The sequence below is a fragment of the Microbacterium timonense genome (assembly GCF_900292075.1).
Taxonomy (GTDB): Bacteria; Actinomycetota; Actinomycetes; order Actinomycetales; family Microbacteriaceae; genus Microbacterium; species Microbacterium timonense.
This window is the reverse complement of the sequence record NZ_OLMV01000002.1, coordinates 624854-681746: the sequence shown is the minus strand read 5'-3', so window position 1 is coordinate 681746 and position 56893 is coordinate 624854. Positions and strand designations below refer to the sequence as shown.

Here is a 56893-nt window from a genome sequence, read left to right as displayed (position 1 = left end):
TTTTCTCGGCCACGGGTCTGGGATGCCGGCGCCCGAGGGGAACGTGTATCGGCCCGAGTTGACTTCCTGTGGAAGGCGGCTATGGTCGTGGGTTCACCCGCCAGCCGAAGAGGGGAAGCGAGTCCGATGTCAGGAAAGTCACCGCACGCACGCGGAGCCAAGAAGGTCGCCCAGCTGTCGATCAAGGAGAAGCGCGCCGCCAAGCGCGCCAAGCGCGAGCCGGAGGCTTTCCTCAAGCCGCGCAAGGGCTCCGGCCGCTGACTGAGGATCTGAGATCATTCGGTGTGGTCTCCGGAGGTTCGCGTTCCCTGACGCGCGTGGCAGAGCGCCGCTGGGATGACCGGCCGTCTGGTTTCCGTGCCTGGGAGCGGACCGCGGGACTGGGCGACGGCGAGGAGGTGTGGCGCTGGGCGCGGGAAGAGCTTCTCGCTTGGCGCGTCAAGACGCGCAGCGGCTTCACCGTCCGTCCAGACGCCCCCGTCGCCGAGGGCGACCGGCCCACGATCGTCGCTCACGTGTTCGGCCTGGCGATCCGCGAGCCGGTCGAGGTCGTGGAGGTCGTGGACACCGACGATCGCGCCGGTTTTGCTTATCGGACGCTTCCGGGCCACCCCGTCAGCGGCGAGGAAGCGTTCATCGTGCATCGCGCGGGCGGATCGGTCGAACTGACCATCCGCTCGCTCACGCGGGCGGCGACGTCCTGGCGTTGGAGGGCGGTCTACCCTCTTCTGCTCATCGCGCAGGCCCTGGCGCGGTACCGCTACATGAGCGCACTGCGCGTCCGCGCACCGCGGCGATGAGGCGGTCTCCCGCTACCCCGTGGCGTGGTCGGCGACGGGCCCGGCGCTGTCGTCGAATCGGCGGATCCGAGAGGGCGAGCGAGCGAATCGCTTCGCGATGCCGCGCGAGGGTGGTCTCACCGCATCCGCTCGTCTCCTCCACAGGTCGCGGATCCCGGTGGATGCTTGGAGTTTTCCACGGCGCGAGATATTACCGCTCATCGGGCATTTCGATGTCGGAGCCCCTCGTCACAATGGGGGTATGACGAACTTCGCCAAGGCTCTGCAAGCACTTGGTGATGCGGTCGCCGCGCTGTCGTCCGCGGCGCTTGCCGATGACGGCCTTCGCGACCGCAGTGACGACGAGCTGCTTCACGCTCTCGGTGCTGCTGCCGCGGTGAACCGCGGTATCGAAGCGGTCATGGTCGAGGCGGTGGGTCTGCTCCGAGAACGTGATGAGCTCCGCGCGCACCCCGATCGCACGACGACGAGATACGGATGCCGCAACCTGAACGAGCTCGTCCAGCGGGCGACTCGCGCTTCGGGGCGCAGCGTGTCCGACCTCGCGACGGCTTCGCGCGCCGTTCAGCGGCGGATCGCGACGTCGACGGGGAAGCTGCTGCCTGCGGAGTTCCCCAATCTCCGGGCGGCTCTGGCGGAGGGGCGTGTGGGCCTCGACGCCGTCATCGCTGTCGCATCGGTGTTCCGCCGCGGCGGTGTCGGCACCACCGGCCTGTTGGCGGCCGATGAGGAGCTCGCCGCGGCCGCGTGCGGCACCGGGCCGGAGGCGGCGGGTCCGGCCTCGGCCGACGAGCTGCGCGCGCTCGCACAGGTGTGGGCGGCTTACCTGGATCCGGATGGCGCCGAGCCCGTGGAGACGCGAGCGTTGCGCAAGCGGGGGCTCACGCTGGGGCGGCGGGACGGCGACGGGCTGGTGCCCGTGCGTGGCAACCTGCTGCCCGAAGTGGCCGCTCAGCTGCGGTTGGGCTTCGACAGCGTACTGAACCCACGCGGAGAGGGTGCGCCACCGATGGGCCCATGCTTCAGCGAGGCCCCGGCCGGGGCCCAGCCCGACGACGAAACCGGCGAGCCTTCCGAGGCCGCGGCTGATTCGCGTTCCTGGCCCCAGAAGCAACACGACGCGCTGGCGGTTGTGCTGGCGGCGGCCGCGGCATCCGGCGAACTGCCGACTCTCGGCGGCGCCGCGCCGACCCTGGTCGTCTCGGTGCGAGAAGAAGACCTCGTTGCAGGCCACGGATACGCTCACCTCCCCGGTGACGACGAGCCGATCTCGATCGCCGCTGCACGCCAGGTCGCCTGCGCAGGTGCGGTGCAGCGGGTGATGATCGCAGACAACGGCCGGATCGTGTCACTCGTCACTCTGGAGCGCGTTTTCAACCACCGTCAGCGCCGCGCGATCGGTCTCAGGGATGGCGGCTGTGTCATCCCGGGTTGTCGGGTGCCGCCCCAGTGGTGCGAGGTCCATCACGTCGAGGAACACTCACGGGGCGGGCCGACGCACACGGACAATGGGGTCTTGTTGTGCTGGTTCCACCATCGCACCATCGACACCGGCGGATGGCAGGTGCGGATGATCGACGGAGTCCCCTACGTCAAGGGTCCGTACTGGTGGGACGCCGAGGTGAGGTGGCGCCCCGTCACGAAGTCCCCGAGCAGACGGCTGGATCGGATCGCGCCACGTCTCTGAGCGCGCGCAAGGTTTGCCATGCCCTCGTCTACTGACGACCCGCCGGCCTGCTCAGCCGCCCAGGCGGACGAGCAGGAGGCCTGCCGCGTTCGAGACGATGCTCAACTGCCACGGGACGACGACGAGCGCGATCACGCCGAAGATCGCGATGGTCGAGACGCTCGCGCGGCGGACGATCCGATCGACGACGAGGCCGACGACGGCGCCGATCGCGATGGCCGCGCCGGCGACCGACGCGAAAGCCATGCGAACGTAGGCGGCGCCATCCGGCGGGCCGTAGCTGTTGGCGGCCAGGGCGAGGCCCATCGGCACGAGCACCAGGCCAGTGAGAAGGATGATCGGCGCGGAGAAGCCGCGAAGGCTGGTTCCCGGGCGAGGCTTCGTCGCGACGTCGGTCATGGCGTGAGCCTAGCGACTCGCCGGCCGGCCGCGGCCACGATCACCGCCGACTGCCGATACGCAGGAGGTTGCCGTTGCGGTCCACGACGGCGAACTCGCGCATGCCGTAGTCGGTGTCGACCGGTTCCACGATGCGACTCCCGGTGGAGGCATCCGGTTCCACCGAACCCGCCCACTCCTCGAAGAGCTGCTGCGCATCGTCGACGTACAGGTAGCACATCGACGCGGTCGTGAGAGGGTCGACCGAGGAGTCCTCGGTGAAGTGCAGCTCGATGCCGCCGCGACCGATGATGAGGTACTGCCATTCCTCCGGCGGCGCTCCCCGGTTCTCGAAGCCGAGCCGCCCGAAGAACGCGAGCGTCTCGGTCAGGTCGCGACTGAGAAGGATCGGGACGGCGCGCTCGCTCACACGCGAAGGCTAGCGCGCCGCGCACGCGGGCGACAGCTCAGAGGGCCTCGAGGATCGCGCCGCCGAACACCGCGACAGCGGCGACCGCGATGCCGGCGATCCCGACCGCCGCGACGGCGATCGCGAGCATGTTGCCGCCGATCGCGAGAAGCATCGCCGCCACCGGCGACAGCTCGCGGCGCCGGGCGGTCGGAAAGGACGAGGTGCTGGCCATGACTCGACGCTACGGAGCCGCGGATCGGACGGCGTCCGCCCCCGGTCGCATCCGTGTCAGCCGAAAGGATGATTCTCGTGAGCGAAGTGTCGACATCGGACCGGTTCGCGCGACGACCCGAGTGAGGCTGGCATGGGCCCGCCCGCAACCGGAAGGATCAGACCATGAAGTACATGATGTTCGTCGTCACCTCGCTGGAGCCCGACGCGGAACCGGACGAGTCCGACATCGATCTGTGGGTCGACCCCCTCGATGCGAGCGGCAAGCGCGTCATCGGCGAGGTGCTCGCCCCTCCGTCCGACTCCACCGTCGTCAAGGTCCGCGGCGGCAAGGTGCTCACCTCGCGCGGCCCGTACGTCGAGACGGCCGAGGTGATCTGCGGCTTCGACATCCTCGAGGTCGAGAACCTCGACGAGGCGATCGAGATCGCGTCGAAGCACCCCATGGCACGCAACGGCCAGCTCGAGCTGCGCCCATTCATGTCGTGGCAGGACCTCGGGCGCTGAGTCGCAGCATCCCTTCGCCCGCAGCCTGAGGGGGCGGGTCCCGTCGCCGGCGCGGCGGGGCCCGTTCTCTTCGCGTGCGCACTGGATGGCCAACCTAGCAGATAGATGGACGTCCATGTAAAATCAGCAGCGTGCCAATGACGGCACGATCACGCTGATCAGGATGCCCCACAAGGGCGTCGCGGCGTCGCTGAAGGAGCAATGGTGTCCACGATCACTTCCCTGACCCCGACCCTCACGACCGAGGAGCGCGAGGCCATCCTCGAGGCCGTCCGCGATTTCGCGCAGACCGAGCTCGCGCCGCACGCGCTGGAGTGGGACGCGACGTCGTTCTTCCCACGCGAGACGCTGCGGCGAGGCGGAGAGCTCGGGCTCGGAGGCATCTACGTCCGGGAAGACGTCGGCGGATCCGGGCTGTCGCGATCGGATGCGGCGGCGATCTTTGAAGAGCTCGCGAAGGGCGACACCGCGATCGCCGCGTACATCTCCATCCACAACATGGTCGCGTGGATGATCGACACCTACGGCACCGACGACCAGCGCACCCGGTGGCTGCCTCTGCTGACATCCATGTCGGGCTTCGGCAGCTACTGTCTCACCGAGCCGGGCGCCGGATCGGATGCGGCCGCCATCGCCACGAGCGCGATCCGCGACGGCGACGAATTCGTGCTCACCGGCGTCAAACAGTTCATCTCCGGCGGGGGAGAGGCATCCGTCTACGTCGTCATGGCCCGTACCGACGCATCGACCGGCTCGGGAGGCGGTGGTGCACGCGGCATCACGGCGTTCCTCGTGCCCGGCGACGCGGAAGGGCTGTCGTTCGGCCAGCTCGAGCACAAGATGGGCTGGAACGCCCAGCCCACCCGTCAAGTGATCCTCGACGAGGTGCGTGTGCCGGCCGCCAACGTGCTCGGGTCGGAGGGCCAGGGCTTCAAGATCGCGATGTCGGCGCTCGACGGCGGCCGCATCAACATCGCGGCCTGCTCGCTGGGCGGCGCCCAGTGGGCTCTGGATCGCGCCATGACGTACGTGCACGAGCGCTTCACGTTCGGCGAGCCGCTCGCCGAGCGGCAGGCGGTGGTGTTCGCGCTGGCCGACATGGCCACCGAGCTGCGCGCCGCGCGCGCCCTCGTCCGCGACGCGGCCGCGGCGCTCGACGTCAAGGCGGCCGACGCCTCGATGCAGTGCGCGATGGCCAAGCGCTTCGCCACCGACGCCGGCTTCAAGGTCGCCAACGAGGCCCTGCAGCTGCACGGCGGCTACGGCTATCTGCACGAGTACGGGATCGAGAAGGTGGTGCGCGACCTGCGGGTGCATCAGATCCTGGAAGGCACGAACGAGATCATGCGTGTCATCATCGGACGGCAGCTGCTCGCGCGCTGAGGCGCGGGCGAGGACGAGGAGGTCCGCAATGAGAATCGCATTCCTGGGGCTGGGCCATATGGGGCTGCCCATGGCACGGAACCTCCGCACGACCGGTCACGAGGTGATCGGCTTCGATGTGGCCCCCGCGGCAGTGACCGCGGCCGTTGAGGCCGGGCTCGCCGTCGCCGGATCCGGAACGGAGGCCGCCACCGGGGCGGACGTCGTCATCACGATGTTCCAGTCCGGCGCTCAGGTGCTCGACGCGTATCGGGGGTCCGCTGACGGCCCGGGGCTGCTCGCGGTCGCGGCGCCGGGCGCGCTCTTCATCGACTGCTCGACGATCGCGGTCGACGAGGCCCGGGCCGCGCATGCGCTCGCCGAGGAGGCCGGGCACCGATCGCTGGACGCGCCCGTGTCGGGGGGCGTCGTCGGGGCCGAGAACGCCACGCTGGCCTTCATGGTCGGCGGCAGCGATGAGGACTTCGAAGCCGCCCGTCCGCTCCTCGAAGCGATGGGACGCCGCGTGGTGCACTGCGGCGGCGCCGGCCTCGGACAGGCGGCCAAGGTCTGCAACAACATGATCCTGGCGGTCTCGCAGATCGCCGTCGCGGAGGCCTTCGTGCTGGGCGAGCGCCTGGGCCTGTCCCACCAGGCCCTGTTCGACGTCGCCTCGAACGCCTCCGGTCAGTGCTGGGCGCTCACGACGAACTGTCCGGTGCCCGGCCCCGTTCCGACGAGCCCTGCCAACCGGGACTACCAGCCGGGCTTCGCCGGCGCGCTGATGAACAAGGACCTCGGCCTCGCCGAGCAGGCGGTCGAGTCGACCGGCGTGGAGGCGCGGATGGGCATGCTGGCCCGCGAGCTCTACGCCGCGTTCGCCGCGGGCGAGGGTGCCGCCCAGGACTTCTCGGGCATCATCAACACGATCCGTGCGGCGTCGGTCTGACCCGCACGCCGGGAGGCATGTCCCGAAATCACGCGCAAGGCGCCCGCCTTGCCGGCGAATTCGGGACATGGGGGGAAGAAGTCGGGACGCGGACCCGAGAATTGGGGAGCGGATGCCCCGCACGCGATGAAAGGGAGCCCCATGGCCGAGCACGACGCGCACGAGTCGACCGAGTACGAGACGATTCTCGTCGAGACCCGCGGACGCGTGGGGTGGATCACCCTCAACCGGCCGGAGGCGCTCAACGCGCTGAACTCGCAGGTGTGCCGCGACGTCGTGGCCGCGGCATCCGCCTTCGATGCGGATGAGGGCATCGGCGCGATCGTCGTCACCGGCTCCGAGCGCGCGTTCGCCGCGGGCGCCGACATCAAAGAGATGGAATCGAAGTCGGGCCTCGACATGATCCTCGGCGACCACTTCGGCGGCTGGGCGCAGTTCGCCGCCGTGCGCACCCCGGTGATCGCTGCCGTCTCGGGCTACGCGCTCGGCGGCGGATGCGAGCTGGCGATGATGTGCGACATCATCCTCGCCGCCGACACGGCGAAGTTCGGGCAGCCCGAGATCAACCTCGGCGTCATCCCCGGCATGGGCGGCTCGCAGCGACTCGTCCGCGCCGTCGGCTACTACAAGGCCGCCGACCTCATCCTTTCGGGCCGGATGATGGATGCCGCAGAAGCCGAGCGCTCCGGACTTGTCTCGCGCGTCGTGCCCGCTGCCGATCTGCTCGCCGAGGCCCAGCAGACCGCGGAGGCGATCGCCTCGAAGAGCCTGCCCTCGCTGTACGCGGCGAAGGCTGTGCTCGACGCAGCGCTGGAGACCTCGCTCGCCGAGGGGCTGCGCCTGGAGCGCCATGTGTTCGCCTCCCTCTTCGACACGGAGGATCAGAAGGAGGGCATGGCGGCCTTTCGCGAGAAGCGCGCCCCCGAGTTCCGGGGGCGCTGACGGTTGCGGGTTTCGTCTCCCTTCGCTCGCTCAACGACCGGGGTGTGAGGTTCCGGTCGTTGAGCGAGCGAGCGCAGTGACCGAGACGAAACGTGTTGCGGGGGCCTTGGGCGTTTCGTCTCGCTTCGCTCGCTCAACGACCGGGGGTATGGCGTTCCGGTGACCGAGACGAAACGTGTTGCGGGAGCCTTGGGCGTTTCGTCTCGCTTCGCTCGCTCAACGACCGGGGTGGAACGTGTGGCGGGGGCCTTGGGCGTTTCGTCTCGCTTCGCTCGCTCAACGACCGGGGTCGTACGTCACAGGGGGTCGGGCTGAGGGCGGGGCTCGGTGAAGTCGCCGGCGTCCTTGCGGAAGCGCGCGATGATCCGCACCAGCTCCGTCGTGTCGGCGTCGCTGAGCCCGGGGCTCTCGAAGACCTGACTGTTGAGGGCCGCCGTTGCGCGCTCCACGAGCTCGCGGCCCGCGTCGGTGAGCACCAGCATCGCGGCGCGGCCGTCGCCGGGGTGCGGCTCTCGCGAGACGAGGCCGTCCCGCGCGAGGCGATCGACGGTGTTCGTCACGCTCGTCGGATGCACCTGCAGGCGGGCGATGGCGCTCGCCATCGGCATCCGTCCCTCCCGCGTGAAACCGAGCAGGCGCAGCATCTCGTAGCGGGCGAACGACAGCCCGAAGGGCCTGAGCGTGGCGTCGATGCGGGCGAAGAGCAGCTGCTGCGCGCGGATGATCGACGTCACCGCGGTCATCCCGGCCGCCGCGGGCTCCCAGCCATGCGCGATCCACTGACGCTTGGCCTCGGCGATCGGGTCGACCGGAAGACGCTTGGGTGCTGCCATGACGACCTCCTGCGTCCACCGTACCGTTCCCTCGGCTCGCGGACCGGCGACGGATGCTGGGCGGCGGCCTTTATGTATACATACGGGCGCCATTGACCGGGCGAGCGTCGGCCGAGATCGCCGGATTGGCTACATTGGGGCGCGCCCCATAGACTCGAGCCAGCGTGAGGAGATCGTCATGAAGATCGTCGTCCTGGTCAAGGAAGTCCCGGATACGTACGGGGATCGCAAGCTGTCGCTGGAGACGGGTCTGGCCGATCGCGCCGCGAGCGAGTCGGTGCTGGACGAGATCGGGGAGCGCGCGCTCGAGGTCGCGCTGTCGTACGCCGACAAGACGCCCGGAACCGAGGTGGTGGTGCTGTCGATGGCTCCCGAATCGGCGTCGGCGACCGTGCGCAAGGGCCTCGCGATGGGCGCCGCCTCGGCCGTTCAGGTCATCGACGAGGCTCTGCTCGGCGCCGACATGGGTCTCACGGCGGAGGTGCTGGCGGCGGCGCTGCAGCGCACCGGGTTCGACCTCGTGATCGCGGGCAACCAGTCCACCGACGGGTCCGGTGGGGTGCTGCCGGTGATGGTGGCCGAGATCCTAGACGTTCCGAGCGCCACGTACCTGAACGCGGTCGAGATCACCGAGGACGGGGTGTCGGGAACGCGCGCCTCGGACGGCGCGACGCTGCAGGTGAAGGCGCCACTGCCGGCGGTGATCTCGATCACCGAGGCCTTGCCCGACGCCCGGTTCCCCAACTTCAAGGGCATCATGGCCGCGAAGAAGAAGCCGTTCGAGACGCTGTCTCTGGCTGAGCTCGAGGTCGATGCCCACGATCCGAACGCGTCGCGCTCGATCGTGATCGGGCTGAGCGAGAAGCCGCCGCGCGAAGCAGGCGTGAAGATCGTCGATGAGGGCGACGCGGGCGAGAGGCTCGCCGAGTTCCTAATCCAGAACCGGCTGGCGTGAGGGTGCGTGCGATGACGTTTGCAGATGACTCGATCCTGGTCCTGCTCGACACGACGCCCTCCGGCGGTCTGGCGAAGTCGGCGGCCGAAGTGCTCGGCGCAGCCGCGTCGGTCGGCACGCCGGTCGCTCTCGTGATCGGCGACGAGGCGCTGGCGACGGATGCGGCGGCCCTCGGTGCCTCGAAGGTTCTCGTCGCGCCCGCCGGTGACGGTCTGACGGTGCCCGTGGTGGATGCGCTCACCGCGGCGGCGACGCTGGTTCGCCCGGATGCCGTGCTGGTGTCCCATTCCATCGAGGGCCGTGAGGCAGCCGGTCGCTTCGCCGCCCGGACCCGCTCGGGCATCGCGGTGGACGCCGTGGGCGTCTCGCGGGACGCCGAGGGTGTGGTCGCTCATCACTCGGTGTACGGCGGCGCGTACAACGTGGACTCCGCGGTGACGTGGGGCGCCCCGGTCATCACGATCCGCCAAGGCTCGGTGGATGCCCGCGCCGACGCCGTGGTCACCCCGGAGGTCGAGAAGCTCGACGTCGCGCCCTCGGCGCGCCGGGCGGCGACGGTGGAGTCGGTGGACGCTGCTGTCGTGTCCTCGTCCAGGCCCGAGCTGCGCGGTGCCGCGAAGGTCGTCTCGGGCGGTCGCGGGCTCGGGTCGGGTGAGAAGTTCGCACTGGTCGAGCAGCTCGCCGACGCGCTGGGCGCCGCTGTCGGTGCCTCTCGCGCCGCCGTCGACGCCGGCTACGTGCCGCAGACGTACCAGGTGGGGCAGACCGGCGTCTCGGTCTCGCCGCAGCTCTACGTCGCGCTCGGCATCTCCGGCGCCATCCAGCACAAGGCCGGCATGCAGACGGCCAAGACGATCGTCGCGATCAACAAGGACGCCGACGCTCCCATCTTCGAGATCGCGGACTTCGGTGTCGTCGGCGACCTGTTCCAGGTGGTGCCGCAGCTCATCGCGGCGCTCGAGGCGAAGAAGGCGTAGCCGCCATGGCGACATTCGGTCGGACGGTGCGCCGCGGGCTGCCCCGCGTGCCCGGCGGTGAGCCCTGGCCGCCGGCCGGTGCGGCACCGAACGGTGACGGCAACGGCGCCGCAACGCTCGCCGAGCCCGCAGCCTCCGCTGCTCGGGTCGCTGGACCCGCTGTTCCGGTCGCTGAGCCCGCTGCTCCGGCATCCGTCTCCCCCGCCGCGGGCGCCGCTCAGCCTGAGGTTCAGGTGACGCAACACGCGGCAACGGATGCCACGACACCGCGTGTCGCGACCCCTGAAGGGTCGGCGGCGGCCGGTGCGGGTGCGAAGTCGCTGCGCCGGGGGCTGCCGCGGGTGCCCGGCGGCGAGCCGTGGCCGCCGGCATCCGTCGCCCCCGCGGCGAGTGCTGCTCAGCCCGACGTTCAGGTGGCGCAACACGCGGGAACGGATGCCGCGACACCGCGTGTTGCGACCCCCGGAGGGTCGGCGGCAGCCATCGCCGACGCAGGCGCGACGGCGCCCGGGATTCAGGTGGCGCAACACGCGGGAACGGATGTCGCGACACCGCGTGTCGTGACACCCGAAGGGTCGGCGGCGCCCGGTGCCGGCGCGAAGGCGGTGCGCCGGGGGCTGCCGCGTGTGCCGGGCGGCGAGCCGTGGCCTCCGGCATCCGTCGTCCCCGTCGCGCGTGCCGCTGAGCGCACGGTTCAGGTGGCGCAACACGCGGAAACGGATGCTGCGACACCGCGTGTCGTGACCCCCGAACCCGCCGCGCAACAAGTCACGGCGCCGGCCACCACGCCGTCGGGCATCCCGCTGTCGCAGCCGCTGCCGTTCACCCGCACGGTGTGGCCGGGCGTCGCGGGCCGCGCGAGCGTCGTGGAGAAGCCGGAACCGAAGCGCATCGGGCCGTTCACGCGTGCGCAGTGGGCCGGCGCGGTCATCGTGGGTGGAGCGGGGCTGCTCTTCGCCGCGGGTATGGCCGTGCTGGCGGTCCGCTGGCTGCTGTCGACCCGGTGGGGCATGGACTTCCTCGCGACCTACCCGGGCGAGTACCACCTGCCCGAGGGTGCTCCGGTGGGCCTGCCGGCGTGGCTCGGGTGGCAGCACTTCTTCAACGTGTTCCTCATGGTGCTGATCATCCGGTCGGGTCTGCGCGTGCGCACCGAGAAGCGGCCCACGGTGTTCTGGTCGCCGCGCACCAACGCGAAGCGCAAGATCAGCCTGGCCCTGTGGTTCCACCAGTCGCTGGACATCCTGTGGCTGGTCAACGGCGTCGTCTTCGTCGTGCTGCTGTTCGTGACGGGGCAGTGGATGCGGATCATCCCGACCTCGTGGGAGGTGTTCCCCAACGCGCTCAGCGCCGGCCTGCAGTACGTGTCGCTGGACTGGCCGACTGAGAACGGGTGGGTGAACTACAACTCGCTGCAGCAGCTCGCGTACTTCGCCACGGTCTTCCTGGCTGCTCCGCTGGCGGCGATCACGGGCGTGCGCATGTCGGGGGTCTGGCCGAAGAACGCGACCGGCCTGAACAAGGCGTACCCGGTCGAGTGGGCGCGGGCCGTGCACTTCCCCGTGATGGTCTACTTCGTGCTGTTCATCTTCGTGCACGTCGTGCTGGTCTTCGCCACGGGCGCCCTGCGCAACCTGAACCACATGTACGCCGCTCAGGATGCCGTCAACTGGGTCGGCTTCTGGATCTTCGTCGCCTCGATGGCCGTGATCGCGGCCGCCTGGATCGCCGCGAGGCCGCTCGTGCTCGCGCCGATCGCGCGGCTGTTCGGCAAGGTGTCGGGGCGCTGACCGTGCAGCGGTCGCGCGTCAGTCCTCGACGATGAGACCGGCGAGCTCCGCCAGCGCGGGCGCCATGAGCTGCAGCTGGTCCGACGAGATCGTCGCGCCGCGCAGCCCGGCCAGCCCGACGGTCTGATCCAGGTCGGCGCCGCGAAGGTCCACATCCACCAGGGTCGCGCCGGTCGCGTTCAGCGTGCCGATGCGCGTCGAGGTGAACGCGAGTCGGCGGGCCGAGGCATCCAGCAAATCGATCTCGTCGATCGTGCAGTCGACGAAGGCGACGTCGAGCAGCTCCGAGCCCCGCAGGTTCACGTAGCCGAGCTTGCAGCGTGTGAAGCGGATGCCGCGCCAGGCCACGTCGTACGCCTCGACCGAGCCGAACCGGCTGTCGCGCACGTCGACGTCGCGCCAACCGCCGCGTGCCGCCGAGACGGCGGGCACGTTCGCCCGCAAGAGCTCGCACTCGACCAGGCGCGCGCCCCGGAGCATCCATGCGCCGAGCTCCAGACGGTCGAAACGGCATGCCTCCACGGTGGACCCGACGCCGAGCGCCCAGTCCTCGCGAGTGATGCCGTGATACACCAGCCCCTCGAAGGGGACCTCACCGAACCGATCCGGGTCACCGTCCTCGAGGTCGGGGAGGGCCACGGGATCGAAGTCGAACCGGGGAGCCTGCGTCCCGCCGGTGCTGCGCGACGACCTGTTACGTGCTGCCACTCCTGCACCCTAACCGCGCCCCGCGACACCGCCCAGTGCGCGGCTACGGGCCGGACGAGAAGGCCTGGGCGTCGGCGTCCCGTCCCGCCGCGTGCCCCGCCGCGTATCCCTCGGCGAACGCCTCGTCGGCGCCGAGCCGGAACATGTCGCGCTCCAGCGGTCGCACGATGGAGCGGGCGCCGGGAAGGTCCAGGTCCCCGACGAGATCACCGCGGCCCCGTACGACCGCCACCGGCAGCCGGGCCGCCTTGCCCTTCACGAGATCGGCTGCCGCGGCGAGCTCGTCGGCCACGCACGGCATGGTCACGACGAGCGGCCGGCCTTCGGCATCCGTCCCGCCGCGAAGGTCCTCGAAGACGTGTACGCCGCCGGCGCCGATCGCATGATCGGTCTGGCCCTCCCGCCATGCGCGACCGAGGGTGTCCGACACGATGACTCCGACCCGCACCCCCAGGCGCTCACGCAGGCCCTCCGCGATGGTGCGGGCTGAGGCGTCGGGGTCGACCGGCAGCAGGAGCACGGTGCCCTGCGGAGTGTTCGAGGCGTCGACGCCCGCGGCGGCCGAGACCATGCCGAGCCGGTTCTGAACGATACGGGTCGTCGAACCGGTGGGGGAGGTGCGGGATGCGACCACCCGGACCGTCTCGGCGGTTATCGCGTCCTCGCGGTCATCGGCGACGACGAACCGGCCCTCGGCCTTGGACACGATCTTCGAGGTGACGACCAGGATGTCGCCGTCGGCGAGCTCGTCACGCGCCGCCCGGGCGATGATGTCGACGAGGTCGGCGCCGGCCTCGATCTCGGGGATGCCGGGAAGGGGCCAGATGGTCAACGCGGTGCGAGGTGGCATGGTGCGAGGTCAGCGCACGAAGCGCACCTCGGTGAGGGTCTCGCCGAGGAACGGCTCGGTGTGCGTGGCGCCGTCGAGCGTGAAGCCGTTGCGCGTGTAGAAGCGGTGCGCACGGGGGTTGTCGTCGGCGACCCACAGGTACAGGCCCTCGGCAGGCTCGACAACCGCGTCGAACAGCTTCTGCCCGATTCCGGTGCCGTGATACGCATCGAGGAGGTAGATGAAGTAGAGCTCGCGGAACCGCGGGGCGTCCTTGTCGCGGGCGGGGCCCGATCCTGCGAAGCCCACGATCTCGCCGTTCACGAGGGCCGCGTACATCTTGAACTCGGGGCCCTGCACGGCCCAGTGGGTCCACAGCTCGGCAAGGCGCTTGGGCGAGACCGCCTCGAGGGCGGCCTTGCTGATGAGGTGGTCGTACGTCTCGTGCCAGCAGGTCGCGTGAACGCGACCGAGGGCCTCGGCGTCGACGTCTCGCACCGGACGGACGACGATGTCGGTCTGGGTTTCGGCTTCCATGGGCGAGACTCTACGCGGCCCGGGCCGCGAGCCGAAATCGGCCGAACACCCGGTGAACATCCCGTTGCCGGGGGACGCCGCAGGCTCTGAGAGCGAGGCGGGCGGCTGTCGGCATCCGACAAGGAAATCGGTCCTTGCGTCGAGGATCGCTACCATCGCACCTCGTGAACGTGATCTGGCGGACTCTGATCGTGATGATGACCGCGCGTCGGCGCCTGCGCCGGACGGGCCGCCTCGCGCCCACCGGCATCGGCCGCATCAGGCTCACGACGCTCCCCACCGACATCGACCTGCTGCGTCATATGAACAACGGGCGCTACCTGTCGCTGTTCGACCTCGGGCGCTGGGATCTGCTCGTGCGCACCGGCCTGTGGGACGTCATGCGCAGCCACGGCTGGTACGCCGTGGTCTCGAGCGAGACCGTGACGTTCCGCAAGTCGCTCAACCTGTGGCAGCGCTTCGAGGTCGAATCGCGCATGATCGGCCACGACGACAAGGCGGTCTACCTGGAGCACCGCGCCGTGGTCGATGGGGAGATCTACGCGAAGGCGATCATCCGCGCCCGCATGATGAAGCGGTCCGGCGGCACCCTGCCGCATGACGAGCTGTTCGCGGCGGTCGGGCGGCCCGAGGGCGTCCCCGAGGTGGGTGCGTGGATCCACGAGTGGGCTGCGGCATCCGCCCTCCCACCGACACGTGCCGAGGCGCCCAGCGTCTGGAACTGAGCCCGGGCCGCAGGTGCGGCTCGCACCGCACGGCTAGCGCACCGCGCACGGCGGCGCAAGCGGTTTGCCCGATGACGCGGCGTGCGGTTGCCTGGACGCTCCGAGCACCGGCGACCCGGCCGGCGCGGAAGGAAGGAGTGGGCTGTGGACACGACCACCCTGATCTGGATCATCGTCGGCATCGCGATCCTGCTCGTGATCGTCGTCGTCGCCCTGGTGCTGACGGCACGGGCGCGTCGTACTCGGCGCATGGAGCACCAGCACGAACGCGCGGAGAAGATGCGCGCGAGCGCCCGAGAGACCGAGCTGCAGGCCCGTGAGCACGAGGCCGAAGCCGCGCGTGCGCGGGCGGATGCCGCAGCCGCGGCGGCCGCCGCGGAAGCGGCGAAGGCACGCGCCGCCGAGGCGTCCATCGACGCCGAACGGCGCGCGGGTACCATCGATGAGCACCGCGACGAAGCCGAGAGCCTTCGCCAGCAGCAGGCAGAGACGCTGCGCAAGGCCGACCGTGTCGACCCGTACGTCGATGACGACACCCGCACACGGGATGCCTCCGACGGGCGCGCGCCCGCCGCCGGGGTGTCCGCGGGTGACACGACCGCGACGGGCGCCCGCACCGGGGACATGCCCGACGACCGGGCGGGCGAGGGACGAGTCGCGGACAGCTCGATCGGTGACAGAGATGCCACCGCCCGTCGCGCCGACCGAGACGAGGTGGCCTCCGACGAGATCACCCGGCCCGCGGCCCCGCCCGAGCGCAACGACCGCACCTGAAGGCCCGCGTCGGCGCGCCCCCGATCGTCAGACGGCGGTCGGGAACGCGTCGCGCAGGGCGCGGCGGACCTCGAGGATGCCGGCGCGAGCCTGAGAGGACGTCCGCTGCGCTGTGAAGATCTCGCGCGCGGGTCGGTCGGGCAGATCCAGGAGTGAGACCGGCACCGGTGCGCCGGCCCACAGCAGGTCCGGCAGCACGGCGACGGCCTGGCCGGAGGCGACGAGGCGAGCGTGCGCCGACAGGTCGGCGAGCTCGTAGCGCACGTCAGGCTCGAAGCCGGCGGCGCGGCACTGCTGCACGGCCCACAGGCGCGCGGCGGTGCCGGCGGGCTCCATCACCCAGGCCCGATCGCGAAGATCGTGGAGGGAGCGCGCGGGATCGCCGGATGCCACGGCGAGTCTGATCGGGTCGGTTCCGAGCCTCTCCCGCTCCAGCCCCGCGACGTGCGCGCGGGTATGGCCGGGATACTGCTCGGCGATGACGAGGTCCACGCCGCGCGCCGCCAGCTCGAACAGGCCGCTTTCGGGCGGCATCTCGCGGATCTCGACGCGCAGGCCCGGGGCCCGTTCCGAGAGCAGGGCGAGCGCGGCGGGTACGACCGCCAGCGCAGCGGTCTGCATCACGGCCACCCGCACCGGGGTCAGCCCCTCGAACCCGGCGGCATGCAGCGACTCCAGCTCGCCCCGCGCCCGTTCGTCCAGCTCGAGCGCCCGCGCCGCGTGCGCCGCGAGGATCCGCCCATGATCGGTGAGCCGCACGCGCCGGCCGTCCGGCGCCAGCAGCGCGACACCGGCTTCCTTCTCCAGCAGAGCCAGCTGCTGCGAGATCGTCGACGGGCTGTACGAGAGGGCATCCGCCACTGCCGCGAGCGTGCCCCTGAGCGCCAGTTCGTGCAGCAGGCGCAGTCGGCGCAGTTCGAACACCGGCATCCCATCGATAGAACCGAACAATACGGATCATAGATCGTCGCTTTTCGTGAACGGAAGGATGCCGCACCCTGGACGTCATGCAGCACGTCGAACCCTCCGCGCACAATGAGGTGCAGGCTGGAAGCACGCGACCGAACGACAGGACACCGGGAGTGCGAATGGACACGGGATCCGGGCAGCGCCTGGCAGAGGAGACTCTGGCCCACGAGGCGGTGAGGCTGGCGCGGCGATGGGTCGGCGAGAGCGCACAGGCCGAGGTCGATCCCGCCGCCGAGCGCCTGGCCGGCGTGCTCAAGGACGCCAACGGCCTGCCCTTCACCATCGGGTTCGTCGACGGCGTCATGCGGCCGGAGAGTCTGTCGGCCGCGGCATCCCACCTCCACCGCGTCGCTCCTCTCGTGCCGGAGTTCCTCCCGTGGTACCTGCGGGGCGCTGTGCGGGTGGGAGGCGTCGTCGCGCCGGCGCTGCCCTCGCCCGTCGTGCCGATCGCGCGCCGGGTGCTGCGGGAGATGGTCGGGCACCTCGTCGTCGACGCGCGCCCGGAGAAGCTCGGCCCCGCCATCGAGAAGCTGCGCGCGACCGGAGCGCGGCTGAACCTCAATCTCCTCGGCGAAGCGGTGCTGGGGGAACAGGAGGCGCTGCGCCGGCTGGAAGGGATCCACGAGCTCATCCGCCGGCCCGATGTGGACTACGTCTCGGTCAAGGTGTCGGCGATCGCCAGCCACATCTCCATGTGGGCCTTCGACGAGACCGTCGACAAGGTCGTCGAGCGTCTGCTGCCGCTGTACCTCACGGCCGCCGGTGCGGCGAGTTCGACGTCCGGCCCCACATTCATCAACCTCGACATGGAGGAGTACCGCGACCTCGATCTCACGATCGCGGTGTTCACGAGGATCCTCGAAGACCCGCGGCTGCACGGTCTCGAGGCGGGCATCGTGCTGCAGGCCTACCTCCCCGACGCACTGCCCGCGCTGGAGAGGCTGACCGCGTGGGCGCAGCAGCGCGTGACCGCGGGAGGAGCGCGCATCAAGGTCCGACTGGTCAAGGGCGCCAACCTCGCGATGGAGCGAGTGGATGCCGTCATGCACGGCTGGACGCTCGCCACCTACGACGCGAAGGTCGACTCCGACGCCAACTACGTGCGCTGCCTGCGCTTCGCGCTGCGGCCGGAGAACAGCGCCGCCGTCCGCATCGGGGTGGCCGGCCACAACCTCTTCGACATCGCGTACGCGTGGCTGCTCGCGGGGCTTTCGCAGGTCAGAGACGACATCGAGTTCGAGATGCTGCTGGGCATGGCGCAGGGGCAGGTGGAGGCGGTCGCCCGCGAGGTCGGGCATGTGCTGCTGTACGTGCCGGTGGTGCGACCCGACGAGTTCGACGTCGCCATCAGCTATCTGGTCAGGCGCCTGGAGGAGAACGCCTCGAGCGACAACTTCCTCTCGGCGGCGTTCGACCTCGCCGACGACCCGACGATGTTCGACCGCGAGCGCGACCGCTTCCTCGCCTCGCTCGCCCGCGCGGACGACCCGGCGCTGCCGACAGGGCCTCGTCGCACCCAGGATCGCCCGAAGGAAGCCGCCGAGGCCCGGAGCGAGGACGCAGCGACGGGGGACGTCGACGTCGACTCGCCCACCCGCGCGCGCCTGCGCCGCGCCGCCGGGCCGGCCGACGAAGGAGGACTCACCCAGGCCGTCATCGGCATCGCCCGGTCGGCCGTGACCAGCGACACCGCCCCCGTCGAGCCGGCCGTTCCCGAGCAGGTGTTCGGTGCGGAGGCCTTCGTGGAGACGGCGGTGTTCGCTCCGCGGGAGTCCGGCGCCGCCGCCGCCGGCGCCCCCGGCTTCCACAACACCCCCGACAGCGATCCCGCGCTGCCGGCCAATCGCGCGTGGGCCCGCGACATCCTGTCCCGCATCGAGACCTCGCGTGCGGGGGACGACACGATCGCGGCCGCACGGGTCAGCGACGAGGAGGCCCTGCAGGCCGTCGTCGCGCGCGTGCGGGATGCCGCGGCAGCGTGGGGGTCGCTGCCCGCCGCCGACCGCGCCCGCGTGCTGATGTCGGCCGGCCGTGCGCTCGAGGCGCGCCGGGGCGAGCTCATCGAGGTGGCGGCGTCTGAGACCGGGAAGGTGTTCGCCGAGGCCGACGTCGAGGTGAGCGAGGCGGTGGACTTCGCCCATTACTACGCGGCGACGGCGCGCGAATTGGACCGCGTCAGCGGTGCGGTCTTCGAGCCGGCACGTCTCACCGTCGTCACGCCGCCCTGGAACTTCCCGATCGCGATCCCCGCCGGCGGGGTGCTGGCCGCTCTCGCCGCCGGGTCGGGCGTCGTCTTCAAGCCGGCGCCGCAGGCGCGGCGCTGCGCCGCCGTCGTCGCGGAGGCGCTGTGGCAGGCCGGCGTGCCGCGCGATGTGCTCGCCCTCGTCGACATCGACGAGGGCGGCCTCGGTCAGGCGCTCGTGTCGCACCCCGACGTGGACCGCGTGATCCTGACGGGGTCGTGGGAGACAGCGGCGCTCTTCCGCTCGTGGCGGCCGGACCTGCCGCTCCTGGCCGAGACCAGCGGCAAGAACGCCATGATCGTCATGCCGACCGCAGACCTCGATCTCGCGGCATCCGATCTCGTGAAGAGCGCGTTCGGGCACGCCGGCCAGAAGTGCTCGGCGGCGTCGCTCGCGATCCTGGTGGGGCCGGTCGGCCACTCGCAGCGCTTCGCCCGACAGCTCGTCGATGCCACGACCTCCCTCCGTGTGGGGGCCCCGTCCGACGCGCTCAGCGAGGTGGGTCCGGTCATCGAGGTCCCGCGCGGCAAGCTCGAGTGGGCGCTGACCACCCTCGAGGACGGCGAGCGGTGGCTCGTCGAGCCGCGTTCCGTCGACGCCGCGCCGGAGTACGCCGGGAGACTGTGGACGCCCGGCATCCGGACGGGTGTGCAGCCGGGTTCGCGATTCCATCAGGAGGAGTTCTTCGGGCCGGTTCTCGGGATCATGCACGCCACGTCGCTCGCCCACGCGATCGAGCTGCAGAACGCCGTCGCCTACGGCCTCACCGCCGGCCTGTACACCCAGAACCCCGATGACCTGGCGCAGTGGCTGGATCGGGTGCAGGCGGGCAATCTCTACGTCAACCGCGGGATCACCGGCGCCATCGTGCAGCGGCAGCCGTTCGGCGGGTGGAAGCGGTCGTCCGTGGGCGCCGGCGCCAAGGCGGGCGGACCCAACTACCTCGTCGGGCTGGGCCGCTGGCGCCCGACGACCGGCTCGCCCGGTTCCGCGTCGCTGCACCTGCGGGGGCTCGACACGAGGATCGCGGCGCTCATCGAGGCCGCGCAGCCCTCGCTCGACTACGACGCCTTCGAGTGGCTGCGTCGCGGCGCTCTCTCGGACGCGATCGCGTGGGACCGCGAGTTCGGGCGCGTGAAGGACGTGTCGGCGCTGCGGATCGAGCGCAACCTTTTCCGCTACCGGCCCATCGCCTCGGTGGCGCTGCGCGCGACGGCGGATGCCTCGTGGCAGGCGCTGCTGCGCGTGGTGATCGCCGGGCTCCGGGCCGGGTCGGGCCTCACCCTGAGCGCGCCCGTCGGCCTTCCGGGCGCCGTGCGTCGCGTGCTCGCCGACGAGGGTGTGGCCGTCTACGTCGAGACCGACGACGAGTGGCTGCAGCGGATCGCCGGACGGGAGGACCTCGTCGCGGCGGCCGCCGACGTCGATCCCGAGCCGCGGCCCTCGCGCGTGCGACTGGTCGGGCCGGCGGAGTCGGTTGCCGTTCTGCACCGGCGCGTGGCCGAGGCCGTCGCCGGCGACCCCGACCTCGCGATCTACGACAACGAGGTGACGACCGCCGGGCGCCTGGAGCTGCTGCCCTTCCTGCATGAGCAGTCGGTGACGATCACGGCGCACCGCTTCGGCAACCCCGATCCGTGGTCGGAGTCCGTCATCTGAGGGAGTCGTACGCCTGGGATGTAAAAGATTCTTGACAATGGCGGCCGATCGCCTCTAGCCTCGATGTCAAGAATTCTAGACATCGAGGTGATCCCATGGCGTATTCGGAGCGCAACATCTGGGCCCAGCTCATCGCGAGCATCGTCGGCACCGCCGTCTATCTGTCGATCGTCCTGCCCCAGCTCGACCGGCCGGTGGACGACATCGACTGGGCCTGGCCGATGGCGTGGACGATCATCGGGGCCATCGTGGCGTCGATCGTCATCAGCATCGTCTGGGGCATCCTGGCCGGGATGCGGGACCCGGATGAGGAGCACAGTGCGGACCAGCGCGACCGCGAGATCGGATGGTTCGGCGACCGCATCGGACAGGCGTTCAGCGTGATCGGGGGAGTGGCCGCCCTCATCCTCGCGATGGTCGAGGCTCACTGGTTCTGGATCGGCAACGTGCTGTTCCTCGGCTTCTTCCTGTCTGCTTCGCTCAGCGCCATCGCGCGCCTCATCGCCTACCGCCGGGGGTTCCAGTGATGGTGAAGCCGACCAGGGTCACGAACTCGATCCGCACCGTCCGCGAGGCCGCCGGCATGACGCAGGCGGAGCTCGCTCGCCGCGTCGGCGTCACTCGTCAGACCCTCATCGCCATCGAGCAGGGCAGATACTCGCCGACGCTCGAACTCGCGTTCCAGATCTCCCGCGCGTTCGGCGTCGGACTCGACGACCTCTTCGACTATCCGGAGGAATGACATGTCCGATACAACTGCGTCGGCTGTTCTGACCGACTCGATGCCCGCCTGGCGCCAGCATCGTTACGGAGAGGCCGACTCTGTCGCTCTCGAGACGGCGGGTGTCCCCGACCCGGGCAAGGGTGAAGTCCTGCTGAGATTGCGCGCGACCGGCCTGAACAGCGGCGACATCCGCGTGATGCGCGGTGAGCCGCGGCTCGTGCGCCTGGCATTCGGGCTGCGTCGTCCTCGGCAGCCCGTGCGCGGGATGGATGCTGTGGGCACCGTCGTGGCGGTGGGACCAGGAGTCACCGCGCTCGCGGTCGGCGATGAGGTGGTCGGGGAGCTTCCTGGCGGAGGCGGCCTGGCTCGGTATGCGCTGTCGCCGGTTGCACGGCTCGTGCCGCTGCCGCCGGCGCTTTCCCCCGAGGTCGCGGCGACTCTGCCCATCGCGGGCGGCACCGCGTGGCAGGCACTCGACCTCGCTGGAGTGACCGATGCCGCACGCGCGGCCGGCGCACCTCGCCGGCGCGTGCTCGTCATCGGGGCCTCGGGCGGCGTCGGCACCTTCGCGGTCCAGCTGGCCGCCTTGCGGGGCGCCGAGGTGTGGGCGCTGTGCGGTGAACGCAACCGCGGCATCGTGGCAGGCCTCGGCGCAGCGCGCACCTTCGACTACCGCACCGTGCAGCCGGGCTCGGCGGAGCTGCCCGATGACACGTTCGACGCCGTGATCGACATCGCCGGTACGGCTCCGCTGCGCGCTCTGCGGGCGCTCGTGCGAGACGGCGGGCGCGTCGCCCTCGTCTCGGGCGAGGGGGGTCGGTGGCTCGGTCCGGTCGGCCGCATCCTGGGTGCGAGCGTGCTCTCGATCGCCTCGAAGCGCGTCCTCCGCCCGATCGCGGCGAGCGCGAAGGCCGGCATCCTCGGACAGCTCGTCGCGCTCGCCGCGACAGGCAGCATCCGGCCGGTGATCGAGCGTCGTTACGATTTCGTCCAAGCCGGCGCCGCCCTCGCCCATGTCGCCGGCGGTCACGTGACGGGCAAGGTCGTGGTGATCGCGGAGTGAGGCACCGGCATTCCGCCATTCCCGGGCCTCATTCACCATCCGTGAGACAATGAATGCGGCGTGCCCGGTTGCCGGCTTCTTCAGCCCCGCCGGGCCTCTGGACAGCGTCCGCCGCAGTTCGCAAGGAGACAGATGTCCACCCACGACACCGCGCCCGCACCGACCACCGCGACAGCGCCCGCATCCGGCCGGATCCAGCAGCACCGGCGCTACCTCATGTGCCGGCCCGACTACTTCACGGTGAGCTACACGATCAACCCGTGGATGCAGCCGGCCAACCCCACCGACACCGCCCTCGCGGTGCGCCAGTGGCAGACCCTCTACGACACCTACCTCGCACTCGGGCACGAGGTGTACCTCATCGACCCGATCGAGGGCCTGCCCGACATGGTGTACACCGCCAACGGGGGCTTCATCATCGACGGCGTCGCCTACGGCGCGAAGTTCCGCTACCCGGAGCGGGTGCCCGAGGGGCCTGCGTTCATGGAGTGGTTCCGCCGCAACGGGTTCGAGGTGGCCGAGCCGGTCGAGGTCAACGAGGGCGAAGGCGACTTCCTCCTCGTCGGCGACACCATCCTCGCCGGCACCGGGTTCCGCTCGACGGGCGACAGCCATCGCGAGCTGGCCGACGTCTTCGGCAAGGAGGTCGTGAGCCTCAACCTCGTCGACCCGCGGTTCTACCACCTCGACACGGCCATCTCGGTCCTCGACCCCGTGGAGGGTCCCGGCGGGGTCGACAAGGCGAACATCGCCTACCTCGAGGGTGCGTTCGACGAGCGCAGCCAGGCCATCCTCGCCGAACGCTATCCGGACGCCATCAAGGTCGCCGACGCCGACGGTGCCGTCTTCGGCCTCAACTCGGCCAGCGACGGACTCAACGTGATCATCTCGCCGCGCGCCCAGGGATTCGAGGCGCAGCTGCGCGAGCGCGGCTATAACCCCGTGCTCGTCGACCTCTCCGAACTGCTGCTCGGCGGCGGCGGCATCAAGTGCTGCACCCTCGAGCTGCGGCGCTGACGGAGCGAACAGGAGCAGCCATGACCACCCCCGCCTCGGTCGACACCGCCATGATCCGGATCATCGCCGGCGAAGAGGAGCATGTCGCTCACAACTATCACCCGCTGCCCGTCGTGATCTCGCGCGGCGAGGGCGCATGGGTGACGGATGTCGAGGGCAAGCGCTACCTCGACCTGCTGTCGGCCTACTCGGCGCTGAACTTCGGCCACGGGCATCCCGCGCTGCTGGCCGCCGCCCAGGAACAGCTGAACCGGCTCACGCTGACCAGCCGGGCGTACCACAATGACCGGCTCGGCCCGTTCGCCGCGGCGCTGGCGGAGCTCTGCGGCAAGGAGCTGGTCCTGCCGATGAACACCGGCGCCGAAGCCGTCGAGACCGGCATCAAGGTGGCGCGTGCGTGGGGCTACCGCGTGAAGGGCATCGCTCCCGACGCCGCGGAGATCGTCGTCGCGCACGGCAACTTCCACGGTCGCACGACGACGATCGTCGGCTTCAGCGACGACCCCGACGCGCACGGCGACTTCGGTCCCTTCACGCCCGGCTTCGTGGCCGTTCCCTACGGCGATGCGGCAGCCCTGGAGGCGGCCATCACGCCGCAGACGGCAGCCGTGCTCCTGGAGCCGATACAGGGCGAGGCGGGCATCGTGCTGCCGCCCGAGGGCTACCTGCGGGCGGTCCGCGAGATCTGCTCGGCGCACAACGTCCTGCTGATCGCCGATGAGATCCAGTCGGGGCTCGGCCGCGTTGGCGAGACGTTCGCGTGCGACCGTGAAGGCGTCGTGCCGGACGTCTATCTGCTGGGCAAGGCGCTGGGCGGCGGCATCCTCCCGGTGTCGGCGGTCGTGGCCGATCGCGACGTGCTGGGCGTCATCCGTCCCGGCGAGCACGGCTCCACCTTCGGCGGCAACCCGCTCGCGGCAGCGGTCGGGCTGCGCGTGGTCGAGATGCTGCAGACCGGCGAGTTCCAGCGGCGCGCGAAGCTGCTCGGCGAGCACCTCGAGACCAAGCTCGAAGAGCTCGTCGGCCATGGTGTGACGGCGGTGCGGGCGGCGGGCCTCTGGGCAGGCGTCGACATCGACCCGGCGGTCGGCACCGGACGGCAGGTCGCCGAGCGACTCATCGCCCGCGGCGTGCTCGTCAAAGACACCCACGGCCAGACCATCCGCATCGCCCCGCCGCTGGTCGTGCGCGCGACCGAGTTGGACTGGGCGGTCGAGCAGCTGCGAGTCGTGCTGGCGGCGTGAGCCGCTGAGGTCAGCCCCGCGAGCGGGGCGCGTCGCAGCCGAGGCGAGTATCGGCTGAGCATGGGACAGGCAGTCCCGATAGGTTGGAGGGACCACCGCGCCCGCTACCGGGCCGACCCGACCGCGTAGGAGTCTCATGGAACTCGCCGCCCTCGGAGGCATCGGCCTCCTCGTCCTGCTCATCGGTGCGGCGGCGATCGTCCTGCTCGTCGTCGTTCTCGTGCTCATCCGCGCCTGGTACCGCGTGGCGAAGGCCGACGAGGCGCTCGTGATCGTCGGCAAGCGGCAGCGCGGTGCGGGCGGGGAGTCATCACGCATCACCGTGATCACCGGTGGCGGCGCGATCGTGAACCCCCTCACACAGCGGGCCGAGATGATCTCGCTGCGTGCGCGCCAGATCAAGATGGAGCCGACGGCGCAGTCGTCCAACGGCGTGACGGTCAACGTCAACGGCGTCGCACTGGTGAAGATCGGCTCGGATCCGGAGTCGGTGCGCCGCGCGGCGGAGCGCTTCGCGTCGCAGGACAAGGCGATCGAGCAGTTCACGACGGAGCAGCTCGAGGGTGCCCTGCGGGGGGTCGTGGCCACCCTCACGGTCGAAGAGCTCATGCGCGACCGCCAGCGCCTGTCCGACCAGATCGCGGAGGGCATCAAGAGCGACCTCTCCTCACAGGGACTCATCCTCGACTCCTTCCAGATCCAGGGGATCACCGACAGCAACGGGTACATCGCCGCCCTCGGCGCGACCGAGGTCGAGCGCGTCAAGCGCGACGCAGAGGTCGCCAAGATCAACGCGGACCGCGAGATCCGCGCCCGCCAGATCGCCACCGACGAGGCGAACCTCGTCGAGCAGACCGCGCTGGACAAGAACACGGCGGCCGCGAAGGCCGAGGTCGGCAGGGCGACCGCCGAGGCCGAGCAGGCCGAGGCGCTGGCCCGCGCCGAGCGCCAGCAGGCGGTGCTCGTGCAGGAGGCGGAGAACACGCAGGCGCGCCTGGAGTCGGAGGTCAGTCGCGTCGCCGACGCCAACCTCTACCAGCGCAAGCAGGATGCCGACGCCGAGGCGTACGCGCAGGTGAAGGCCGCCGAGGCCCGCGCGCAGATCGCCGCGCAGGAGGCCACGGCAGTCCGCCTGCGCGCCGAGGCCGAGGCGGAAGCAGTGCGCCTCGCGGGTGAAGCGCGCGCCGCCGCGATCAAGGCGGAGGCCCAGGCGCTCGCCGAGAACCAGCAGGCGCTGCTCGCGCAGCGTGCGCTGGAAGCACTGGTGCCGATGATGGCGGAGTTCGCGAAGGGCTACGACAAGGTGGGCTCGATCACCGTGCTCGGCGGCGACGGTGCCAGCGGTCACCTGGCCTCGGAGTCGGCGGCCGGCCTGCGCGCCACGTTCGACGCCGTGCGTGCCGCGACCGGCATCGACCTGCCGACCATCATCCAGGGTCGCATCGCCGGCGAGGCGTTCGCCGACGCCGCCTCTCGCACGCAGGGTGCACGCCGCTCCGAGAGCGTCCAGCCGAACGGCTCCGCCGCCTCCGCCCAGGAGGAGCAGCCGGCGGTCTGACGGCCGCCGTCAGACCGCGGATCAGAAGACGGTGAGGAATCGCTCGTGCCACCCCGTGGCGCCGTCGGGTGCGGGCGGGCGCCGCTGGTCGGTCTGGGTCTGTCCGTCCTTGCCGGTTGCGCGGCACCGGATGAGGTGGTCGCCGACCGTCGCGGTCCACGGCATGCTCCATTGCACCCAGGTGTCGTCAGAGATGGCACTGGCCAGCTGCGCCTGCTGCCACGGACCGTCGTCGACCTGCACCTCGACGCCGGCGATGCCGACACCCTGGTGCCACGCGACGCCGGCGATCACCGTGTCTCCGGCTCGGAGGCCCTGCGCCTTGCGGGGCACGTCGATGCGCGACTCGAGCTTGATCGGGCCGCGCTCGGACCACCCTCGCGTCGTCCAGTACGCCGTCGCCCGGTCGAACCGGGTCACCTCGAGCTCGGTGACCCACTTCGTCGCCGAGACGTAGCCGTACAGCCCGGGCACCACCATGCGCACCGGGAAGCCGTGCTCCAGCGGCAGCGGCGTGCCGTTCATGCCGACGGCGAGGATGGCGTTGCGCCCGTCGGTGAGCGCTTCCAGCGGAGTGGATGCCGTGAACCCGTCGACGGAGCGCGAGAGCACCATGTCGGCGTCGGCAAGGGGGCCGGCGCGATCAAGGAGCTCGCGGATCGGGTAGCCGAGCCACCGGGCGTTGCCGATGAGGGTGCCGCCGACCTCGTTCGACACGCAGGTCAGGGTGGTCCACGACTCTTCGAGCGGCAGTGCCAGCAGCTCGTCCCACGTCAGCTCGAACTCGTTCGCGACCATGCCGTGCACGCGCAGCCGCCAGTCGGCGGGATCGACGTCAGGCACGATGAGCGCCGTGTCGATGCGGTAGAAGCGGTCGTTCGGCGTCACGAGGTCGGCAAGACCCGCGATGTCGAACTCCGCACCCTGCGGGACGGGGGATGCCGCCACCACCGGCGCCGGCAGCTTCACGGCGCGGCGGACCGCCGCCACCGTGGCCGAGGTCGCGCCCCGCACGCCGACGACCGCCGCGAGGATCCCCGCTGCCGCCGCGGCGCCGGCCCAGGCGAAGAACGCCCGTCGGCTGGTCCGACTCGGCAGCTGCGGCTCCGGGCGCAGGGCTCCCGGATCGAGCGGCTCCGATGCGGCGGCCTGGACCGCGGCGCTCGTCCGCGCGAGGGGGCGCGCGGCGGCCGAGACGCCGGTCGAGGCCAGCAGCCGGACCAGGAGCCTGAGGGCGAGGGCGCCTGCGAGCCCGGCGACCACGGACGGGAGCCACGCGAGGCCCCCCGCGCCCGGCCGTGTCGTCGCCGCCACCGCTCCGACCAGTCCGAAGACGCCGACGACGATGGCGCCCCACGGAGGGAAGCGGGCCTCCAGCCAGCCGGCGAGGGCCGCGAGGATCACCGCGACGAGGCCGATGCCCACCAGGAGCGCCGCCTTGTCGGCCGTCCCGAACAGCGAGATCGCGGCATCCTTCGCCCACGGCGGAGCGAGGTCGATGAGGGTGGCGCCGATCACGGCGAAGGGGCTCGACGCCGCAGCGACGAGCATCGCGGTGAGCTCTCCGAGCCCCGCGCCGAACACGACGGCGGCCACTCCTGCCACGGCGGCGAGGGGTGCCGGGGTGCCGTGCTCTCGCTGCGGATCCGCCACGATGCAAGGGTACGTCCGCGGAAGGCGCCCCGGGCGTCTGGAGGGCCTCTGCACGAGGAGCCGGTGAGATGCGGCACCGCGCGCGCCGCGGCATCCCGCGAAACACTGCGGCAACATGCCCCGCATTAGGCTCGTCGCATGGGTGATCTGTTCGACGGCTACGGCTCGACGCTGACGCCCCGCAAGACGCCCTCGGGAGTCCCCGCGTTCGACGAGATGTTCGGCAGCCCTTCGCATCCCGGTGCGCCGGCCGAATCGCGTGAGGCGTACCGCGAGCTGTATCAGGCGCTGGCCCAGATGACCCAGGAGGAGCTGCGCGGCCGCACCGACTCGCTGGCCAGCTCCTACCTGGCGCAGGGCGTCACGTTCGACTTCGCCGGCGAGGAGCGGCCGTTCCCGCTGGATGCCGTGCCCCGCGTCATCACCTACGACGAGTGGTCGCGCATCGAGGCCGGCGTGAAGCAGCGCGTGCGGGCGCTGGAGGCCTTCCTCGACGACGCCTACGGACACCAGCACTGCGTGCGCGATGAGATCCTCCCTGCCGGGCTCATCGCCAGCTCGCAGTACTTCTATCGCCAGGCCGCCGGCATCCACTCCGCCAACGGCGTGCGCATCCAGGTGTCGGGCATCGATCTGATCCGCGACGAGCACGGCGAGATGCGCGTGCTCGAAGACAACGTGCGCGTGCCCTCCGGCGTCAGCTACGTGATCTCGAACCGTCGCGTCATGGCCCAGACGCTGCCCGAGCTGTTCGTCTCGATGCGGGTGCGGCCTGTCGGCGACTACCCGAACAAGCTGCTCGCGGCGCTGCGGGCCTCAGCGCCGGCGGGTATCGAGGACCCCAACGTGGTCGTGCTCACCCCGGGCGTCTACAACTCCGCCTACTTCGAGCACACGCTGCTCGCGCGCCTCATGGGCGTCGAGCTCGTCGAAGGTCGTGACCTGCTGTGCATCGGCGGCAAGGTGTTCATGCGCACCACCCGCGGACCCAAACGCGTCGACGTCATCTACCGCCGCGTCGACGACGACTTCCTCGACCCGCTGCAGTTCCGCGCCGACTCGATGCTCGGTGCGCCCGGGCTCATGCTCGCCGCGCGACTGGGCAACGTCACGATCGCCAACGCGGTGGGCAACGGCGTGGCCGACGACAAGCTGCTCTACACCTACGTCCCCGACCTCATCCGGTACTACCTGGCCGAGGAGCCGATCCTCAAGAACGTCGACACGTGGCGCCTGGAGGACCCCGCGGCACTGGAGGAGGTGCTCGATCGCCTCGATGAGCTGGTGGTCAAGCCCGTCGACGGCTCGGGAGGAAAGGGCCTGGTGGTGGGACCGGATGCCTCGCCCGCCGAGCTCGAGAAGCTCCGCCAGCGCCTGCTCGCCGACCCGCGCGGGTGGATCGCGCAGCCCGTCGTCATGCTGTCGACCATCCCGACTCTCGTCGAGGACGGGATGCGCCCGCGCCACGCCGACCTGCGACCTTTCGCCGTGAACGACGGCGAGGACATCTGGGTGCTGCCGGGCGGACTCACCCGGGTCGCGCTGCCCGAGGGACAGCTCGTGGTGAACTCCAGCCAGGGCGGCGGGTCCAAGGACACGTGGGTCGTCGGCGGCTCGGCGCCCTCTCACGTCGAGTACGGGCAGGGGCAGGGCGTGCCGGGCTTGGTGGCCGATCAGGCGGCCGCCGTCACGGCCGCCATCCCGATCGTGTACGAGGCGCAGAACGAGCCGACGCACTCCCCGCACGACCGTCCCCGCACACCCACCGAGCAGCAGGAGCAGCAGCAGCAGGCCGTGTCGGAGGGCGTTTCGTCTCGCTTCGCTCGCTCAACGACCGGGGGTCCAGGCGTTTCGTCTCGCTTCGCTCGCTCAACGACCGGGGGTCCAGGCGTTTCGTCTCGCTTCGCTCGCTCAACGACCGGGGGTCCGGTCGTTGAGCGAGGGAGCGCCAGCGACCGAGACGAAACGCCCCGAGCCGTCGAGGACACCCCGTGCTGAGTCGCATCGCGGAGAGTCTGTTCTGGATCGGGCGCTATGTGGAGCGGTCGGACGGGACGGCGCGCATCCTCGACGTGCACCTGCAGCTGCTGCTGGAGGACCCCTGGATCGACGAGGACACCGCCTGCCGGTCGCTGCTGAGCGTCATGGGGTCGCTGCCGCCCGAGAGCGTGGCGCAGGTCCGCCGCGAAGACGTGCTGTCGCGCCTGGCCGTGGACCGCATGAACCCGTCGAGCATCGCGTACGCCCTCACCGCGGCCCGCGAGAACGCGCGCCGGGCGCGGGAGATCGTGTCGACGGAGCTGTGGGAGATCCTCAACACCACCAGCGCACGGATGCCGCGACGCCTGCAGGCCGACCGCGTGCACGAGTTCTTCCAATGGGTCCGCGAACGCGCAGCGCTGGCCGTCGGCATCGTCGACTCCTCCACGAGCCGCGACGAGGCATGGCAGTTCTTCACGCTCGGACGCAGCATCGAGCGCACGGACATGACGGCACGGCTCCTGGCGACGCGGTCGCTGACCGAGGCATCCGGACCATCCTGGACGACGATCCTCCGCTCCTGCGGTGCCTACGAGGCGTACCTGCGGACCTACCGCGGCATGCCGAGCGCCCGCAACGCCGCCGAGTTCCTGCTGCTGGACCGGCTCTTCCCGCGGTCGATCATCTACTCGATCCAGCGCGCCGAGGAGTGCATGAGCGCGATCGACCCGCGCGCCGACCGGGTGGGGCATTCGAACACCGTGTTGCGCGCGCTCGGCCAGATCCGCAACGACCTCGAGTACCGGCCGATCTCCGAGATCCTCGGCGAGCTGCCGACGCACATGGACCGGGTGCAGCAGGTCACGCGCGAGGCATCCGAGGCGATCCGCAGCCGGTTCTTCCCGACGCAGGCCGAGCCGAGCTGGATCGGGGAGATCTCATGAAAAGGCTCCGCATCGAGCACCAGACGGGATTCCGCTACCAGGGCGACGTGACCGCGTCCTACAACGAGGCCCGCATGCTGCCGGGTTCGACCGACAGCCAGTTCGTGCTGAACTCGTCGCTGGACATCGAGCCGTCCACGTCCGTCAATCAGTACGTCGACTACTTCGGCACGCGCGTGGCGGCGTTCGACGTGCTGTCGCCGCACTCGTCGCTCACGATCACGGCGCGGTCGCTCGTAGAGGTGCGTCCGCGTCCGCTGGAGCACATCGATGTCACGTGGGAGGCCCTCGCGCGCGAGGCGAACCGCTCGATCGACACGGTCGAGCAGCTGTCGCAGACCCGCCGGACGCGCCCGCACGAAGAGGTCGCCGAGCTCGCCCGCACGATCGCCGCACAGCACGATCACCCCGGACGGGCCGCCCATGCCATCGCCGTCGCGATCGGCGACGGCATGGAGTACATGTCGGGAATCACCGGTGTGCACTCGACGGCGGCGGAGTCGTGGGAGGCGCGCAAGGGCGTCTGTCAGGACATCGCGCACATCACGCTCGGGGCGCTGCGGGAGGTCGGCATCCCGGCCCGGTACGTGTCGGGCTACCTGCACCCGCGGCCGTCAGCCGAGGTCGGGGAGGCGGTCACCGGCGAGTCGCACGCCTGGGTGGAGTGGTTCGCCGGCCAGTGGCAGGGCTTCGACCCCACGAACAACATCGAGATCGGCGACCGGCACGTGCTGGTCGGTCGCGGCCGCGACTACGGCGACGTGCCGCCGCTGCGCGGCGTCTACGCCGGCCCCTTCAAGAGCAGCCTGCACGTGAAGGTGACCATCACCCGCGAGGCGTAGCGGCGCTGCTCAGGCGGGCGGGTCGTTGGGGTCGAGGGTCTCGAGGGTGTCCTTCTCCACCGGGTTGTCGGCCTCCAGCTGCTCCTCGGTCGTCTCGTCGCCGCCGAGCGGCGCCTCCTCGTCGGGCGTGCTGTCCGTGTTCCGCTGTTCGTCCATGCCGACACGCTAGGCCCACGGGTCGGTGCCGTGCAGGGCCTTGACGCCGGCGCACCGACGACTGGATCGCCGTCCCGGTGGCTCGTCGTGCCGGACGAGGCGCACGCTCCGCCCGGGGTACGTTTGCCTGCGAGGCCGCAGCGCGGAGGAGAAGAATGACGGATGCCCCAGCCCGCCGCCATGCGACGATCGAGGACGTCGCACGGGTGGCCGGTGTCTCGCGCGCGGCGGTGTCGAAGGTGCTGCGCAACGCCTACGGCGTGAGCGACGCGATGCGCGAGCGCGTGACCGCCGCGATGACCGAGCTGAACTACCGCCCGCGGATCGCTGCTCGCGCGATGCGCGGACGCACCTACACGATCGGCATCGAGCTCCCCGACCTCACCAACCACTTCTTCGCGCGCATCGTGAAGGGCGCCACCGAGGCGCTCGACGGCACCCCCTATCAGCTCATCATCGCCCCTGCCGAGGCCGGCTCGCGGGAGGGGTGGCGCGCGCTCGAGGCCCTGCTGGACAGGCAGGTCGACGGGCTGATCGCGGTCTCGCCACGCGTGGACGACACGCGGCTCGAGAGCATCGCGACCTCGGTGCCGATGGTGATGTTCGGCCGCCACGACATCTCCGACCGGTACGACGTGGTCGCCGGAGACGACGCGGCAGGCGCCCGGGCGGCCATGCAGCACCTCTTCGGGGCCGGGCATACGCGCGTGGCCCATCTCACGCTGCACGAATCGGACGAGACCGAGCCGTTCCCGCACGGGGTACGGCTGCGCGAGTACCTGGCGGCGATGGCGGCGGCAGGACACGGCGACGACGCCCGCGTCTGGCGCACCGACGAAGGGGAGGCCGCAGCGTTCGAGGTCGTGCGGCGGGAGCTTCGGGCCGGGACGCCGGTGACGGCCGTCTTCGCCGCGCACGACGAGCTCGCCTTCGGCGCTCTGCGCGCCGCAGCGCAGGCGGGGGTCCCGCTGGCCGTGATCGGGTACGACGACGTCACCATGGCCTCGCACCCGGCCCTCGGGCTCACGACCGTGCACCAGCCGGGTGAGGCGATGGGCGCGCGCGCCGTGCGGATGCTGCTGGAGCGGTTCGAGGGCCGCGCCGAGCCCGCGCGCGAGACGTTCGAAGCCCGGCTGGTCGTACGCACGTCGACCGCGCCGCCGCGCGTGTGACCGTGACGAGCGGCGGCCTCAGACCGCCGAGACGACCGCGTTGTCGAGCTCGTCGACGTCGACGCCAGGACGCTCCGCCTGGTTCGTGAGGAGCACGTAGGCGATGCCGGCGCTCGGGTGGACCCAGAACTCGGTGCCCGCCCAGCCGCCGTGACCGTACACGTCGCGGTCGATGAGACCCGGGGCGCGCGTGCGGAGGTTCCAGGTGAAGCCCCAGTCCTGCCCGCGTTCGGCCCGATAGGGCTCCAGCCGGGGGATGTAGCCGGTGAGGGGACGCAGCATCATCGCCAGCGTCGCCGGCTGCACGATGCCGCCGGCTTGGCCGCTCCCGATCCGCAGCAGCGCCGCGCCGAGGGCGAGCAGGTCGTGCGCGGTGCCGATGAACCCCGCGCCGGGATTGCGGTGCCGCGCGAACCTCCGCATGTCCAGTCCAAGTCGCTCGGCGTCGATGACGGTGTGCGGGTCGACGGAGGGATCGAGCGTGAGCCCGTGAGCGTCGATGGCGGCCGCCCACGCCGTGATGTCGGCATCCCACTCCCATCCCGCACGGTCCCGCACGAGCTCCGCGATGCCGTCGAACGCGATGGTCGAGTACCGCGACACCGTGCCGGCGACGAAGTCGCGTCCCGGCGCCAGGAGGGCCGCCCGCAACTCCTCCGGCGGATCCATCGTCGGCTCGGGGATGCCGGAGGTGTGGCTCACGAGATGCCGCAGCCGCACGACGTCGTCGCGGTCGGCGCCGAACTCGGGGATCGCCTCGGCCAGCGGTGTCTCGGGCGTCAGGAACCCACGCTCGACCGCGCGGGCGGCTGTGAGCCCGGTGAGCACCTTGGTGATGGAGAACAGCCAGTACGGATCGTCGATGCGCGCCGGGCGCCCCTCGGTCGCGCCGAAGGCGTCGAGGGCGACCACACCGTCGGCCGTGGCGAGGCCGAGGACGGCCGTGGGCAGGCGCCCGCTCTCCACCTGGCGCCGGGCCCAGTCGAAGGCCGCTCCGTATTCGCCCATGCCTCGCTCCTCGCGGATGATGTCGCGTCGTCGCGCCTACGAGGCGCGCTCGCTCGGCAGGCTGAGGTCCTGCCGCGGGTCGTAGCGTGCCGGTGAGACGGATGCCGCCACGGCGCGCCGCAGGTCTTCCAGGGACGCGTCCGCGCCGAACCAGCCGTGGGCCCGTGCCTGCACCAGCACGTTGCCGAGGGCAGTGGCCTCCACCGGCCCTGCCAGCACCGGCAGAGCGGAGCGGTCGGCTGTCGCCTGACACAGCAGGCGGTTCAGCGCCCCACCGCCCACCATGTGGATCACGTCGACGTCGCGCCCCGTGAGCCGGCCGGCGGTGGCCACGGCGTCGGCGAACGCCTGCGCGATGCTCTCGACGATGCTGCGGGCGAAGGCCTCGCGCGTCGCCGGCACTGCGGCGCCGGCCTCCGCGAGCACCGCGCCGATACGAGCGGGCATGTCGCCAGGCGCCGACAGGCGCGGGTCGTTCGCATCGAACAGCGGGATGTCGCCGGTGACCTGGGCGGCGGCATCCAGCAATCCGGGGAGGTCGATGTCCGCACCGTCTTCCTCTTCCCACGTGCGCACCGTCTCGCTCAACAGCCACAGTCCGGTCACGTTGTGGAGGAATCGGATCCGGCCGTCCACACCGCCTTCGTTGGTGAAGTTGGCCTCGCGCGCGGCGTCCGTGAGCACCGGCTCGTCGAGCTCGACGCCGACCAGGCCCCACGTGCCGCATGAGATGTAGGCCGCATCGGCGGTGCTCAGCGGCACCGCGACGACCGCGGACGCCGTGTCGTGCGAACCGACGGCGATCACCTCGAGCGGCCGGCCGATGCGCTCGCGCGCCTCACCGTGCAGCGTGCCGATCCGCGTCCCCGGATCCACGAGCCGCGGAAGGACGGATGCCGGAAGGCCCAGGCGAGTGGCGAGCTCCCGGTCCCATTCGCCCGTGCGCACGTCGAGCAGCCCGGTGGTGGACGCGTTGGTGCGCTCGGCGACGTGGGCACCGGTGAGCAGGAAGGCGACGAGGTCGGGGATGAGCAGTGAGACCTCGGCGTCGGCGAGCGCGGGCTCGACGGCGTACTGGTAGAGCGTGTTGAACGGCAGGAACTGCAGGCCGTTGCGGCGGTACAGCTCGTCGAACCCCGCCACCGCGTGCACGCACTCCACGCCCCGAGCGGTGCGCTCGTCGCGGTAGTGGAACGGCTCGCCCAGCAGCTCCTCCCCGTGGACGAGGCCGTAGTCGACCGCCCACGAGTCGATGCCGATGCTCGCGATGGCCGGCTCTCGGCGGAACGCCTCGGCAAGGCCGTCCACGATGTGCCGGGAGAGCGTCGTGAAATCCCAGTGCAGGCCGTCGGGCCGGGGCACCGGACCGTTCGGGAACCGCGCGACCTGCTCGAGGCGCAGCATCCCGTCCGCCACATAGCCGAGCATGACGCGGCCGCTCGTCGCCCCGAGGTCGACGGCCGCGACCACGCCGCCGGTCATCGGGAGACTCCGGGCGTTTCGTCTCGCGAAGACCCGCGCTGAGCGAGGGCCAGCGAGCCGAAGCGTCGCTCAACGACCGGCCCAGGGACCCGGTCGTTGAGCGAGGGAGCGCCAGCGACCGAGACGAAACGCCTCAGACCCGGGGCCGTCATCGCAGGAAGGCGGCGGCGACGCCGGAGTCGACGGGGATGTGCAGGCCCGTGGTGCGACTGAGCTCGGGGCCGGTGAGGACGAAGACCGCATCGGCGACGTTCTCGGGCACGACCTCGCGCTTGAGGATCGTGCGGTTCGCGTAGAACTGGCCGAGGTCCTCTTCCTTGACGCCGTAGGTGGCGGCGCGATTGGCCCCCCAGCCGGAGGCGAAGATTCCGGAGCCCCGCACCACGCCGTCGGGGTTGATGCCGTTGACGCGGATGCCGTGCTCACCGAGCTCAACCGCGAGCAGCCGCACCTGGTGGGCCTGGTCGGCCTTGGTCGCCGAGTACGCGATGTTGTTGGGCCCGGCGAAGACCGAGTTCTTCGACGAGATGTAAATGACGTCGCCGCCGAGCTGCTGCTCGATGAGGATCTTCGCGGCCGCCTTCGACACCAGGAACGAGCCCTTGGCCATCACGTCGTGCTGCAGGTCCCAGTCCTTCTCGGTGGTCTCCAGCAGCGGCTTCGACAGCGACAGTCCGGCGTTGTTGACGACCAGGTCGACGCCGCCGAACGCCAGCACGGCCTGGTCCAGCGCGTCCTGCACCGCCCCGGCGTCGGCGACGTTCGCGGCGACGCCGATCGCGACATCCGCGTCGCCGAGCTCGGCGGCGGCGGCCTGCGCCTTCTCGAGGTCGAGGTCGGCGACGACGACGCACGCGCCCTCCGCGGCGAGGCGGGTCGCGATGGCCTTGCCGATGCCGGATGCCGCGCCCGTGACGAAAGCGATCCGGCCCTGGTGCGTCTTGGGCTTCGGCAGGCGCTGGAGCTTGGCCTCTTCGAGCGCCCAGTACTCGATGCGGAACTTCTCCGCGTCGGAGATGGGGGAGTAGGTCGACAGCGCCTCCGCGCCGCGCATGACGTTGATGGCGTTGACGTAGAACTCGCCGGCGACACGCGCGGTCTGCTTGTTGGTGCCGTACGAGAACATGCCGACTCCCGGCACGAGCACGATGAGCGGGTCGGCGCCGCGGATCGCGGGGGACTCGGCGGTGGCGTGCGCGTCGTAGTACGCCTGGTAATCGGCGCGGTACTCCTGGTGCAGCTCGTGCAGGCGCGCGATGGTCTCCTCGACCGACGCCGAGGCCGGCAGGTCGAGGATGAGGGGCTTCACCTTCGTGCGCAGGAAGTGGTCGGGGCAGCTGGTGCCGAGAGCCGCGAGTGCCGGCGCCTTCTCGGATGCCAGGAACTCGAGCACCACGTCGCTGTCGGTGAAGTGGCCCACCATCGGCTTGTCGGTCGAGGCGAGGCCGCGGATGGTCGGTGCGAGCGCTGCCGCCTTCGCACGTCGCTCGGCGTCGGGAAGCTTCTCGAAACCGGGGCGCACGCCGCCGAACGGGTCGGCCTTGCCGTGCTCATCGATGTAGGCCTGGGCGGTCTCGATGATCCACAGCGAATTCTGCTCGGCCTGGTCGGAGGTGTCGCCCCAGGCCGTGATGCCGTGGCCACCGAGGATCGTCCCGATCGCCTGCGGGTTCCGCGCCTTGATGGCCGCGATGTCCAGGCCCAGCTGGAACCCCGGACGACGCCACGGCACCCACACCACCTTGTCGCCGAAGATCTTGTGGGTCAGCTCCTCGCCGTCGGCGGCGGTCGCGATCGCGATCCCCGAGTCGGGATGCAGGTGATCCACATGCGCGGCGTCCACGAGGCCATGCATCGCGGTGTCGATCGACGGAGCGGCCCCGCCCTTGCCGTGCAGGCAGTAGTCGAAGGCGGCGACCATCTCGTCCTCGCGCTCCACGCCGGGATAGACGTCCACGAGCGCGCGCATGCGGTCCAGTCGCAGCACCGCCAGCCCCGACTCCTTCAGCGTGCCGAGGTCGCCGCCGGAGCCCTTCACCCACAGCAGCTCGACGGGCTCGCCGGTGACCGGGTCGGTCGCGGTGCCCTTGGCCGACGTGTTGCCGCCGGCGTAGTTGGTGTTCTTCGGGTCGGCGCCGAGGCGGTTCGACCGCGTGATCAGTTGCTGGACGGTCTCGTTCGTCATCGTGTGTCCTTCATTGCGGCAGGGGTTCGGAGGGCGGCGAGACGTGTCGCGAGCTTTTCGAGCGTGGCGGATGCCGCGGGCTCCTGGGGGCGGTTGAGGTGCCCGTGCTCGGTGCCAGGCTCGGTCACGACCTCGACGGGACGGCCGGCGGCGCGCAGCGATGCCGCGAACGCCTCGCCCGACACGCGCAGCTGGTCGACCTCGCTGTTGACGATGAGCGTCGGCGGGAACTGCGCCAGGTCGACCGGCCGCGCGGTGCCGGGCACGGCGCCGAGCGGTGCGCGGTCGACAGGGCCACCCAGGTAGTTCTCGTACATGCCGAGGATCGCGTCCGGCCCGAAGCGGTCGGCGTCGGGATTCGCGTCGAGCGCGGCCCGCAAGTCGGGCCCCGGCGCCGGCTGAACGGCCAGGAGGGTCGGGTAGGCCAGGAGCACCAGGGCCGGGAGCGGGGTCGCACGTCGCTCGATCAGGCGCAAGGTGGCGCCGGCGGCCAGATTCCCGCCGGCGCTGGTTCCGCCGATCGCGAGGCGTTCCACATCGATCCTCAGGCGGGCGGCGTTCTCGGCCGTCCACGACCAGGCTGCGAGCATGTCATCGGATGCCGCGGGGTAGTGGTGCCCCCCGCGTGCCGGGCGAGCGGCATCCGCCCATTCCGCTGGAATCGGAGCCAGACGGTAGTCGACCGAGATCACGGTGGTGCCGCGTGCGGCCAGGCGCGCAGCGACCCAGTCGGACTCGGGCATGTCGAGGTCGCCGAACGCGAACGCGCCACCATGCGCCCACACCAGTCCGGTGCCGTCGGGCTCCCGTGCGGGGTAGACGCGCACGAGTCCGCCGGCGGCGGAGTAGGGCTCGCTCATCTGAATCCTTCTGGGTGCCGGACAGGCCGGGTTCGGTGTGCACCGGGCGGGGATCGGCATCCCACGCCCCGGTGGGTCTTGGGGGCGTCAGCGGCCGGGGTGCGGCATCCGCGGCAGGCGACTAGGCGCCCCAGCCTGCCTGGGTGCCCCCGACGCGATCCGCGGCGATCTTCTGCTGGTAGCCCGAGGCGGCGTAGGCGGCCATCGGGTCGCCGGCGAGGCCCCGCGACTCGCGCCATTCGGCCAGCGCCGGTCGCACGTCGCTGTAGAAGGCATCCATGAAGACGGCGTTGGCCGTGAGCACGTCGTCGGCCTCCTGGGCGGCCGCGAGCGCGTCGCGATCCACGAGGAGGGCGCGCGCCGTCATCTCCTGCACGTTCAGCACCGACCGGATCTGGCCCGGGATCTTGTCCTCGATGTTGTGGCACTGGTCGAGCATGAACGCCACGTCCGGGTTGTTCAATCCCCCGCCGCGCACGACCTCGAAGATGATGCGGAACAGCTGGAACGGGTCGGCCGCACCGACGATGAGGTCGTCGTCGGCGTAGAAGCGGGAGTTGAAGTCGAACGAGCCGAGCTTTCCCAGGCGCAGCAGCTGCATGACGATGAACTCGATGTTCGTGCCCGGCGCGTGGTGACCGGTGTCGAGGCACACCACCGCCCGGTCGCCGAGGGCCGCGACCTGGGCGTACGAAGTGCCCCAGTCCGGAACATCGGTGTGGTAGAACGCCGGCTCGAAGAACTTGTACTCGAGCACCAGGCGCTGCTCGCCGGAGAGGCGATCGTAGATCTGCTGGAGCGAGTCGTGCAGCCGGTCCTGGCGGGCGCGCATGTCGGCCTGGCCCGGGTAGTTCGAGCCCTCCGCGAGCCAGATCTTCAAGTCGCGCGAGCCGGTCTCGTTCATGATGTCGATGCACTCGAAGTGGTGATCGATGGCCTTCTGGCGGATCCGGTCGTCGTGGTGGGTGAGCGCCCCGAACTTGTAATCCTCGTCCTGGAAGGTGTTCGAGTTGATCGTGCCGAGCTTCACGCCCAGCTCCTCGGCGTGCCGTCGCAGGTCGGCGTAGTCGTCGACCTTGTCCCACGGGATGTGCAGGGCGACGCTCGGCGCGAGCCTCGTGTACGCGTTGACCTGCGCGGCATCCGCGATCTTCTCGTACGGGTCGCGAGGCGTGCCGGCGGTCGTGAACACCCGGAAGCGCGTGCCGGAGTTGCCGAACGCCCAGCTGGGCAGCTCGATGCCCTGGCCTTCGAGGGTGGAGAGGATGTCGGGTGACAGCGTCGTCATGATGCGTTGCCTTCTTGATGAGCGGGGTCGGTCGGGGAGGTGCGCTCGGAGGCCGCGCCCCGTGCGGCGGCGAGCTGGTCGTGGAGGTTGAAGATCTCGGTCAAGGGCGTCGCGACCTGATCCGGACGACCGTCGAGCCCGACGAAGAACCCGGCCATCTCGGCCTCCCAGCGGGCGGCGATCTCGGATGCCGCGAGGTAGGCCTGCGCGGCTGCGTCGTCGTCGGTCTCGTAGTAGCCGATGAGCCGGCCGCCCTCGGCGAGGAACAGCGAGTAGTTGCGGCGGCCCGCCGCTTCGATCTCCGCCAGCATCTCGGGCCAGACGGGGCTGTGCCGCGCGATGTACTCGTCGAGCAGCTCGGGCCGCACCTGCAGCTGGAAGCAGACCCGCGTGGGTGCCGTCTCGGCGGTCATGGCGCGCTCCTTCGCGTGTCTCGGCGGCGCCGAATCGGAGCCAGGTTTATGAATCGTTTCAACGATAGGCCGCATTGCGCATTCGCGCAAGTGGGAAAGCGATTGCCCGTGCAGTGCCGATAACGTGGGGCCCGACCCGATGCGAAGGAGCACGCGTGGAACAGCAGGAAAGGGCGCTGAACGCCTACGTCGACTCCGTGAAGGATCAGCCCGGCGCACTGGCGGTCGTGGCGATCGGCTCCGTCGCGCAGGGCCGGGAACGCGCGGACTCGGATGTCGACGTGTATCTCGTCGTCGACGAGGAGCGCTTCGCCGCCGAGACGGCGGCGGGGCGCTTCGCGTGGATCGAGCGTTACGGCGTGGACTACCCCGGCTCGTACATCGACATCAAGCTCGCGAGTCCCTCGTACCTCGAGACCGCGGCCGAGCGCGCCGACGACCCGACGCGTGCGTCTTTCCAGGGGGCGCGCATCGCGTGGAGCGTGCTTCCCGGGTTGGAAGCCACGCTCGAGCGGATCACGAACCTCCCCGACGGCGTGTGGGAGGAGCGCGTGCGCTCCCATCTCTCGCAGGCGCGGCTGTACGGCGGCTACTTCCTGCGGCAGGCCGTCGAGCGGGGCGACGAGTTCCTGCGCCGTCACGCCGGGCTCCACCTGACGCTCGCCGCGGCACGGGCGGCGCTCGCGGCGTCGCACGTCATGATGCCGGGGCCGAAGTACATCTCCGGACTGGTGCGCACCGTCCCCACGCCCGAGGGCTTCCTCGACGCCTGGGACCGGGCCGTCGCCGAGCCCGACCTCGAGACCGGCGACGCGCTGCTCGAGCTCCTGTTCGAGTGGCTCGGCGCCGGCCTCACTCAGGAGAACACGCTGTCGGTCTTCATCCGCGACAACGAGCTGGCGTGGCTCCGCGGGACGATCCCCGCGGAGTTCTGGTGAGCACACGGCGCATCACCCCTTGATGGCTCCGCTGGTCATGCCCGCGACGATCTGCCGGTTGAAGAAGATGTACATGATCAACGGCGGGATCGTCGTGAGCAGGATGTACATGAAGAGCAGGTTGAACTGGCTCACCGTCTGGCTCTGGAAGTTGTAGAGGCCCAGCTGAACCGTCGGGTAGTCGTTGCCCGGGAGGAAGTACAGCGGGTTCTGGAAGTCTCCGTAGACGAACACTGCCTGGACGACGATGACGGTGACGATCACCGGTTTCAGCAGCGGCAGCACCACCGTGAAGAAGAGGCGCATCGGCCCGGCTCCGTCGATGATCGCGGCTTCGTCGAGCTCCTTGGGGATCGTGGCGACGAATGCGCGGAACAGCAGGATGCAGAACGCGAGTCCGAATGTCGCCTCGATCAGGATCATGCCGGGGATCGTCTTGAAGAGTCCGACGCCTTGCAGGACCCAGATCGTCGGCACCACGGCCGGCGGCACGATCAGCGCGGCAAGCACGAAGAAGTTGATGTAGGGGTTCAGCTTGGTGCGCTTGCGCTGCAGCACGTAGCCCACCATCGAGGCGAAGACCACCATGAGGGCGCAACTGAAGACGGTGATGATCGTCGTCCAGAGGAAGGCCCACAACACCTGGTAGTCGTTCTTCTGGATCACCTCGAGGAAGTTGGGCCAGAACTGCCATTCCGTGGGCAGGCTGAACTCGACCAGTCCGGCCTCTTTCGGGTTCTTGGCGGACTGCAGGAACACGAACACGAAGGGCACGATGAAGACCACGATCGAGACGATGATCGCGATGATGCCGACGAGGTATTTCCGCAACCAGCGACGCAGCGTCATCGGGCGTCGGTCCTCCTTCGGGCGACGACCGCCGCGCAGCCTGCGGGCGTCCGCGGTGGTGAGAGTCTCCGTGACGGTCACAGCTCCGCCTCCCTTCTGTTGAGGAACCACGAAAGGGGCACCATGATGGCCGTCACCACGATGAAGAGGATGACGTTGCCCGCGGTGGACAGGCCGAAGAAGCCGGCTTGGTACTGCTTGTAGATGACGGAGGCGATGACGTCGCTCGAGAATCCCGGACCGCCCTTGGTCATCGCCCAGATCATCGCGAACTCGCGCAGGCCGCCGATGAGCGAAAGGATGATCACGGTGGCGGTCGCGGGGCGCACCAAGGGGAGCGTGATGTTCCGGAAGATCGACCAGGCCCCGGCGCCGTCCATGCGTGCCGCCTCGAAGTACTCGTGCGGGATGGCGACGATGCCGGCCATGAAGATGAGGGTCGCGATGCCGACTCCCTTCCAGATGTCGACGCCGGCGACAGTCAGCAGAGCCAGGCTCGGGTCGGTGTACCACCCGGGCTCAGGGAGGTGGAAGAAACCCAGCACGTTGTTGACCACCCCGTGGAACGGGTCGAGGAGAGCCTTGAACGTGAGGCCCACGCCCACGGTCGAGACGAGCACGGGGAAGAAGACGACGGCGCGCAGGTACCCGCGGCCGAGTGTCGGGCCCGTCAGCAGCAGTGCCAAGGCGAGTCCCAGCACCACCTTCGCGGCCGACGTGGTGAACCCGTAGATGAACGTGTTGATGAAGCCCTGCACCAGCTGGGGCTCCTGGAAGAACTGGACGAAGTTCTCGAGCCCGATGAATTGGACGTCGAACAGGGTCCAGCGCGTCAGCGAGAAGTAGAACGAGGCGAACGTGGGCACGGCGAAGAACACGATGAACAGCACGGCCGCCGGGATGTAGAACCAGCTGGGGTATGGGCTCTTGATGCCCTTGCGCTTGGCCGGAGGCTTGGCCGGTTTCGTGGTGGGCGGGGCCGCTCCGGTGGGTGCGACGGCGGTCGTCATGTCATCACTCCTTCGTGAGGCGGGGCCGGCGGCGTGCCACCGCCGGCCCCTTGTCGTGTACCTGATCTCAGCGGATGCGCTGCGGGATCACCAGCCTTCGAGCCCGAGCTGCTGAGCCTGCTTCTTCACGTCCTCGTCATACTGGGCGGCGCCCTCCTCGGGACCGGTGATGCCGGAGCCGACGGCGACGGTGATGTTCTCGAGGTTGGGTCCCTTGATGGGCGACAGGAACTCGAGCGCCGACCCGGTCTTGCCCGAGTCGAAGTAGGCCTGGATGTCGTCGACGAGCGCAGGGACATCGTCGGGCAGGGTGCATGCGCTCGTCACGTACGGGCCGGCGATGGAGCCGCCCTCGTTCTGCACCTGGCAGCCCTCCTCGGAGTTCGCGAACGCCACGAACTTCTTGGCCGCCTCGAGCTTGTCGCCCTCGGTGCTCTTCGCGATGTAGATGGCGTTGGGCTGCCACATGGTGATCGCCGTGTCAGCGGCGTCGGCGGCGGGCAGCGCGAACACGCCGATGTCGTTCACCAGATCGGGGTTGTCCTGCTGCACCTGCGAGATCGTCGCCGACAGCATCGGGTACTGGGCCCCCGTGCCCTCCGCGAGGGCGTTCATCGCCTGCGCGTTGGTCATGGAGGCGAAGTCCTCGTTCAGGAGCCCCTTCTCGTAGACCTCGGCGCCGTGAGCGAACCCGGCGAACGCCGGCTCCTCGACGTACTTCGCGTTCGGGTCGTTGGCGGTGTATTCCTCAGCCCAGTCCGGGTTGACCGCAGAGACGTTCGCGAAGTCGCCGAGCACGAACAGCTGGCTTGTCCAGGTGTCACCGAAGGACTGCAGGATCGGGGCGACTCCGCCGCCCTCAGCCTTGATCTTCTCGCTGTTCGCGATGAATTCGTCCCAGGTCGTGGGAACCTCGAGGCCCAGCTGCTCGTAGACCTTCTTGTTGTAGAGCACCGCACCGGCGAACGAGGTTCCCCAAGGGGCGCCATACAGCCCGTTGTCGGTGGACACGACCTGCTTGAAGTCGTCGGTGAGGTCGGCGACCCAGTCTTCGTCGCTCAGGTCGACGAGGGTCTGGTCGGGATTGAGCGCCTGCAGGAGCGACCCCGAGTTGTAGTGGAAGACGTCGTTCATCGAGTCGGTGGACAGCTTCGTCTTCATGAGGTTGTCACCCTCGGTGCCGCCTGGCTGCGTTTCGAGCTTGACGGTGATGTCGGGGTTCGCCTTCTCGAAAGCGGCGATGAGGGCCTTGGCCTGGTTGGTGTTGGCGTCGTCGTTCTGGGTGAGATAACTGATCTCGACCTTGCCATCGCTCGATCCGCCGCCGCCGCTGCACGCGGCGAGCGGCACGGCGAGTGCCACGATTCCCGCGCCTGCGACGAGGATCCTCCTGGTCGGGGAGCTCTTCATCTTTACCTCCTTGTAAAGCCGAGCGGATGGTCCGCCCACGCTGCCGGATTCCCTGGTGCTGCGCTGATGGCCTTCACCGCCCGGGTGGCGTTGAAACCATTCAACCCTCGTAAGGTACGTCCCTTCCGCGCCGGGGTCAACAGTCGGTCGGAATCGGGCCGTCACGATCGTATAACGGTCTACACGACAGTTGACATCGGACCATGAATCGTTTCACGATGGTCGGACGGGTCGGCAAGGCCGCCGCCCGGCGAAAGGACTCGGCCATGACGGCGCTCCCCCTTCCCGACGCAGAAGACGACGTCACGCGCGTGACGGCACTGCGGACTCAGCACGGCGCAGGCCTTCTGGGCCTGCCCCGCACCGGACTGCGACTGAGCTGGAGCGCCGAGAGCGACGACCCCTCCGCGCGCCTCCTGGGGTACCAGCTCGCGTCCGGCCCCGAGGGCGAAGAGCCGGTCGCCGCGGATCCGGTCGCCGACCCGCGCACGGTCGGCGTCGCCGTCCCCGAAGCGCTCGCCCCGCGCGAGCGCCGGGCGTTCGCCGTGCGGGTCGCGACGACGAACGGCTGGAGCCCGTGGAGCGCGCCGCTCGTGGTCGAGGCCGGTGTCGACGGCAGCGAGCTCGAAGCATCCGTCATCGGCACGGACACGCCCGCCGACGGTCCGGTGCCGCTGCTGCGCACCGAATTCGAGCTCGCTTCCGCGCCGCGCGCGGCCCGCCTCCGGCTGAGCGCCCTGGGCCTCGTCGACGCGTGGATCAACGGCGTCCGCGCCACCGACGCCTACCTCACGCCGGGCTGGACGTCGTATCAGGCGCGCATCCTCGTGGACACGCTGGACGTGACGTCGTCGCTGCGCCCGGGCGTGAACGTCATCGTGCTGGCCGTGGCCGACGGGTGGTACCGCGGCAGCTTCGGGTTCGCGCGCCGCCAGGCCATCTACGGCGAGCGCACCGGCGCGCTCGCACAGCTCGAAGCCGATGGCGAGGTGGTGGCGAAGACGGATGCCTCGTGGCGCGCCGGATTCGGCGCACTCCGCAGCGCCAGCATCTACGACGGCACGGCCACCGACCTGCGCCTCCACGACCCGGCCGTGCACGAGCCCGGGTTCGCGAACGATGCGTGGGTCGCGGCATCCGTCGTGGACGTCGATCTCGTGCGATTCGAGCCGCGCTCCGCGCCCCCGGTGCGCGTCGTCGCAGAACTGCCGATGACGGCCACCGCGCACGGCGGCCGCACGCGTCTGGACGGCGGGCAGAACATCTCGGGCTGGGTGCGCCTGGCGGTACGGGGGCGCGCCGGCGACGTCGTGACCGTTCGTCACGCCGAGGTGCTGGAGCCCTCGGGCGATCTGCACGTCAAGGCGCTGCGTTCGGCGAAGGCGACCGACGTCTACACCCTCGACCGCGACGGCGAGCACCTCCTCGAGCCCGCATTCACGTTCCACGGCTTCCGCTACGCCGAGGTCGACGGCGGGGAGGTGGTCTCGGCCACGGCGATCGCGATCTCCAGCGATCTCGCGCCCCGCAGCACGTTCCGCTCGTCGCATGAGGCGCTGGACCGGTTCCACTCGAACGTGTTCTGGTCGCAGCGCGACAACTTCGTCTCCGTCCCCACCGACTGCCCGCAGCGCGACGAGCGGCTGGGATGGACCGGCGACGCACAGGCGTTCGCCGCCACCGCGAACACCCTCATGGATGCCGAGGCCTTCTGGCTGTCGTGGCTGCACGACCTCGAGATCGACCAGACCGACGAGGGTGGGGTGCCCTCGGTCGTGCCCGACATCATCCGCCCGCAGGACATGCTGATGGGAGGGGTCCAGACACCGAACATGGGCCGGGCCGGGTGGGCTGATGCCGCCACCATCGTGCCGCTGGCGGTCTACGAGTCCTACGGGTCCACGGAGGTGCTGACACGACAGCGTGACAGCATGCGCCGCTGGGTCGAGCACCTGCGCCGGCGCGCCGGCGATGACATCGTGCTCGGGCAGGATGACTTCCAGTACGGCGACTGGCTGGACCCCGACGCGCCCGGCGACCAGCCGTGGAAGGCGAAGGTGTCGAGCGACTTCGTCGCGAACGCGTTCTACGCGCACTCCGCGCGGCTCCTCGCCCGGGCCGAGCGCATCCTCGGCGACCCCGCCAGCGCTGCCGAATACGACGCGCTCGCCGACCGCGTGGGCGCCGCGACGTTCGAGCGGTGGGGCGAGGACGCCGTCCTCACCCAGAGCGGCGCGGCGATCGCGCTCGAGTTCGGATTGGCGCCCGAGGAGCGACGCGTCGAGATCGCCGCGGGCCTCGCGGAGAACGTGCGCCGCGAGAACGGGCGCATCGCGACCGGGTTCCTCGGCACTCCGCTCGTGCTCTTCGCCCTGTCGCACAACGGCTACCTCGACGAGGCGTTCCTCATGCTGCTGCGACGCGAGGCTCCCTCGTGGCTCTATCAGGTGGACCGTGGCGCGACCACGGTGTGGGAGCGCTGGGACGCGATCCTGCCCGACGGCAGCATCCACTCCGGCGCGATGGACGCCCTCCCCACCGAGGACGCCTCCGAGGACGACACCGGCATGCTCTCGTTCAACCACTACGCCTACGGCGCCATGATCGACTGGGTCTACCGCACCGTGGCGGGATTCGCGCCGGATGCCGACGACCCGGGCTACCGCACGGTGCATGTGGCGCCGCGACCGGCGATGGGCCTGGACCGTGCCGCCGCGTCGATCCAGACCCCGCAGGGCCGCCTGGCCATCGACTGGGAGGTCGTCGACGGCGTCTTCGAGGCCACGCTCGAGGTGCCGTTCGGGTCGCGCGCGCTGCTGGACCTGCCGGCGACCGCCGATTCGGAGGTCACCGTCGACGGCGCTCCTGCGCCGGCCGAGCTCCGCCACGGCACACATCATGTGGTCGTGACGGCACCCGCCGTCGCGCGACCCGCGGCTGTCGTGCCGGCCTGATCCCGGCATCCGTCAGCGCATCGACCGCAGACCGCTGCACCACCACAGAGGAGTGACATGAGCAGCCCCCTTCCCACCATCGTCATCGACGCGCCGTACCGCAGCGACGTCGTCGCCTCGCCCACGCCCGAGCTGGGCTGGCGTACCGAGACAGCAGCCGCCGACTGGCTGCAGGCCTCCGCCGAGATCGAGGTCACCCGCGCGGACGGCATCCGGACGCATCGCATCGAGGGGCGCGAATCCACGCGCGTCGCCTGGCCCTTCGCGCCCCTGCAGCCGCGCGAAGAGGTGTCGCTGCGGGTTCGGGTCACCGGCAGCGACGGCGTGGCGGGCCAGTGGAGCGCCGCCCGCCGCGTCGTGGCCGGCTTCCTCGGCGACGGCGAGTGGAGCGCCACGGCGATCGGGCTGGCGGCACCGGCGCGTACCGCGCAGCCGGCGTACCTGCGCGCGGAGTTCGACGTGACCGGCGAGGTGGCCCGGGCGACGCTGTACGCGACGGCCGTCGGCGTGTACCAGGTCGCCATCGACGGCGTCGACGTCGACGACCAGGTGATGAAGCCCGGCTGGACGCCCTATGAGCAGCGCACCATCCACGAGACGACCGACGTGACGGCACTGCTCTCGCCCGGCCGCAACGCGATCGGCGTCCGGCTCGCCGGAGCGTGGGCGACAGAGCGCTTCGGCTTCCGCGACAGCGCGCGGCCGCTGTACGGCGACCAACCCCGTTTCGCCGGGCAGCTGCTGATCGACTACGCCGACGGGTCCAGTCAGTGGGTGCGGACGGATGCCTCGTGGCAGGCGTCGACCGGACCGCTCACCGCCAGCGGGCTCTACGCGGGCGAGGACTACGACGCCCGGCTCGCCCTCGTCGACGCGGCGGGCCGGTCGTTCTCCGAGCCCGGGTACGACGCCGGCGACTGGCAGCCGGTCGCCGAGCGGGAGCCGATCCGCACGCCCGAGGCCCGGGTGTCGCCGTTCGTGCGACGCCTGGACGAGCTCACGGTGGAAGAGGTCATCACCACCCCGAGCGGCAAGACGGTGCTGGACTTCGGGCAGAACCTCGTCGGGCGGCTGCGTCTGCGCGTGTCGGGCCCAGCGGGCACCGTGATCACCCTCCGCCATGCCGAAGTGCTCGAGCACGGCGAACTCGGCACCCGCCCCCTTCGCGCCGCCGCCGCGACCGACCACTACACACTGTCCGGTGAGGGCAGCGAGGAGTGGGAGCCCGAGTTCACGTTCCACGGCTTCCGGTACGCCGAGGTGAGCGGGTGGCCGGGCGAGTTCGACCCCGCCGCGGTGACCGCCGTCGTGATCCACAGCGATATGGAGCGCACCGGCTGGTTCGAGGCATCCCATCCGCTCGTCAACCGGCTCCACGAGAACATCGTGTGGGGTTTGCGAGGCAACTTCCTCTACCTGCCCACCGACTGCCCGCAGCGCGACGAGCGCCTGGGGTGGACGGGCGACATCCAGGTCTTCGCCCCGACGGCGTCGTTCCTCTACGACGTGCGGGGGTTCCTCGACTCGTGGCTGCGCGACCTCGCCCTGGAGCAGGTCGACGGCGTCGTGCCGTTCGTGGTACCCAACGCACTGGGGCAGGCCCGCCCGGCTGCGGCGTGGGGCGATGCGGCCACCGTCGTGCCGTGGGTCCTCCACGAGCGCTACGCCGACCGCGCCACCGTCGAGCGCCAGTACCCGAGCATGAAGGACTGGGCCGACGTGCTCATCCGCCTCGCCGGCCCCCGGCGGCTGTGGGAGGGCATGTTCCAGTTCGGCGACTGGCTCGACCCCGACGCGCCGCCGCACCTTCCCGCGAACGCCAAGACGGATGCCGACATCGTCGCCTCGGCGTACCTGTTCCGATCGGCCGACGCCGTCGCCCGCGCCGCGGCGCTGCTCGGCAAGGACGACGAGGCGCGAGCGTACCGCGAGGTGGCCGAGGAGGTGCGCGCCGCCTTCCTCGAGGAGTACGTGACACCCGCCGGGCGGATGATGTCGGACGCGCAGACCGCGTACGCCATGGCGATCGTGTTCGACATCGCCCCGGCCGACCGGCACGACGCGCTCGGTGCGCGGCTGGCCGAGCTCACACGGCTATCGGGCTACCGCATCGGCACCGGATTCGTCGGCACGCCGATCATTCAAGACGCCCTCACCCGCACCGGGCACCTCGAGACCGCGCGGCGACTGCTCGTGCAGACCGAGAGCCCGTCATGGCTGTACCCCGTCACGATGGGGGCCACCACGATCTGGGAGCGCTGGGACTCCATGCTGCCCGACGGCTCCATCAACCCCGGGGAGATGACGTCGTTCAACCACTACGCCCTGGGTGCGATCGGGGACTGGCTGCACCGCGTCGTCGCCGGGCTGGCACCCGAGGTGGCGGGATATCAGCGGCTGCGCATCCAACCGCGCCCGCTCACCGGATTCGACCACGCGTGGGCGGAGCACCTCACGCCCTACGGCCGCGCGCGCTCCGGATGGTCGCGTCGGGGCGACGTCGTGCGGGTCGAGGCCATCGTGCCGCCGAACACGACGGCTGTCGTGGCGCTGCCCGACGGCCGCGAGTTCGAAGTCGGCTCGGGGACCTACGAGTGGGAGGTGGATGCCGCGGCCGCCGCCCTCGACGGTCACGGCGGCGCCGCCCGCGTGGGGCTGGAGTCGACGCTCGCCGAGATCATCGACGACCTCGAGGCGTACCAGGCGATCGGCGAGGTGCTCGAGGCGGCCGACCCTGAGGCGGCACGGGCGTTCCGCACGACGACCAGATGGAGCCCCGGTCGGGAGCTGGGAGAGGCGCTGTTCATGCACGCCGGACCCGACACGCAACGGCAGATCGCCGAACGTCTCGGCGCCCTCTCCGCCGAGCGCGAGGCGGCGGCAGTGGATGCCTGACGCCGAACAGCCGGGCTCCGCGGCCGAGGTGCCCTACACTCGCGGACAGCGGATGGGAACCGGGAGGCCGTCATGGTGGTGAGCGTGCGGGACGTCGCGGCCGCGGCATCCGTCTCGGTCGGAACGGTCTCGAACGTCCTGAACCGGCCCGAGAAGGTGTCGCCGGCGACGGTCGAGCGCGTCACCCAGGCGATCGAGGAGCTCGGCTTCGTGCGCAATGACGCCGCGCGGCAGCTGCGTGCCGGACGCAGCCGCAGCATCGCCCTGATCGTGCTCGACGCCGGCAACCCGTTCTTCGCCGAGGTCGCGCGCGGGGCCGAGGACCGCGCCGCGGAGTCGGGCATGAGCGTGCTGCTGGGCAACAGCGACGAACGCGCGGACCGCGAGGACGCGTACCTGGAGCTGTTCCGTGAGCAGCGGGTCAACGGCGTGCTGGTCACCCCGGTGGGCGCTGATCTCGCGCGCCTGGAGCGCCTTCGCAGCGGTGGCGTGCCGGTCGTGCTCGTGGACCACGAGGACGCCGGGCGCGAATTCGCCTCGGTGTCGGTGGACGACGTGCAGGGCGGGTACCTCGCCGTCTCGCACCTGCTGTCGACCGGTCGGCGCCGGATCGCGTACATCGCCGGGCCGAGCACGATCCGGCAGGTGGCCGACCGGTTGGAGGGCGCGCGCCGGGCCGTCGCGGAAGTGGACGGCGCCTCGCTCGAGGTGATCGAGATGTCGGCGCTGTCGGTGCTGCAGGGGCGTGAGGCCGGCGAACTGCTGCGAGCGCGGGCGGGGAGCGAGCGACCGGACGCGGTGTTCGCCGCCAACGACCTGCTTGCGGTCGGCGCCCTGCAGGCGTTCACCCTGATGTCGGACGTGCAGGTGCCGCGCGACATCGCGATCATCGGGTACGACGACATCGACTTCGCCTCCGCGACCGTCGTGCCGCTGAGCTCCGTGCGGCAGCCGGCGCACCTGATCGGCTACACCGCCGTGGACCTGCTGCTGAAGGAGCTGGACGAGCCCGACGGCGCGCACGAGCGCACCGTGCGTTTCCAGCCCGAGCTCGTCGTGCGCGAGTCCACCGCGGGCTAGCGGGTGGCCTCCTCGAGCAGTTCGAGGATGTGGCGGTAGTCGGAGCCGGTCGCGCGGGTCATGCCCAGCTCGCACGTACGGTTGCACGACGCGTGCGCCTGCGCGCCCAGCGCGCGCACCTCGGCTGCCTCGGCCGCCGTCGCCGACGCGGTGAGCTCGGGATGCAGCATCCCCCGATCGCCGGCGAAGCCGCAGCATGACCAGGCATCCGGCACCATCACCTCCGTGGCGACCACCCCGGCGACCCGCCGCAGCGATCCGTCGAGCCCGAGCTGCGTGGACGAGCACGTCGGGTGCAGCGCCAGCGACGAGATGATCGCCGAGACCGGCCCCAGCCGGGGCAGCAGCACGCGCTCGGTGAAAGCCACGGCATCCTCGACCCGCGTCGCCACCCCGGCGTCCGCGAGCAGGTGGATGAAGCCCTCCGTGCAGCTCGAGGCATCCGTCACGATCGTCAGCTCGCCCTCACCGGACGCGTCGACGAGCGACGCGGCCACGCGCTGTGCCATGACCTCGCGCCCGGCGGCGAATCCCTTGGAGGTCCACGGCGTGCTGCAGCACAGCGAATCGACATCCTCCGGCACGACCAGCCGGACCTCGGCGCGCTCTGCCAGCCGGCGGAAGGCCTCCGTCACGCCGATACCGCCGCCGGCGGGCCCGAACATCGCATTGACGCACGCCGGCAGGTACACGGCGACCGGCGCGGCATCGCCGGATCCCACCTCGGCCCCCAGGCGCGATCGCGCGCGGCCACCTCGAGGGAGGTCGGCGGCGTAGCGCGGAACGGTGTCTGCGCCGAGGATCGCCCGCCCGACGTCGGTGGCGGCGGTCACCAGTCCGGCCGGAACTCGGTCGGCGAGCGTCAGGCCCGCGCTCGCAGCACGCGTGGCGGCGCCCCACGCGCGCGCCGCGCCGGTCCACGCCGCGCCGGCCGGCCCACTCGCCCGCTCCCGTCGAAGTCTTTTCACCAGGCTCCCGGTGTTGATCAGCACGGGGCACGCGGTCTGACACATGCCGTCGACAGCGCACGTGTCGACGCCGGCGTACTCGTAGTCGCGCTCCAGCTCGGCGACGAGCGCGTGATCCCCGGATGCCTCGGCCCTGGCGATCGCGCGCCGCGTGACGATGCGCTGACGCGGGGTGAGAGTGAGGTCCTTGCTGGGGCAGACCGGCTCGCAGTACCCGCACTCGACGCAGCGGTCGGCTTCGGGCTCGATCGGGTCGGCGAGCTTGATGTGCCGCAGGTGCGCCTGAGGATCGTCGTCGATGATGACGCCGGGATTGAGGATGCCGCCCGGATCGCAGAGGTGCTTGAGTGCGCGCATCACCTCGTAGAGCTCGTCTCCGTACTGCCGCCTCACGTACGGCGCCATGACGCGGCCGGTGCCGTGCTCGGCCTTGAGGTTGCCACCCGCGTCGAGCACGAGGTCGACCATGTCTTCGGTGAACGCCGAGTAGCGGGCCAGCTGCTCGGACGACTCGAACCGGTCGATCAGCATGAAGTGGATGTTGCCGTCCTTGGCGTGCCCGAAGATCACGCTGTCGTCGTAGGCGTACCGCTCGAAGAGCCGCTGCAGGCTGCCGCATGTTCCGGCCAGTCGCTCGACCGGGACCACGACGTCTTCGAGGAGCGCCGTGGTGCCGGCGGGACGCGCACCTGCGACGGAGGCGTACAGGCCTTTGCGCAGCTTCCACGCGGCGGCGCGCTCGCCGGGGTCGGACGAGAACGCGGCGGCCGTCTCGAGCGGCAGCGTGCCGAGCATGCGCGAGCCGCGTGCGACGAGGGCCGCGAGCTCGTCGTCGTCGTGCGCCTCGTACTCCACCAGGAGCGCCGCATGGTCGTGCACCGCGAGACCGGCGATCTTCCGGGGCGCAGCGGCGAGGGACTGGCCGACGCGCAGCGAGGTGGCATCCATCAGCTCCAGCGTGGCGGCACCCGTGGCGACGAGGTCGGGCAGCGCCTGCGTCGCGGCATCCAGGTCGGGGAACACGGTGAGCGCCGTTGCCGCCCGGGGGAGCACCGGGACGGTGCGATACGTCGCCTCGGCGACGAAGGCGAGGGTGCCCTCGCTGCCGACCACCAGGTGGGCGAGCAGCTGCGCGGGCGAGTCGAAGTCGAGGAACGCGTTGATGGCGTAGCCCATCGTGTTCTTCATCGCGAACTGGCGCCGGATGATCTCGACCGACCGGGGATCGGAGACCACCCGCTCGCGCAGGCGCATCAGCGCCTGGACGAGGGTCGGCTCGGCGGCGGTGAGGGCCGCGTCGGCATCGACGGCACCGGAGTCGACGACCGTGCCCGACGCAAGCACGAACACGAGGGACTCGAGTGTGCGGTACGTGTTCTCGGTGACCCCGCACGCCATGCCGCTGGAGTTGTTGTTGACCACCCCGCCGATGGTGCAGGCCAGTTCGCTCGCCGGATCCGGCCCCAGCCGATAGCCGTACCGTGCGAGGCGGGCGTTGACCTGGCGCACCGTCGCGCCCGGCTGCACGCGCACGCGACGACCGTCGTCGAGGACGTCGATCCGCCGGAACCGCTGCCGTACGTCGACGAGGATCCCCTCGGTGGATGCCTGGCCGGAGAGGCTGGTGCCGCCGGAGCGGAACGTGAGCGTCGCACCGGCGCCGCCGGCCTCGCGCATGAGGCGGCCCACCTCCGCGGCGTCGGCGGCGACCAGCACGGCTTGAGGGGTGAGGAGGAAGTGCGACGCGTCGCTCGCATACGCCACTCGGTCGATGGCTCGGACCTTGACGCGGGATGCCTCGGCCATCGTGCGTGCGATGGCCTCGGGAACGCGCGCCGGCGTCGACGTGGGCTCTTCGGCGTCCGCGCTTCTTGGCATGGGAACTCCTCGCTGAGCTAGACTGCAACCACATTCACAAGAGAATGGATATGCAAGCTCCTATGGACATGCAGACTACCCCGTCGGCGCCCGTCTCTTCCAGTGCGCGAGCGTCGGGGGCGGCCGCGTCTGGGGCTCCGAAGGTGGCCGACGAGCGGTATTGGGAGAGCACGTCGCCCGGGGCGGGACGACGCATGCCTCGGGCCGATGCTCGCAGCGACGCGCCGGTGCACAGCCTGAACGGCACCTGGCGGTTCCGTCTGGCCCCCACTGCCGCGGGCACCGGCACGGCGTTCCTCTCCGCCGACTTCGACGACTCCACTTGGGACGTCATGCGCGTGCCCTCGCACTGGGTGCTGGAGGAGTTCACCCCGCTCGCCGGGGGACCGGTGCGCCGCATGCTGGGCACCGAAGAGGGTCCGCTCTACACGAACACGGCGTACCCGATCCCGCTCGACGCGCCGCGGGTCTCGACGGAGAACCCCACGGGCGACTACCGGCTGGTCTTCGACGTGCCCGCGGACTTCGGTCCCGCCGTCCTGCGCTTCCAGGGCGTGGACTCCTGCGCGAAGGTGTGGCTCAACGGGCAGGAGCTGGGCTGGTCGACCGGAAGCCGACTGCCGTTCGAGTTCGACGCACCGGTTCATGCCGGCCGCAACGTGCTGTGCGTGAGGGTGCACCGGTGGTCGGCGGGGACGTACCTCGAGGATCAGGACATGTGGTGGCTCCCCGGCATCTTCCGGGACGTGGAGCTCCTCGCGCGGCCCGACGGTGCCATCGACGACCACTTCGTCCACGCCGACTACGACGCCGCGTCCGGCCTCGGATCGTTGCGGGTGGATGCCTCGATCTCTGCTGTCGTCGACATCCCCGAGCTCGGCGTCCACGTGCCCGCGGGTCGGACCGTGACTGTTCCCGTGGAGCCGTGGAGCGCGGAACGGCCTCGCCTGTACCGCGGCACGCTGCGCTCCGACGGCGAGACCGTCGAGCTGGCGGTCGGCTTCCGGCGCGTCGAGATCGTGGACGGCGTCTTCAGGGTGAACGGGCGCCCGGTGACCTTCCGCGGCGTGAACCGGCACGAGCACCACCCCGAGCGGGGACGGTCCCTCGACCGCGACACGATGGTCCAGGACATCGTGATGATGAAGCGCGCGAACATCGACGCGGTGCGCACCAGTCACTACCCGCCGCACCCGGAGTTCCTGCGCCTGTGCGACGAGTACGGGCTGTGGGTCGTCGTCGAGGTCGACCTCGAGACCCATGGCTTCATCTACGAGGGCTGGATGCACAACCCGCCGGCGATGCCGGAGTGGCAGGACGCGGTGATGGACCGCCTGCGCCGCACGGTGGAGCGCGACAAGAACCACCCGAGCGTCGTCGTGTGGTCCCTCGCGAACGAGAGCATGACCGGCGACGGATTCGGCCGCATGCGCCGGTGGCTGGATGACCGCGACCCCTCCCGCGCTGTGCTGTACGAGCGTGACCCGAGCTACCGCGACTCCGACTTCTACTCCCTCATGTACCCGTCACTGGAGCTGCTCGAGCAGATCGGCCGGCACGAGGAGCCGCGCGGCGGCCGGCTCAGCATGCACGGCATGGTCTTCGACGGCGACCAGGAGCCGCTGCCCGAAGGCGTCACCGATGCCGACGAGTCGCGCCGCCGCGGCCTGCCGTTCCTGCTCGTCGAGTACGCCCACGCGATGGGCAACGGGCCCGGCTCGTTGCAGGACTACTGGCGCATCATCCGCGCGCATGACCGGCTGTGCGGAGCGTTCGTGTGGGAGTGGATCGACCACGGCTTCACCGCCGTCACCGACGACGGCGTGCCGTTCGTCATGCACGGCGACGATGTCGACTACGAGCCGCGGGGCGGGCGCTTCAGCCTGCACGGGCTGGTGTTCAGTGATCGCACCCCGACCCCTGGCCTCGTCGAGCTGGCCAAGGCTCACGAGCCGATCTCGATCGCCGTCGCCCCCGACGCGGTGCGCATCACGAACAGGCGACATCAAATCGACACGACGGAGCTCGTCTTCCGGTGGTCCGTCGAGTCGGACGGCATGGTGGTCGCCCGGGGGGAGGTGGACGTGCCGCCGATCTTGGCGGGTGCGTCGCTCACGGTGCCGCTGCCCGAAGCCGCAGCCGTTGCGCCGCGGACGGCCCGCGCCGACGAGCCGCCGAGAGGTGCGGCATCCGTCCTGCGCGATGTGGTGCTGACCGTAGAAGCCGCGCTCGCGTCGGACGAGCTGTGGGCTCCCGCCGGCCACGTGGTCGCATGGGGGCAGTACGTGCCGCCGTCTCCGGAGGTGAAGGCGGAGCCGAGGGCGGAGGCCGAGGCGCCGCAGCTCGTCGCGGGCACCGCGGGCCGCGCGCTCCCGGCCCCTCCGGGCGATGTCGCGATCTCGGACGGTGTCCCGCGCGCGGGAGAGATCGCGCTCGGCACCGGCCGGTTCGACGCGGCGACGGGACGACTCGTCCGCCTGGGCGACCTCGAGATCGACGGGCCGGTGCTCGACCTGTATCGCGCGCCGACCGAGAACGACCACGGCCAGGGCGACCTCAACGACATCGCGGCGGTGTGGCGCAAGACGCAGCTGCACCGGCTGCTGCATCGGGTGGACGACGTCGCCGCCGGCGCAGGGTGGCTGCGCGTCGCGGGCCGCACCGCGCCGCGGACGCACCCGCACGGTGTGCAGTGGGCCATGACGTGGACCGCCGACCGCGACGGGCTCGTGCTCGACGTGGATGTCGACTTCGTCGGTCCGTGGACCGACACGCCCTACATGCATCGCGACATCCCGGTGCCGCGACTGGGACTGCTGTTCGCTCTGCCGGAAGCCGCCGACCGCGTCACCTGGTTCGGGCGCGGACCGGGGGAGACCTACGTCGACTCCTTCGAGGGATCGCGTCTGGGGCGTTTCGCACGCACGATCGATGAGCTGCAGGTGCCGTACCCGGTGCCGCAGGAGAACGGCAACCACGTGCAGACACGCTGGCTCGAGGTGGCCGGTCGCGGCATCCCCTCGCTCCGCGTGGAGGGGCGTCCCGAGTTCGACTT

Annotated in this window: 48 protein-coding genes (1 of these 48 only partly in view); 28 read left to right on the top strand and 20 right to left on the bottom strand. The window is 70.7% G+C overall.

Annotated elements, in window-relative coordinates; translation table 11 throughout:
• Positions 1–126: 126 nt before the first annotated feature.
• From C9992_RS18485 to C9992_RS08915, 3 genes are all read left to right on the top strand, one after another.
• On the top strand, positions 127–261 hold the full coding sequence (locus tag C9992_RS18485; protein WP_268807175.1) for a hypothetical protein: 135 nt from the start codon (positions 127–129) through the stop codon (positions 259–261).
• Positions 262–317: 56 nt separating this feature from the next.
• Positions 318–800 carry a DUF1990 family protein gene (locus tag C9992_RS08920; RefSeq protein WP_200826271.1) on the top strand — a complete coding sequence of 161 codons (483 nt, stop codon included), beginning with the start codon at positions 318–320 and terminating at the stop codon, positions 798–800.
• Between the two features lie 241 nt (positions 801–1041).
• Positions 1042–2487: an HNH endonuclease signature motif containing protein gene (locus C9992_RS08915; protein ID WP_106815201.1), complete on the top strand. Its 1446-nt coding sequence runs from the start codon at positions 1042–1044 to the stop codon at positions 2485–2487.
• Between the two features lie 51 nt (positions 2488–2538).
• Here the strand turns inward: C9992_RS08915 and C9992_RS08910 are convergent, their stop codons facing one another.
• The 3 genes from C9992_RS08910 to C9992_RS18055 are packed head-to-tail and all read right to left on the bottom strand — an operon-like array spanning position 2539 to position 3509.
• Positions 2539–2886, bottom strand: a complete 348-nt coding sequence (locus C9992_RS08910; RefSeq protein WP_106815200.1) for a hypothetical protein — start codon at positions 2884–2886, stop codon at positions 2539–2541.
• Positions 2887–2926: 40 nt separating this feature from the next.
• Positions 2927–3295, bottom strand: coding sequence for a bleomycin resistance protein (locus C9992_RS18060; protein ID WP_160150855.1), 369 nt, complete (start codon positions 3293–3295; stop codon positions 2927–2929).
• Between the two features lie 37 nt (positions 3296–3332).
• Positions 3333–3509 (bottom strand): hypothetical protein, encoded by a 177-nt coding sequence (locus tag C9992_RS18055; RefSeq protein WP_160150854.1) that lies wholly within the window; start codon positions 3507–3509, stop codon positions 3333–3335.
• A 164-nt stretch (positions 3510–3673) separates the two neighbouring features.
• Between C9992_RS18055 and C9992_RS08895 the strand changes: the two genes are divergently transcribed.
• The 4 genes from C9992_RS08895 to C9992_RS08880 all read left to right on the top strand — a co-directional run bounded on the left by C9992_RS08895 (position 3674) and on the right by C9992_RS08880 (position 7268).
• Entirely contained in the window at positions 3674–4015 is a 342-nt protein-coding gene (locus C9992_RS08895) for a YciI family protein (protein ID WP_106815197.1), read from the top strand.
• Between the two features lie 213 nt (positions 4016–4228).
• A complete protein-coding gene (locus C9992_RS08890; RefSeq protein ID WP_235008160.1) occupies positions 4229–5398 on the top strand; it encodes an acyl-CoA dehydrogenase family protein in 1170 nt (389 codons plus the stop codon).
• A 28-nt stretch (positions 5399–5426) separates the two neighbouring features.
• Positions 5427–6326, top strand: coding sequence for a 3-hydroxyisobutyrate dehydrogenase (gene mmsB / locus C9992_RS08885; RefSeq protein ID WP_106815195.1), 900 nt, complete (start codon positions 5427–5429; stop codon positions 6324–6326).
• A gap of 141 nt (positions 6327–6467) precedes the next feature.
• The gene (locus tag C9992_RS08880; RefSeq protein WP_106815194.1) at positions 6468–7268 is read left to right on the top strand and encodes an enoyl-CoA hydratase; all 801 of its coding nucleotides are present in this window, start codon (positions 6468–6470) and stop codon (positions 7266–7268) included.
• A 296-nt stretch (positions 7269–7564) separates the two neighbouring features.
• On the opposite strand, the gene C9992_RS08875 is transcribed toward C9992_RS08880, so the two are convergent.
• Entirely contained in the window at positions 7565–8101 is a 537-nt protein-coding gene (locus C9992_RS08875; protein WP_106815193.1) for a MarR family winged helix-turn-helix transcriptional regulator, read from the bottom strand.
• A gap of 178 nt (positions 8102–8279) precedes the next feature.
• Here C9992_RS08875 and C9992_RS08870 point away from each other — a divergent pair, with 178 nt between their 5' ends.
• From C9992_RS08870 to C9992_RS08860, 3 genes are read left to right on the top strand one after another with little or no spacing between them, the layout of a single operon-like run.
• The gene (locus C9992_RS08870; RefSeq protein ID WP_106815192.1) at positions 8280–9056 is read left to right on the top strand and encodes an electron transfer flavoprotein subunit beta/FixA family protein; all 777 of its coding nucleotides are present in this window, start codon (positions 8280–8282) and stop codon (positions 9054–9056) included.
• Between the two features lie 11 nt (positions 9057–9067).
• The gene (locus C9992_RS08865) at positions 9068–10033 is read left to right on the top strand and encodes an electron transfer flavoprotein subunit alpha/FixB family protein (RefSeq protein WP_106815191.1); all 966 of its coding nucleotides are present in this window, start codon (positions 9068–9070) and stop codon (positions 10031–10033) included.
• Between the two features lie 5 nt (positions 10034–10038).
• Complete coding sequence (locus C9992_RS08860) at positions 10039–11823, top strand: cytochrome b/b6 domain-containing protein (protein WP_106815190.1); 1785 nt, start codon at positions 10039–10041, stop codon at positions 11821–11823.
• A gap of 18 nt (positions 11824–11841) precedes the next feature.
• Here C9992_RS08860 and C9992_RS08855 read toward each other — a convergent pair whose 3' ends face one another.
• From C9992_RS08855 to C9992_RS08845, 3 genes are read right to left on the bottom strand one after another with little or no spacing between them, the layout of a single operon-like run.
• Entirely contained in the window at positions 11842–12531 is a 690-nt protein-coding gene (locus C9992_RS08855) for a pentapeptide repeat-containing protein (protein WP_106815189.1), read from the bottom strand.
• A 43-nt stretch (positions 12532–12574) separates the two neighbouring features.
• Positions 12575–13381 carry a coenzyme F420-0:L-glutamate ligase gene (locus tag C9992_RS08850; protein WP_106815188.1) on the bottom strand — a complete coding sequence of 269 codons (807 nt, stop codon included), beginning with the start codon at positions 13379–13381 and terminating at the stop codon, positions 12575–12577.
• A gap of 9 nt (positions 13382–13390) precedes the next feature.
• On the bottom strand, positions 13391–13897 hold the full coding sequence (locus tag C9992_RS08845; RefSeq protein WP_106815187.1) for a GNAT family N-acetyltransferase: 507 nt from the start codon (positions 13895–13897) through the stop codon (positions 13391–13393).
• 164 nt (positions 13898–14061) lie between these two features.
• Here C9992_RS08845 and C9992_RS08840 point away from each other — a divergent pair, with 164 nt between their 5' ends.
• Together C9992_RS08840 and C9992_RS08835 are read left to right on the top strand one after the other, a co-directional pair.
• Positions 14062–14622, top strand: a complete 561-nt coding sequence (locus C9992_RS08840; protein ID WP_106815186.1) for a thioesterase family protein — start codon at positions 14062–14064, stop codon at positions 14620–14622.
• Between the two features lie 144 nt (positions 14623–14766).
• Positions 14767–15396 (top strand): hypothetical protein, encoded by a 630-nt coding sequence (locus C9992_RS08835; protein ID WP_106815185.1) that lies wholly within the window; start codon positions 14767–14769, stop codon positions 15394–15396.
• A 27-nt stretch (positions 15397–15423) separates the two neighbouring features.
• Here C9992_RS08835 and C9992_RS08830 read toward each other — a convergent pair whose 3' ends face one another.
• Positions 15424–16320 (bottom strand): LysR substrate-binding domain-containing protein, encoded by an 897-nt coding sequence (locus C9992_RS08830; RefSeq protein WP_106815345.1) that lies wholly within the window; start codon positions 16318–16320, stop codon positions 15424–15426.
• A 164-nt stretch (positions 16321–16484) separates the two neighbouring features.
• Here C9992_RS08830 and C9992_RS08825 point away from each other — a divergent pair, with 164 nt between their 5' ends.
• The 7 genes from C9992_RS08825 (at position 16485) to C9992_RS08795 (ending at position 25873) form a co-directional block, all read left to right on the top strand.
• On the top strand, positions 16485–20267 hold the full coding sequence (locus C9992_RS08825) for a proline dehydrogenase family protein (protein WP_106815344.1): 3783 nt from the start codon (positions 16485–16487) through the stop codon (positions 20265–20267).
• A gap of 95 nt (positions 20268–20362) precedes the next feature.
• On the top strand, positions 20363–20794 hold the full coding sequence (locus C9992_RS08820) for a hypothetical protein (RefSeq protein ID WP_106815184.1): 432 nt from the start codon (positions 20363–20365) through the stop codon (positions 20792–20794).
• Positions 20794–21009, top strand: a complete 216-nt coding sequence (locus C9992_RS08815) for a helix-turn-helix transcriptional regulator (RefSeq protein WP_106815183.1) — start codon at positions 20794–20796, stop codon at positions 21007–21009. The genes C9992_RS08820 and C9992_RS08815 overlap by 1 nt, the downstream gene beginning before the upstream one ends.
• A gap of 1 nt (position 21010) precedes the next feature.
• Positions 21011–22054: an NAD(P)-dependent alcohol dehydrogenase gene (locus C9992_RS08810; protein WP_106815182.1), complete on the top strand. Its 1044-nt coding sequence runs from the start codon at positions 21011–21013 to the stop codon at positions 22052–22054.
• A 132-nt stretch (positions 22055–22186) separates the two neighbouring features.
• Complete coding sequence (gene ddaH / locus C9992_RS08805) at positions 22187–23071, top strand: dimethylargininase (RefSeq protein ID WP_106815181.1); 885 nt, start codon at positions 22187–22189, stop codon at positions 23069–23071.
• Between the two features lie 20 nt (positions 23072–23091).
• Positions 23092–24315 (top strand): ornithine--oxo-acid transaminase, encoded by a 1224-nt coding sequence (rocD, locus tag C9992_RS08800; protein WP_106815180.1) that lies wholly within the window; start codon positions 23092–23094, stop codon positions 24313–24315.
• Between the two features lie 136 nt (positions 24316–24451).
• Positions 24452–25873: an SPFH domain-containing protein gene (locus C9992_RS08795; RefSeq protein WP_106815179.1), complete on the top strand. Its 1422-nt coding sequence runs from the start codon at positions 24452–24454 to the stop codon at positions 25871–25873.
• A 21-nt stretch (positions 25874–25894) separates the two neighbouring features.
• On the opposite strand, the gene C9992_RS08790 is transcribed toward C9992_RS08795, so the two are convergent.
• The gene (locus C9992_RS08790; protein WP_235008159.1) at positions 25895–27424 is read right to left on the bottom strand and encodes a molybdopterin-dependent oxidoreductase; all 1530 of its coding nucleotides are present in this window, start codon (positions 27422–27424) and stop codon (positions 25895–25897) included.
• Between the two features lie 240 nt (positions 27425–27664).
• Between C9992_RS08790 and C9992_RS08785 the strand changes: the two genes are divergently transcribed.
• Genes C9992_RS08785 through C9992_RS08775 form a run of 3 tightly spaced genes read left to right on the top strand, consistent with a single transcriptional unit; the run spans position 27665 to position 31292 of the window.
• The gene (locus C9992_RS08785; protein ID WP_235008136.1) at positions 27665–29524 is read left to right on the top strand and encodes a circularly permuted type 2 ATP-grasp protein; all 1860 of its coding nucleotides are present in this window, start codon (positions 27665–27667) and stop codon (positions 29522–29524) included.
• Complete coding sequence (locus C9992_RS08780) at positions 29518–30450, top strand: alpha-E domain-containing protein (protein WP_106815178.1); 933 nt, start codon at positions 29518–29520, stop codon at positions 30448–30450. Before C9992_RS08785 ends, C9992_RS08780 begins: the two co-directional genes overlap by 7 nt.
• Entirely contained in the window at positions 30447–31292 is an 846-nt protein-coding gene (locus tag C9992_RS08775; protein ID WP_106815177.1) for a transglutaminase family protein, read from the top strand. The genes C9992_RS08780 and C9992_RS08775 overlap by 4 nt, the downstream gene beginning before the upstream one ends.
• A gap of 9 nt (positions 31293–31301) precedes the next feature.
• On the opposite strand, the gene C9992_RS18210 is transcribed toward C9992_RS08775, so the two are convergent.
• Positions 31302–31448, bottom strand: a complete 147-nt coding sequence (locus tag C9992_RS18210) for a hypothetical protein (RefSeq protein ID WP_200826269.1) — start codon at positions 31446–31448, stop codon at positions 31302–31304.
• 155 nt (positions 31449–31603) lie between these two features.
• Here C9992_RS18210 and C9992_RS08770 point away from each other — a divergent pair, with 155 nt between their 5' ends.
• The gene (locus C9992_RS08770) at positions 31604–32620 is read left to right on the top strand and encodes a LacI family DNA-binding transcriptional regulator (protein ID WP_106815176.1); all 1017 of its coding nucleotides are present in this window, start codon (positions 31604–31606) and stop codon (positions 32618–32620) included.
• A gap of 18 nt (positions 32621–32638) precedes the next feature.
• Here C9992_RS08770 and C9992_RS08765 read toward each other — a convergent pair whose 3' ends face one another.
• The 6 genes from C9992_RS08765 to C9992_RS08740 form a co-directional block, all read right to left on the bottom strand.
• Positions 32639–33628 (bottom strand): serine hydrolase domain-containing protein, encoded by a 990-nt coding sequence (locus tag C9992_RS08765; protein WP_106815175.1) that lies wholly within the window; start codon positions 33626–33628, stop codon positions 32639–32641.
• Between the two features lie 36 nt (positions 33629–33664).
• Positions 33665–35110, bottom strand: a complete 1446-nt coding sequence (locus C9992_RS08760) for a rhamnulokinase (protein WP_106815174.1) — start codon at positions 35108–35110, stop codon at positions 33665–33667.
• Positions 35111–35258: 148 nt separating this feature from the next.
• Positions 35259–37295, bottom strand: a complete 2037-nt coding sequence (locus tag C9992_RS08755) for a bifunctional aldolase/short-chain dehydrogenase (RefSeq protein WP_106815173.1) — start codon at positions 37293–37295, stop codon at positions 35259–35261.
• Entirely contained in the window at positions 37292–38155 is an 864-nt protein-coding gene (locus tag C9992_RS08750; protein WP_106815172.1) for an alpha/beta hydrolase, read from the bottom strand. Before C9992_RS08750 ends, C9992_RS08755 begins: the two co-directional genes overlap by 4 nt.
• A gap of 121 nt (positions 38156–38276) precedes the next feature.
• A complete protein-coding gene (rhaI, locus tag C9992_RS08745; protein ID WP_106815171.1) occupies positions 38277–39443 on the bottom strand; it encodes an L-rhamnose isomerase in 1167 nt (388 codons plus the stop codon).
• Entirely contained in the window at positions 39440–39856 is a 417-nt protein-coding gene (locus tag C9992_RS08740) for an L-rhamnose mutarotase (RefSeq protein ID WP_106815170.1), read from the bottom strand. Before C9992_RS08740 ends, rhaI begins: the two co-directional genes overlap by 4 nt.
• Positions 39857–40011: 155 nt before the next feature.
• Here C9992_RS08740 and C9992_RS08735 point away from each other — a divergent pair, with 155 nt between their 5' ends.
• A complete protein-coding gene (locus C9992_RS08735) occupies positions 40012–40794 on the top strand; it encodes a nucleotidyltransferase domain-containing protein (RefSeq protein ID WP_106815169.1) in 783 nt (260 codons plus the stop codon).
• 12 nt (positions 40795–40806) lie between these two features.
• Here C9992_RS08735 and C9992_RS08730 read toward each other — a convergent pair whose 3' ends face one another.
• From C9992_RS08730 to C9992_RS08720, 3 genes are all read right to left on the bottom strand, one after another.
• Positions 40807–41724 carry a carbohydrate ABC transporter permease gene (locus C9992_RS08730; protein ID WP_235008134.1) on the bottom strand — a complete coding sequence of 306 codons (918 nt, stop codon included), beginning with the start codon at positions 41722–41724 and terminating at the stop codon, positions 40807–40809.
• Complete coding sequence (locus C9992_RS08725) at positions 41721–42653, bottom strand: carbohydrate ABC transporter permease (protein ID WP_106815168.1); 933 nt, start codon at positions 42651–42653, stop codon at positions 41721–41723. Before C9992_RS08725 ends, C9992_RS08730 begins: the two co-directional genes overlap by 4 nt.
• An 87-nt stretch (positions 42654–42740) precedes the next feature.
• Positions 42741–44063: an ABC transporter substrate-binding protein gene (locus C9992_RS08720; protein ID WP_106815167.1), complete on the bottom strand. Its 1323-nt coding sequence runs from the start codon at positions 44061–44063 to the stop codon at positions 42741–42743.
• A 266-nt stretch (positions 44064–44329) separates the two neighbouring features.
• On the opposite strand from C9992_RS08720, the gene C9992_RS08715 reads away from it, so the two are divergent.
• The 3 genes from C9992_RS08715 (at position 44330) to C9992_RS08705 (ending at position 50992) form a co-directional block, all read left to right on the top strand.
• A complete protein-coding gene (locus C9992_RS08715; RefSeq protein WP_160150853.1) occupies positions 44330–47017 on the top strand; it encodes an alpha-L-rhamnosidase in 2688 nt (895 codons plus the stop codon).
• A gap of 57 nt (positions 47018–47074) precedes the next feature.
• Positions 47075–49912, top strand: a complete 2838-nt coding sequence (locus C9992_RS08710) for an alpha-L-rhamnosidase (RefSeq protein WP_106815165.1) — start codon at positions 47075–47077, stop codon at positions 49910–49912.
• Between the two features lie 72 nt (positions 49913–49984).
• Positions 49985–50992 (top strand): LacI family DNA-binding transcriptional regulator, encoded by a 1008-nt coding sequence (locus C9992_RS08705; RefSeq protein ID WP_106815164.1) that lies wholly within the window; start codon positions 49985–49987, stop codon positions 50990–50992.
• Here C9992_RS08705 and C9992_RS08700 read toward each other — a convergent pair.
• The gene (locus C9992_RS08700; RefSeq protein WP_200826268.1) at positions 50989–53838 is read right to left on the bottom strand and encodes an FAD-binding and (Fe-S)-binding domain-containing protein; all 2850 of its coding nucleotides are present in this window, start codon (positions 53836–53838) and stop codon (positions 50989–50991) included. The two genes, C9992_RS08705 and C9992_RS08700, sit on opposite strands and share 4 nt — an antisense overlap.
• Positions 53839–54032: 194 nt before the next feature.
• On the opposite strand from C9992_RS08700, the gene C9992_RS08695 reads away from it, so the two are divergent.
• Positions 54033–56893 carry the 5' portion of a glycoside hydrolase family 2 TIM barrel-domain containing protein gene (locus tag C9992_RS08695; RefSeq protein ID WP_235008133.1) on the top strand. Its footprint extends 199 nt past the window's final position, so 2861 of the gene's 3060 nt are visible here — the first part of the coding sequence; its start codon is at positions 54033–54035; its stop codon lies off the right edge, out of view.

Excerpts from the sequence above, each read along its gene's own strand:
- C9992_RS18485 (WP_268807175.1), top strand. The coding sequence starts at position 127 with ATGTCAGGAAAGTCACCGCACGCACGCGGAGCCAAGAAGGTCGCCCAG.
- C9992_RS08915 (WP_106815201.1), top strand. The coding sequence starts at position 1,042 with ATGACGAACTTCGCCAAGGCTCTGCAAGCACTTGGTGATGCGGTCGCC.
- C9992_RS08910 (WP_106815200.1), bottom strand. The coding sequence starts at position 2,886 with ATGACCGACGTCGCGACGAAGCCTCGCCCGGGAACCAGCCTTCGCGGC.
- C9992_RS18055 (WP_160150854.1), bottom strand. The coding sequence starts at position 3,509 with ATGGCCAGCACCTCGTCCTTTCCGACCGCCCGGCGCCGCGAGCTGTCG.
- C9992_RS08895 (WP_106815197.1), top strand. The coding sequence starts at position 3,674 with ATGAAGTACATGATGTTCGTCGTCACCTCGCTGGAGCCCGACGCGGAA.
- mmsB (WP_106815195.1), top strand. The coding sequence starts at position 5,427 with ATGAGAATCGCATTCCTGGGGCTGGGCCATATGGGGCTGCCCATGGCA.
- C9992_RS08880 (WP_106815194.1), top strand. The coding sequence starts at position 6,468 with ATGGCCGAGCACGACGCGCACGAGTCGACCGAGTACGAGACGATTCTC.
- C9992_RS08875 (WP_106815193.1), bottom strand. The coding sequence starts at position 8,101 with ATGGCAGCACCCAAGCGTCTTCCGGTCGACCCGATCGCCGAGGCCAAG.
- C9992_RS08870 (WP_106815192.1), top strand. The coding sequence starts at position 8,280 with ATGAAGATCGTCGTCCTGGTCAAGGAAGTCCCGGATACGTACGGGGAT.
- C9992_RS08865 (WP_106815191.1), top strand. The coding sequence starts at position 9,068 with ATGACGTTTGCAGATGACTCGATCCTGGTCCTGCTCGACACGACGCCC.
- C9992_RS08860 (WP_106815190.1), top strand. The coding sequence starts at position 10,039 with ATGGCGACATTCGGTCGGACGGTGCGCCGCGGGCTGCCCCGCGTGCCC.
- C9992_RS08850 (WP_106815188.1), bottom strand. The coding sequence starts at position 13,381 with ATGCCACCTCGCACCGCGTTGACCATCTGGCCCCTTCCCGGCATCCCC.
- C9992_RS08845 (WP_106815187.1), bottom strand. The coding sequence starts at position 13,897 with ATGGAAGCCGAAACCCAGACCGACATCGTCGTCCGTCCGGTGCGAGAC.
- C9992_RS08825 (WP_106815344.1), top strand. The coding sequence starts at position 16,485 with ATGGACACGGGATCCGGGCAGCGCCTGGCAGAGGAGACTCTGGCCCAC.
- C9992_RS08820 (WP_106815184.1), top strand. The coding sequence starts at position 20,363 with ATGGCGTATTCGGAGCGCAACATCTGGGCCCAGCTCATCGCGAGCATC.
- C9992_RS08815 (WP_106815183.1), top strand. The coding sequence starts at position 20,794 with ATGGTGAAGCCGACCAGGGTCACGAACTCGATCCGCACCGTCCGCGAG.
- C9992_RS08810 (WP_106815182.1), top strand. The coding sequence starts at position 21,011 with ATGTCCGATACAACTGCGTCGGCTGTTCTGACCGACTCGATGCCCGCC.
- ddaH (WP_106815181.1), top strand. The coding sequence starts at position 22,187 with ATGTCCACCCACGACACCGCGCCCGCACCGACCACCGCGACAGCGCCC.
- rocD (WP_106815180.1), top strand. The coding sequence starts at position 23,092 with ATGACCACCCCCGCCTCGGTCGACACCGCCATGATCCGGATCATCGCC.
- C9992_RS08795 (WP_106815179.1), top strand. The coding sequence starts at position 24,452 with ATGGAACTCGCCGCCCTCGGAGGCATCGGCCTCCTCGTCCTGCTCATC.
- C9992_RS08790 (WP_235008159.1), bottom strand. The coding sequence starts at position 27,424 with ATGCTCGTCGCTGCGGCGTCGAGCCCCTTCGCCGTGATCGGCGCCACC.
- C9992_RS08785 (WP_235008136.1), top strand. The coding sequence starts at position 27,665 with ATGGGTGATCTGTTCGACGGCTACGGCTCGACGCTGACGCCCCGCAAG.
- C9992_RS08775 (WP_106815177.1), top strand. The coding sequence starts at position 30,447 with ATGAAAAGGCTCCGCATCGAGCACCAGACGGGATTCCGCTACCAGGGC.
- C9992_RS18210 (WP_200826269.1), bottom strand. The coding sequence starts at position 31,448 with ATGGACGAACAGCGGAACACGGACAGCACGCCCGACGAGGAGGCGCCG.
- C9992_RS08770 (WP_106815176.1), top strand. The coding sequence starts at position 31,604 with ATGACGGATGCCCCAGCCCGCCGCCATGCGACGATCGAGGACGTCGCA.
- C9992_RS08765 (WP_106815175.1), bottom strand. The coding sequence starts at position 33,628 with ATGGGCGAATACGGAGCGGCCTTCGACTGGGCCCGGCGCCAGGTGGAG.
- C9992_RS08760 (WP_106815174.1), bottom strand. The coding sequence starts at position 35,110 with ATGACCGGCGGCGTGGTCGCGGCCGTCGACCTCGGGGCGACGAGCGGC.
- C9992_RS08755 (WP_106815173.1), bottom strand. The coding sequence starts at position 37,295 with ATGACGAACGAGACCGTCCAGCAACTGATCACGCGGTCGAACCGCCTC.
- C9992_RS08750 (WP_106815172.1), bottom strand. The coding sequence starts at position 38,155 with ATGAGCGAGCCCTACTCCGCCGCCGGCGGACTCGTGCGCGTCTACCCC.
- rhaI (WP_106815171.1), bottom strand. The coding sequence starts at position 39,443 with ATGACGACGCTGTCACCCGACATCCTCTCCACCCTCGAAGGCCAGGGC.
- C9992_RS08740 (WP_106815170.1), bottom strand. The coding sequence starts at position 39,856 with ATGACCGCCGAGACGGCACCCACGCGGGTCTGCTTCCAGCTGCAGGTG.
- C9992_RS08725 (WP_106815168.1), bottom strand. The coding sequence starts at position 42,653 with ATGACGACCGCCGTCGCACCCACCGGAGCGGCCCCGCCCACCACGAAA.
- C9992_RS08720 (WP_106815167.1), bottom strand. The coding sequence starts at position 44,063 with ATGAAGAGCTCCCCGACCAGGAGGATCCTCGTCGCAGGCGCGGGAATC.
- C9992_RS08715 (WP_160150853.1), top strand. The coding sequence starts at position 44,330 with ATGACGGCGCTCCCCCTTCCCGACGCAGAAGACGACGTCACGCGCGTG.
- C9992_RS08710 (WP_106815165.1), top strand. The coding sequence starts at position 47,075 with ATGAGCAGCCCCCTTCCCACCATCGTCATCGACGCGCCGTACCGCAGC.
- C9992_RS08705 (WP_106815164.1), top strand. The coding sequence starts at position 49,985 with ATGGTGGTGAGCGTGCGGGACGTCGCGGCCGCGGCATCCGTCTCGGTC.
- C9992_RS08700 (WP_200826268.1), bottom strand. The coding sequence starts at position 53,838 with ATGCCAAGAAGCGCGGACGCCGAAGAGCCCACGTCGACGCCGGCGCGC.